This window comes from Amycolatopsis sp. lyj-90 (assembly GCF_046549035.1).
Lineage (GTDB): Bacteria > Actinomycetota > Actinomycetes > Mycobacteriales > Pseudonocardiaceae > Amycolatopsis.
On sequence record NZ_JAJPWP010000005.1, the window covers coordinates 165,500 to 222,760 of the forward strand.

Here is a 57,261-nt window from a genome sequence, read left to right on the forward strand (position 1 = left end):
GAGGTGGCGCAGAGCGCCGGGCTGATGTGGATGTTCCCGTTGAGCTTCATCTCGACGGCGTTCGTCCCGGCGGACAAGCTGCCGGGCGTGCTGAAGGCGATCGCCGACTGGAACCCGTTCACCGCGGTGATCAACTCCGCGCGTGACCTGTTCGGCAACCGCTTCGGCGCACCCCCGACGGGCTGGCCCGCCGAGAACGCGTCGCTGTACGCGATCCTGTGCTGCATCGCCATCATCGCGATCTTCGCGCCGCTGGCGACGGCCCAGTACAAGAAGGTCGCGAGCCGCTAGAAAAACTTTCGTACCGAAATGTCGAACCGTCGTCGAGCCGCTCGACGCGTCGGTGAAGGCGGGGTACAACAAGCCCCGCCAAGACACTGAGGAGCAACGATGCGGTTTCTGATGATGCACCGGCTGGACGAGACCGCCCCCGAGGCGTGGAACCCGAGCAAGGAGTTCATCGAGCAGATGGGCGCCTTCATCGAGGACTCGTTCGAGAAGGGCATCCTGATCACGGCGGAGGGCGTGCACCCGTCCGAGCGGGGCGCGAAGGTCCGCAAGGTCCGCGGCGGCAAGATCACCGCGACCGACGGCCCGTTCACCGAGGCCAAAGAGGTCATCGGCGGCTTCGCACTGATCAACGCCAAGGATCTGGCCGAGGCCGTCGCCTTCGCGGAGACCTACGCTGCCCTGTTCGACGAGATCGAGGTCGAGGTGCGGACGGTCGTCGAGGCGGAGGACATCGAGGCCTTCACCTCGTGACCCCACGCGTTTAGTCCTCTAGATGCTGCAAGAACGCATCTAGAGGACTAAACGCGGGCTGTCACTTCGTGATGGCCTTTTCAGCCTTCTTCGCCAGCTTCTCGGCGCGCTTCTCCGTCTTGGACGCGGCGCGCTTGGCGCGCCAGCCCAGCGAAGGCTTGCCGGCGGTGTCCGCGGCGGCGAGCAGCAGACCACCGGCGAGGCCGGCGTTCTTGATGAACTGGATCTGCTGCTGCTGACGCTCGGCCGGTTCCTTGATCTCCCAGAACCGGTGCGCGGCCAGCGTGGTCGGGACGAGGCTGCCGAGCAGCAGCAGCGAAGCCAGCCGTGGTGCCTTGCCCGTGGCGAGCGCGAACCCGGCGCCGACCTTCACGGCGGCGTCGATCCGGACGAGGGTGGCCGGGTCGCGCGGCACCGATTCCGGCACCACACCCTCCAGCTTGTCGAAGGACTCGGTGAGGAACGGCTCCGCGGCCTTGGCGTGCCCCTGGGTGTCCCTCAGTGCGCCGATCCCGCCGGAGATGAAGATCGCGGCGAGGAGCGGACGTGCGACGCGACGGAGAATCACGGTCGTTGCCTTTCTTGATCCGAACCCTGAGGAAAGCAAATCTATCCCCAGACTTCCCGTCCGCCGGGGCGCCGAACCGCGCTAACGGAGTATCTTCGAATATTTCTCTGGCACTAGAGAGGGCTAGATTCGGCTAGCGAGCCGGATACGCCCTCGGCAGCTTGAAGCCGCGGTCGGCCGCGACCTGCCGCAGCCGGTCCGGATAGTCGGTGATGATGCCGTCGACACCGTCGTCGATGAGCTTGTGCATGGTGGCCGGATCGTCGATCGTCCAGGGCACGACCTTGATCCCGGCACGATGCGCCTCGCTGACCAGTGCCTTCGTCGTGAACGGCCGGTAGTCGAGGTCGCCGACCTTGCCGCCCTGTGGGTTGCCGTGCACCGGCGAGAGCGCGCTCGCGCCGAACGACTTCACCGCGCGGATCGGGCTGCCGCCGAAGTCGTCGATGTCGAGTCCGCCGAGCCAAGGCGATTTGCCCGGCTGGCCGACCTGGAGGAACTCGGGCTGGGTCAGCGCGACAGTCGGGATCCACGGCGCGACCTTGCGCAGCAGCATCAGCGCGCCCCAGTCGAAGCTCTGGATGGTGACGTTGTGCGCGAACCCGCCGCGCAGGATCTCGCGCACTACCCGCTGCACGAACTGTTCGCGCGGCGCCGTCTCGTGCGGCGCGGCGGCCTCGACCTTGGTCTCGATGTTGAACTTGACGCCCCAGGCACGGTGGTCGCGCGCGAGCCGGAACAACTCGGCGAGGGTCGGCATCTTGGCGCCGGGGGAGAGCGTCTGGCCGGGGTGCGCGGGCTGCCGGATCGAGCCGCAGTCCAGCGTGCGGACCTGCGCGAACGTCAGGTCCTTCACGTACTTGCCGACATACGGGTACGCCGGATCGCCGGGCGTCGCGGGCGCGGTGTCGCGGCACTTCGCGGGGGTCGTCTTGCGGTCGTGGGTGATCACCTCGCGACCGTCCTTGGTGATCTGGATGTCGAGCTCGAGCGTGGTCACCCCCAGCTCCATCGCCTTGCCGAATGAAGCGAGCGTGCTCTCGACCGTGAGACCGAGTCCGCCGCGGTGAGCCTGGACGTCGAAGGCGCGACGCGGATGCGCGTCGGCGACCCCCGCCGTGGTCAGGGTCAGCGCGGCGGCGATGACCAGCGCGAATGTCTTCATGGGTGAACCATGCCACCGTCGGATGAACTTCGATTGACTTTGACGCAACGTCAACCTCTACCTTCGTGGACATGCCGAACGAGAAGGAGTGGTCGATCCAGGACATCGCCCGCTCGGCCGGGACCACGAGCCGCACGCTGCGCCACTACGGCGACATCGGGCTGCTCGAACCAAGCCGGGTGGGGAGCAACGGATACCGCTACTACGACCAGGACGCGCTGGTGCGGCTGCAACGGATCCTGCTGCTTCGCGAACTCGGGCTGAGTCTGCCCGCGATCGGCGAAGTGCTCGAAGGGGAACAGGACACGACGGCGGCGCTACGCACGCACCTGAAGTGGCTGGAGCAGGAGCGCCAGCGGCTCGGACGGCAGATCGAATCGGTCAGGACGACCTTGAAGAAGACAGAGAGAGGTGAACAGCTGATGGCAGCGGAAGTGTTCGACGGCTTCGACCACACGAAGTACGAGAAGGAGGTCACCGAACGCTGGGGCGCCGACGCCTACAAGCAGGGTGATCGGTGGTGGAAGTCGCTGAGCGCCGAGGACAAGAAGGCGCACCAACAGGAACAGAAGGACATCGCGGCCGCTTTCGGCGAGGCCCGCGGCAAGGGCCTGCCCGCCGACGGCGACGAAGTCCAGGCGATCACGCGTCGGCTGTACGAGTGGCTCCGGCCGGCCGTGCGTGCCGTGTCGAAGGGCTACTTCGCCGGTCTCGGGCAGCTTTACGTCGACGACCCGCGCTACGGGCAGTACGACGAGAAGCACGGCCCGGGCACCGCGGAGTTCATCCGCGACGCGATGGCGGTCTACGCCGAGCGCAACCTGAGTGAGTAAGACGAGTGGACGGGGCTGCAGACCCGTCCACTCGGAGTAACCCGCCGCGACACGCCTGGCCTTCTATCACTGAATATCGGGTCGAGGCTAGAAACGTCGATAGCGTGCGAGAGTGGATCCCATCCGCAACCCCTTCGCCCCGGGCGCCGGTCAACGACCGCCCGAACTGGCAGGTCGCCTGCGCGAGCTCCAGGCCTTCGAGGTCGTGCTCGAACGGGTCGCGCGCGGGAGACCCGAGCGCAGCCTGATGCTGACCGGCCTGCGCGGCGTGGGCAAGACCGTGCTGCTGGGCGAACTCCGCTCGAAAGCGATCAAGCACGGCTGGGGTGCGGGAAAGATCGAAGCCCGCCCCGACACCGAACTCCGGCGGCCGCTCTCGGCCGCGCTGCACCGCGCGATCCGCGACCTCGCCGTCCGCCATCGCGCGCCGGACCGGGTCGAGCAGGTGCTCGGCGTGCTCAAGGCGTTCGCGCTGCGCGCCAACAAACCGGACGCGAAGCTTCGTGACCGTTGGCAGCCCGGCATCGACGTTCCCGCCGCGCAGGGCCGCGCCGACTCGGGCGACATCGAGATCGACCTGGTCGAGCTGTTCACCGAGGTCGCGGAACTGGCCGCGGACGTCGGCACCGGAGTCGCGCTGCTGATCGACGAGATCCAGGATCTGCTGCCCGAGGACGTTTCCGCGCTCTGCGCCGCCTGCCATGAACTCTCGCAGTCCGGGGCGCCGCTGGTCGTGGTCGGCGCGGGACTGCCGCACGTGCCCGCGGTCCTTTCGGCGTCGAAGTCGTACTCGGAACGCCTCTTCCGCTACGCGCGCATCGACAGGCTGGAGCGCGAAGACGCCGACCTCGCGGTGATGGCGCCCATCGAACGCGAGGACGCGGGCATCGAACCGGAGGCGTTGGACGCGCTGTTCGACGCGTCCGGCGGCTACCCGTACTTCATCCAGGCTTACGGCAAGGCCGCCTGGGACGCCGCGCCCGCCGATCCGATCACCGTGAAGGACGTCCAGGTCGCCGCGCCGGAGGCCGAATCGGAACTCGCTGTCGGCTTCTTCGGCTCCCGCTACGAGCGCGCGACGCCCGCCGAACGCGAGTACCTGCTCGCGATGGCCGAGCTGACACAGGGCCGGGACGAGCCCGCCGGAACCGCCGATGTGGCCGTCTACCTGGGGCGCAAGCCGTCCTCACTGTCACCGGCACGGGACAGCCTGATGAAGAAGGGACTGGTGTACTCCGCCGAGCGCGGGCACATCGCCTTCACCGTCCCGCACTTCGGCCACTACCTGCTCGGCCGGGACTAGACCTTTCTCTTCTTCTCTAGCCTGATAGCTAGAAAGCCGTAGAGAGCACTACTTGGGCACACTGGCAGGGTGACCAGGGTCTACTGGCGTGACGCAGTGCCGGAACGAGTCCCCACCACCGAGCGGCCGCCGGACTCAGCCGATGTCGTGGTGATCGGCGCCGGGTTCGCCGGTCTGTCGATCGCCCTCGACCTGCTGGAACATCGTCCCGGGAGCAGGGTCGTCATCCTCGAAGCCCGGCACGCCGGGTTCGGCGCGAGCGGACGGAACGCGGGTGGCGTGCTCCCGCTGGGCGTCCTGCCCTGGCTGGTGCCCGGCAGCGCGGGCCCGCATGACCCCCGCGAGATGCAACGGCTCCTGCACGACCGCATCGACACCCGGATGCGGGAACTGCGCGACTCGCATCCGGCGGGTTCTCGCTCGGGTCGTGGACCATCCAGCCCGCCGCGCTCGCCGGATCACTGGCCGCCGGGCTGGCCGCCGCCGGGGGAACGCTGGTCGAGAACACCCCGGTCGACTCGGTCGAACCCTCGGACGACGGCGTCACCGTCCGGCTGCGGGGCGGGGGAGTCCTGCGCGCGGATCGCGCGGTGGTCTGTTCGGGCGCTTACACCGGCGGGTTGTCCCTGCCGGATCCGCCGCCCGGCCGGGTGATCCACACGTACATGCGGGCCGGGGCGCCGGAGGCCGTCGACGACGACCTGTTCAGCACGGCACCCGGGCTCGGGATGGCCTATTGGCGGAGACACCGAGGACGACTGTTGTTCGGCGGCCTCGACCTCGGCGGGCTGACACCCGGTCCCGAGGCCGACGCCCTGCCGAAGGCGCATCAGAAGGTCGACAGGCTGCTCGCGCGCCGGCTTCCCGCCGAGGCCGGGACACCGGCGACCCATCGCTGGGGCGGACCCCTGCACGTCACTCCGGCCGAGGTCCCCCATCTGGCAAGGTCCGCCGTCACCGAGCGCGTGGTCTACGCCGTCGGATTCGCCGGCAGCGGCGTCGCGCTCACCCTGACCGCGGGACCGCTCGTGCGCGACCTCGTCCTCGGCACCGAAGCGGCCGATCCGGAAGGTGTCGCGCTGCGAGAAGCGATGACGTCGACGATCATCCCGTGGCGCGGCGTCCTGGGCGTTCTCAGGCGGGGGCCGTCGAAGCTGGCGCGCCGCCTGCTCCATGAAGGTTTCTGAGGCCGTATAGCGAGGACGCTAGAGATGCCTGGCGTTATCAAGAAGTGACCGGCGACACCAAATCTCTCCGGATTTCCTCTCCTGTTGCCGACGATTCATCGGCGGGTGTGCCAAGTCACCGGATAATCGTTGGCTTCCTTGTGAAAAAGAGTGCATACTAGAGACACAGCCACCAAGACTCAAGACCCTCAAGGGGATGACTTAAACCGATGAACAACATCGCCGCCAAGCTCCGTGCCCGTCGCGCCGAGGCTCGCACTCGCCGGGCCCTGAACCGGGCGATCGACACCGCGGCCACCGCGACCGTTCGTCAGGAACTCATCGCTATTTCCCAGGCGCACCACACGCACATGCGCTGATCCGACAACAACCGTTGTAGGTGTCGCCCATTCGAGTGACCTACGACACATAGTGCGTGGGGTGTAACGCCGCAGAACGCGGCGTCGATACCCACTACGACCCCGTGATGCTGGCGGACCCCCGACCTGGCAGCATCACGGGGTTTCCATATGTCCGGATACTCCCCGGAAATTCCTTGTCTTCGCCGCCTTGCGGAGTAATGTTTGACTTCGTCAACAAATCTGTTGAGGTGGTCAAATGAATCGATCCGCGGACCGGGTGGCGACCGTCCGGGCCTTCAACCGCCTGTACACCGGCGTGATCGGCGTCCTCGACGAAGGACCGGCCGACGCCGAATACTCCCTGAGCGAAGCCAGGGTCATCTTCGAACTCGCGCAGCAGGATCCGACCCAGGTCACCGACCTGCGCAAACGTCTCGACCTCGATGCCGGGTACGCGAGCAGGCTCCTCGCCAGGCTCGAAGGACGCGGCCTCCTCACACGCGAACGCAGCGAAGAGGACGCCCGCCGCCAGGTCATCAGGCTGACCGAGAACGGCCAGAGGGCCTTCGCCGTCCTCGACGAACGCTCGGTGGGCCGGATCGGCTCGCTGCTCGGCCGGTTCGGCGAAGACGAGCAGGAGCGCCTGCTCGGCGCGATGGGCACGATCACCTCGCTGGTCGGCGAACGCGCGCCGGATCCCACGCTGGTCCTGCGCCCGCCACGGCCGGGTGACTTCGGCTGGGTGGTCCACCGCCATGGTGCCCTCTACTCCCGCGAGTACGGCTGGGACGAACGCTTCGAAGCCCTCGTCGCCCGCGTCGTCGCGGACTACGTCGACAACCGCGGCGAGCCCCGTCAAGCGGGCTGGATCGCCGAGCTCGACGGGGAGCGCGTCGGCAGCATCTTCTGCATGCCCGCCGAGGACGGCAAGACGGCGAAGCTGCGGATGCTGCTCCTCGAACCGGCCGCGAGGGGACGCGGGGTCGGGAAACGCCTGGTCACCGAATGCGTCGAGTTCGCGAGGGCGTCCGGCTACGCGGCGATGGAACTCTGGACGGTCTCATTGCTGGACGCGGCCAGGGCGGTCTACGAGAAGGCCGGCTTCCGGCTGGCGAGCGAGGAGACGATCCCGGGCTTCGGTTACGAGCTGACGGGGCAGACCTGGCGGCTGGAGTTGTGACACCGCGTGCGTGAAGTCCGGCCGTCTCGGTGTCGACTTGCGGCGTGTTTGTTCGTCTAGGGACCATCGATCCCCAGGGAGGACACCATGCCCCAGTACATCGGATTCATCCGCGCCGCGAAGGACTCGCACGACCACCTCGGCCCCGGCGAAGCGCAACGCGTGCTCGAGAACTACCTGGCTTGGGCGGACGAGCGCACGAAGGAGGGCCGGTTCGTCGGCGGCGGCGGGCTGTCGAAGGGCGGCCGGGTACTGCGCGGTTCCGGCGGTGAGGTCGGCGCGACCGACGGACCGCACACCGAGGCCACCGAAATCGTCGGCGGCTACCAGGTGATCGAGGCCGAAGACCTCGACCAGGCGGAGAAGATCTTCTCGACGCATCCGCATCTGGAATTCGGGCCGATCGAGGTGCGCAAGGTCGGCGAACGCGGCTGCGAGGACTGATGCCGAAGTTCGTGGGCCTGCCGAGGCTGTCGTGAGCCGCCCGGCCGGCGTGGTGGAGCATCTGTTCCGGCACAGTGCCGGGCGGATCGTCGCCACGCTGGCCAGGGCGCTCGGCCCCGAACGGCTGGACCTCGCCGAAGAGGCCGTCGCCGACGCGCTGGAACAAGCGTTGCGAAGCTGGCCCCAAAGCGGGGTGCCGGACAATCCACAGGGCTGGCTGTTCCGGGCCGCGCGGAACCGGGCGATGGACGTCGTCCGGCGGGAACGGACGTTGCGGACTCTGCTGCCGAAGCTCGCGGAGCTCGACGGCTACGAAGCCGACCGGCGCACGGACGACGAGCTCGTGCTGATGCTGTTGTGCTGTCATCCCGCGCTGCCGACGGTTTCGCAGGTGGCGCTGACGCTGAAGACCGTCGGCGGGCTCGGGGTGAACGAGATCGCGGCGGCGTTGCTGACGAAACCGGCGACGGTCGCGCAACGGCTGGTGCGGGCGAAGAAGTGGTTGAGGGAGTCCGGGAAACCGCTCACCCTGCCCGGCCCGGCCGCACTGGAGTCCAGAGTGGACAGTGTGCTCGCCGTGCTCTATCTGTTGTTCAACGAGGGCTACGACGCCACGACCGGCGAGGTCGCGGTGCGCGGCGAACTGTGCGGTGAGGCGATCCGGCTGGGACGGCTGCTGCTGGCCGAGCCGAAGACGGACCTGCCGCGGGTGCGGGCGTTGGTCGCGCTGATGCTGCTGCAGGCGAGCAGGCTGCCCGCGCGGGTCGACCGTGACGGTGAGCTGCTGCTGCTCCAGGAGCAGGATCGCGGCCGCTGGGACCACGCGATGATCGCCGAGGGAACGCGGCTGTTCGAGCGGGCGTGCACCGGGCCGGAGATGTCGGCGTACCACGTCGAAGCGGCGATCGCGCTGTGCCACGGCACGGCCTCGCCACCCGACTGGCGCCGGATCGTCGGGCTCTACGACGACCTGCTGGCGCTGCGGCCTTCGCCGGTGGCCCGGCTGAACCGGGCGATCGCACTGTCCGTGGTGGACGGTGCCGCTGCCGGGATCGCGGAACTCGAAGCCGTCGAGGCCGACCTGCCGGACTACACGCTGCTGCCCGCCGTCCTCGGCGCGCTCTGGCAACGCGCCGGCGACCCGGCCCGCGCCGCCGCCCACTACCGGCGGGCGCTCGCGCTACCGTGCTCGGACCCGCAGCGCCGCTTCCTCACCCGACGCCTCACGACCTGCGACCCGACCCCCTGACCAGCACTTTCCCCTTGACCGCGCGAACCCCACCCCCCACCCGTCCCAGGGGCAATGCCCCTGACTTACTGAGGGTTAAGGCGAACATGTCCCGCCGGGTGGTTGGTCCGTGAAGCCCGAGATGTCGCCAAGGGTGAGGGGTGTGTGGAAATAGGGACGTTCAACGTCCCTATTTCCACACACCCCTGGGCCACACAGTCGATGCCACACAGGCCCGGTGTCTCACAGTCACCAAACCGCCCGCGAACACGCCACCTTTACCCTTCCTCTTACTAAGCATTCTCGCTGATCAGAGGGATGTCATCGCAGCTGACTGTCCGCTCAGGATTTAGGGCGGGAGGGGGCGACGGGGAGCAGGATCCGCGGGGTTCGGGGGCGGAGTTGTCCACAACGGTGGTGTGGTGGGGACGAGGCTTGAGCAGGTGTCGTGGGGAGGGCGGGGGCCTTGGGGGCACGCGCCGTCGGTGGGCAGGACGCGCCAGGTCCGCGCGAAGTGGCGAAGCAAGGGCCCGATACCCGTAGTTCACGCGGACAGGGTTATCTGGGGGAGTGAACTGGATCGCGTATGTCGACGGCTATTGCGAACGTCTCGCCCCGGGGCTGTGGAGCGAGCCGCTCAACAGCCTCAGCAACCTCGCGTTCCTGGTCGCCGCGATCGCCGTCTGGCGGCAACCGAAGGGCCGCGTCCTCGCGACCCTCATCAGCCTCGTGTTCCTCGGCAGTACGGCCTTCCACCTGCTCGCCACCCGCTGGTCCGCGGCCGCCGACAGCGCCTTCATCCTGGTGTTCGTCCTGTATTACGCAGCGGTGTTCCCCCGCGTGTTCTTCGGCGCGAGCCGCAAGGTCTCCTGGCTCGGCATCCCGGTGTTCCTCGCGTTCACCGCGATCGTCGCCTCACTCGGCGGCGGCCTGTACTTGTCCGCGCTGATCGGGCTCGTGGTCTTCGCGATCGTGCTCAAGGGCGCGGATCGCCGCAGGTTCGCCGTCGCCGCGGGTGTCTTCGGGGTGTCCCTTTCGTTCCGCACGGCCGACCACACCGTCTGCGGGAACTTCCCCGCCGGGACCCACTTCGTCTGGCACCTGCTGAACGGCCTCGTCCTCTACCTGGTGGCCACCGCGGCTACGAAGAAGGCCGCGCCCAAACCGGACGCGGCCCCTTCTCAGACTTGAGCTAGTGAACGCCGATCTCGCGGAGATCCTTGTCGTGCTCGTCGGCGTGGTAGTCCTCGGGCTCGGTGTCGTCCGTGCCGTTGAAGACCTTCATCTGCCGCGCGATCACCGTGAAGATCACCGCGATCAGCAGGTTCGCCGCCAGCGCCACGAAGCCGACATAGATCTGCAGCGGCGAGCCGCTGAACGGGTGCCAGCCGAAGATCGACAGGTCACCGAGTTTCAGGGCCGAACCGCCGAAGTGCGCCTTGCCGGTCGCCGCGTTCGGGATGTTGTAGAGCATGACCAGGCCCCAGCCGATGCCCACGATCCAGCCGGCGACCAGGCCCCAGCGGTGGAACCACCGCGTGTAGAGCGAGATCGCCACCGCGGGCAGCGTCTGCAGGATCAGCACCCCGCCGATGAGCTGCAGGTCGATCGAGAACTGCGGGTCGATGAACAGGATGAACGCCACCGCGCCGAACTTCACGATCAGCGAAGCGAGCTTGGCCTGCTTCGCTTCTTGGCCCGGCGTCGCGTCCTTCTTGATGTACTCCTTGTAGATGTTGCGGGTCCACAGGTTGGCCGCCGCGATCGACATGATCGCCGCGGGCACCAGCGCGCCGATGCCGATCGCGGCGAACGCGATCCCGGCGAACCACGACGAGAACTGCGAGTCGAACAGCACCGGGACGACGGTGTTCGTGTCCGGTTTGCCGGTGGCGTTGTTGGTGATCGGTGAGACCGACGCGCTGATCGCCACGTAGCCGAGCAGCGCCAGCAGGCCCAGGACCAGCGAGTACGCCGGGAGCGCGACCATGTTCCGCTTGATCACGCTGCGGCCGCGCGAGGCGAGCACGCTGGTGAGCGAATGCGGGTACAGGAACAGCGCGAGCGCCGAACCGAGCGCCAGCGTGGCGTACTGCAACTGGTTGTTCGCGTTGAGCAGGATGCCGTCCGAGGGGTTCGGCGTCTTGTCGAACTTCGCCTGAGCCGAGTCGAAGATCGCGGACCAGCCACCGAGCTTCGAGGGCAGGTAGATGATCGCCACGATGATCACGAGGTAGATCAGGATGTCCTTGACGAACGCGATCAGCGCGGGCGCGCGCAGGCCGGACTGGTAGGTGTAGACCGCCAGGATGATGAAGGCGACCAGCAGCGGCAGGTGACCGACGATGCCGGAGCCGTTGATGCCCATGGTCCGCAGCACCGCTTCGAGGCCGACGAGCTGCAGCGCGATGTACGGCATCGTCGCGATGATCCCGGTGATCGCGATCAGCAGCGCCAGCGTCGGCGAACCGAACCGGCCGCGGACGAAGTCGGCGGGCGTGACGTAGCCGCGGACCCGGGAGACCGACCACATGCGCAGCGCGGGCATCAGCACGATCGGGTAGACGATGATCGTGTACGGCAGGGCGAACATGCCCATCGCGCCGGCGCTGAACATCAGCGCGGGGACGGCCACGAAGGTATACGCCGTGTAGAGGTCACCACCGAGCAGGAACCAGGTGATCCACGACCCGAACTTGCGGCCGCCGAGGCCCCATTCGTCCAAATGGTCGAGGGTGTTGCCCGCCTTCCAGCGCGACGCGACGAAGCCGAGGACGGTGACCACCGCGAAGAGGATCGTGAAGATGATCAGCTCGGGCCACTGGATGTTGCTCACTTGACGTCCCCCTCGTCGAGCTCGTCCACGGACAACCGGTCGGGACGCTCACTGGTCGGCTTGTCCTTGGTCATCACGAAGACGATCCAGGTGCACAGGACGCCGACGGCCACGAACACGAACTGGAACCAGTAGAAGAACGGCATCCCGAACAGCCGAGGGCCGTCCGAATTGAACAAGGACGTGATCAGCACCAGCAACGGGATGACCAGCAGGAGGTTCCACGGGCTGAACTGAAAGCCCCTCACCTTCCCGTCTGCCTTACCTGACGCCATCGGACCTCACCTAACATTCCCGTACCCCGGATGGACCCGATGACCCTAGAACCTCTCCCCCACCCGGGTCACGCGCGCCCGATATCGATTTGATCAGCGACGCCCGATCCGACGAAGGGCGGTTGCCGTCCCGCTCCCCGCCGGATATCAATAGCCGCAAGTCGCGAACAGGAACCTTCGCACGCAAGATCAAAGGGGCATCGGATGAAGAAACTCCGCTATGCGGTGGTGATCCCGGCTGTCGCCGGCACCATGCTGGCCGGGTTCACTCCTGCGTTCGCAGGACCGGAGGCTGCCAAGCAGCAGCCTTTGAACTCCACCAACATTCCGGCGAAGTACGCGAGCCAGAAGCTGGACTGGCACAAGTGCACGGCGAACGAGCTGCCGACCGCGCCGCCGCCGGGGGCCGAAAACATCGAATGCGCGACCTACCGCGCACCGCGCAACTGGTACAAGTCGAACGAGAACATCGACCTGACGATCGCCGTCAGCCGCCTCGCCGCCACCGGCGGCCCCGCGACGGCCAGCGTCATCACGAACCCGGGCGGCCCCGGCGCACCGGGCCGTAACTTCCCGGCTCGTCTGCGCAACCAGACGAAGCTGCGCGCGACCCAGGAGATCATCGGTCTCGACCCGCGCGGCACCGGCAAGAGCACCAACATCACCTGCGGCAACGCGATCGGCACCGGATCCGACCTGGACCCGCGCGATCGCAGCCGGGCGAACCTCAACCTGATCCTGGACGCCACCAAGTACGCGGCGGACTCCTGCCAGGTGAAGTCCGGCGAGCTGGGCCCGCTCATCAACACCGCCCAGACCATCCGCGACATCGACCTGCTGCGCGTCCTCCTCGGCCGCGACAAGATCAACTGGGTCGGCTACTCGGCGGGCACCTGGATGGGCGCGCACTACGCCCAGCAGTTCCCCACCCGGACCGGCAAGTTCCTGCTCGACTCGTCGACCGAGTTCACGACGACCTGGCAGAACTCGTTCGACGGGCAGCCGCTCGGCTTCGAGCGCCGCTGGCGTCAGGACTTCCTGCCGTGGATCGGCAAGTACAACAAGGTCTACAACTTCGGCAGGAACGGCGAGGCCGCTCGCCAGACCTACGAGAAGGTCCGCTTCGCGCTGACGCAGAACCCCGTCGAGGTGGACGGCGTCCCGGTTTCGGCCAACGCCCTCGACTCGACCATCGCGTCGTACCTCTACTCGAAGCGCAACTTCCCGGCGCTGGCCGACTACCTGGTCAACCTGAAGACGCTGACCGAGGGCACCTCGAGCCAGCAGCAGAAGGCCGCGGCCGCGCAGAAGGTCAAGGCGGAGACGGTGGACGGTGACGGCGTCATCGGCCCGCAGCCGCTGTTCGTCCCCACCGACGGTGACTCCTACAACGCCAGCTTCTGGACCATCCCCTGCAACGAGGGCCCGTGGACCGGTAACCGGCAGAGCGTCATCCGTCAGTCGCAGAAGCTGATCGACCGCGATCTGCCGCTGCTCGGCGCCGGCTGGCTCATCCAGCCGTGCATCTTCTGGAAGAACAAGCCGGTCGACCTGCCGAAGCTCGACGGCCGCGGCGTCCCGCCGGTGCTGATCGTCCAGTCGGTGCACGACCCGGCGACCCCGATCGAGGGCGCGACCCGTGCGCACCGCGCGTTCGCCAACTCGCGGATGATCACGGTGACCGGTGAGGGTGACCACGGCATCTACGCCGGCGGCAACGTGGGTGTGGACAAGGTCGTGGAGGACTTCCTCGTCGACGGCAAGGTGCCGAACGACCAGAGCCTCCCCGGACTCCCACTTCCGGTGCCCGCGGGCGGCTGAAGCCCCTAGGGATTGTGGCCCCGTCGAGTTTCGGCTCGGCGGGGCCTTTCCTGTGGACGGTCCACAGACCTGTGCACAGAGTTATCCACAGGCTGGGGGTAACTCGGTGGGGACAACTCGGCGCCACTCACGACCAACAGGCGCGACCGGTATTAGTATTGGCCGCATGGTGCGAGTGCCGTTGACGGACGAGGAACGCGAACGAGGCGAGCGGCTGGGGCTGGCGCTCCGGGACGCGCGCGCGTCGGCGTCGCGCAGCATGGTCGAGGTCGCGGCGGAGGCCGGGATCTCGGTGGAGACGCTCCGGAAGATCGAGACCGGCCGGATCCCGACGCCCGCCTTCTTCACGGTGGCGGCGATCGCGGACGCCATCCGCCTGCCGCTGGACGCGCTGCGGGCGGCTGTCGAGAACACAGACGCCGCAGAAGTCGCCGAAGCGAGTTAAGGGCGCAGGGTGGCCAGCGTGTGCGCTCGGTCGTTCAAGTAGAGGAAGCCGTCGATCGGCAGGTCGAAGCTGTTCAGCAGGCTCTCCAGGGTGGCGAACTCGTCCACGCCGAGCCGCAGGTTCTCGTTGATCGCGTGCGCGACGAGGACGTCGGCCAGTTCTTCCCACTCACCCGACCAGTGCAGGGTGCGGTAGAACGCGAGGACGTCCGGCGTGACGCGGTCGGCGATCTGGTCGAGCAGGCTCTCGCCGAAGAAGCTGATCCGGCCGGCGGCGAGGTCGGCGACGGTCGGGTTCGCCGGGTCGGCCGCGGCGTCGGGATTGCGGACCACGCCGGGACCCGCCACCGGGTAGCCCGTCTTGACGCTGCCGTTGTCTTCCACCAGCACGATCAGATGCACGCCGTACCGTTCGCCGGCGCAGCGCCAGCGGCCGTTGTGCTGTCTGCGGCGAGGTTCGCTCGGATCGTTCGCGACGTCCTTGATCACCGCGATGATCTGCTCGTCGGTCCAGCCCGCGGGGAACTCGCTGGTCGCCCGCCGCCCCTTGCCCGGTGCGTGCCCGCCGCCCACTCGTGCTCCTTTCGTCGCATCGAGGGTAACCCGCGTTCGGAGTATCCGAATGATCCGAACGCGGGTATGGGTGATCTCAGCCGATCACGGACAGCAAGACCGAGCCGACGACCAGCACGTCGACACCCCGCAGCGCCTGGAGTCCCGCGGCCCCGCCGCTGACGTCGTAGTTCATCGGCGGCCGGGTCGCCGTCCGGAGCGTGGCGACGACGGCGAGCGGAAGCGCGAGCCACACCGGCCAGGCCGGGGTCACCCCGAGTATCAGCGTCACCAGGCCGAGCAGCGCTCCCCAGCCGAGGCCGAGCAGAGCGATCACCACGCCGTTGACCAGCCGCAACTCCCAGTCGGACGCCCCGAGCCACCGCCTGCGGCCGGGGTTGCGCCACAGTTCGCCGAGCCCGCCGACGAACGGCACGAGCGCGGCGTACGCGCCGAGCGCGAACAGCGGTCCCGCAGGGACGGCCGGGAACGCCAGATGCGCGGCACCGACCAGGCAAGCGATCACCACACTGGCCGCCGCGAAGCGCATCCTGCCGAGTACCCCGGCCCACGCGAGCCGCAGCACCGTCGGACGTCGCAAGGACAGCCACGGCACCGGCTTCGACTCCGGGATCAGCAGCATGGGGTCCATGAAGACCGCGGCCATCGCCCGCAGGAGCCGCGCGTTCCAGCCGTCGACGAGGTCCTGGCGCCCGACTCCGGACACCGGTTCGCCACCGAAGGCCACCGCCACCGCGACGACGAACATCGCACCGGCCAGCACCTCGACCGCGATCGGGCCCAGTCCGGCGGCGGCCACCGCCAGACCGGCCGCCGCGAGCACGACCGGCGCGAGCGTTTCCCCGCGGATCGCGGTCCGCCGTGCGGTGACGGCGGCCAGGATCGCCCCTGCGGCGGTCAGCGCCGACATCGCGATCCACACGTCCTTCGAGCCGCCGCCGATCGCGGTGACCAGCGCCCCGGTGTAGCCGACCACCATGACCAGCCCGAGCCAGAGCGTCCACATCCGCTTCACGACGACACGGCGCCTGTCGACGCCGGCGAAGTCCATCCACGTCAGCGCCGCCGGTTCGGCCCACACGAAACCGCGGCGCAGCAGGCTGCGCCAGAAGATCGCGCACAGCACGACCAGCAGTCCGAACACCGCCGGGAAATCCACAAGGGACTGTCCAAAAAGGAAATGGCGTAGCTTCGGAAGGTTCTGGAACGCGGTGAAGAGCGCGCCGAAACCGAACAGTGCCAGGAAGGTCTGGTAGTCCCCGTTGAACAGTCCGCCGAATCGCTGTCGTCCCGGGACGTGCGTGGGGGCCTTCGTGGTCACCACAGCTCTAGGGTCGAGTCGGCCGCTTCCAGCAGCGGGGGATGGTGTGTCGCCACGACGACCGCGGCCCCGGCGGCGGTCGAACGCGCGATCAACGACGTCAGCCATTCCTTCCCGGCGACGTCGAGCGCCCGCTCGGGTTCGTCGAGCAGCAGGACGTCGTGTGGTCGCGCCGTCGCGCCGAGGAGCAGCAGGCGGCGGCGCTGCCCGGCGGAGAACTTGCCCGCGGTGACCTTCGCGCGTTCGGCGAGACCCGCGTCCGAAATCAAGGCTTCGTGATCGCCGAGATCGGCGCCGAACGAGCCCTCCAGCAACTCGAGATGCTGGAGCGGGGTCAGCTCGGTGAAGAAATCGGAATCGTCGAACAAAACGGAAACCTTGCGGCGAAAGGAAAGGTCGCGCTCGTCGGGCTTTCCGCCCGCGACGACGACCCGGCCCCGCTGCGGCGCCTGCGTTCCGTAAAGGCACCTCAGCAGCGTCGATTTCCCGACCCCGTTCGGACCGGCGATCACCGCGCATTCGCCCGCTTCGACCTCGAAATCGAGGTCTTCGAACAACCAGTGCTCCCCGGCCTGGACGCCGAGCCCGCGTACGTCGATCATGTGCCGCACAACAACTCGATCACCGGAGCGAGGGGCTCCATATTGCGCTCCAACACGGTGAAATAGGTCAAGCCGAACCGTTCGCGATGGGCGAGGATCTGTTCGGCGATCTGCGCATGGGTACCGACGAGCACCGTCGGCACTTCGGCGAGCTGCTCGACGGTGAGCGCGCCCTTCGCGAATTCGCGAGCGCTTTCCAGCCCCGCCCGCCTATCGCCGGTCACCGTGACCACCTGCGTAATGACGTTGAATTCGGCTTCGCGCCCGTTCAGTTTCTCGCGGGTGAACCGCACGCGTTCGTCGATTCCGGCCGCGTCGTCGAGCACCAGCGCGCCACCGTCGGGAATGGCCGCCGTACCGGAGAAGCCGATGATGTCGGCGTGTTCGGCGGCGAGGGCGAGCACCCGGTCCCCGCGGCCGGCGATCAGCAACGGCGGGCCCGGTTTCTGCACGGTTCCCGGTTTGTGGTCATCGTCGGAGTAGAGCCGTTTGAGCTCTTTGATCGTGTGTTCGAGGTGGTCGACGCGCCGGCCGGCGCGGGGGAACTCCATCCCCGCCGCTTCGAACTCGGACTTCCGGTACCCGGCACCGAGCCCCAGTTCCAGCCTGCCTTCGGTGAACTGATCCGTGCCCGTGACGTCGCGGGCGAGCAGCACCGGGTTGTAGAACGCGGTGTTGATGACGAAGGTGTTGAGCCGGACGCGCTCGGTCACCTCGGCGGCGAGCACGAGGGCGGGAAAGGGCGGCGCCATCCCGAGATGGTCCGCGGCACCGACGACGTCGAAACCGAGTGCTTCCGCCTTGCGGCATTTCTCGACCCAGGCCGCCCGGCTCTCCGGGACGACCATGTTCACGCCGAATCTGAGCATGCGGCCACGCTACCCAAGGGGGAAATACGAAGGCCTCATCCTCAGGAATGACCGTGAGGATGAGGCCTTCGACTCGTTCAGGTGATCAGCCGAGACGCTGCTTGAGCGCGTCCAGTTCGTCACGCAGCGACGAGGGGACCTTGTCGCCGATCTTCTCGAACCACTCCTCGATCAGGGGCAGTTCCTTGCGCCACTCGTCGGCGGAGACGTCCAGCGCTGCCTGGATGTCGGCCAGCGGCTCCTTGAGGCCGTCGGTGTCGAGGTCCTCGGCGTTCGGCACGAAGCCGACCGGGGTCTCGTTCGCGTTGCCCTTGCCCTCGACGCGGTCGATGACCCACTTCAGGATGCGCGAGTTCTCGCCGAATCCCGGCCACAGGAAGCGGCCGTCGTCGCCACGGCGGAACCAGTTGACGTAGAAGATCTTGGGCAGCTTGTCGGCGTCGGCGTTCTTGCCGAGGTCCAGCCAGTGCTTGAAGTAGTCACCGGCGTGGTAGCCGAGGAACGGCAGCATGGCCATCGGGTCGCGGCGCACGTTGCCGACCGCGCCGGCGGCGGCCGCGGTGGTCTCCGACGACATGGTGGCGCCCATGAACACGCCGTGCTGCCAGTCGCGGGCCTCGTTGACCAGCGGAACCGTGGTCTTGCGACGGCCGCCGAAGAGGATCGCCGAGATCGGCACGCCCTTCGGGTCGTCCCACTCGGGCGCGAGGATCGGGCACTGCGACATCGGCGTGCAGTAGCGCGAGTTCGGGTGCGCGGCCTTCTCTTCCGACTCCGGCGTCCACTCCTGCTTCTTCCAGGAGGTGGCGTGCGCGGGCTTCTCGCCCATGCCCTCCCACCAGACGTCGCCGTCATCGGTGAGCGCGACGTTCGTGTAGACCGTGTTGCCCTTTTCGATGGTGCGCATCGCGTTGGGGTTGGTGTGCCAGTCGGTGCCCGGCGCGACGCCGAAGAAGCCGAACTCGGGGTTCACCGCGTACAGGCGGCCGTCCTCGCCGAACCGCATCCACGCGATGTCGTCGCCGAGGGTCTCGGCGCGCCAGCCGGGGATGGTCGGCTGCAGCATGGCGAGGTTGGTCTTGCCGCAGGCGCTCGGGAAGGCCGCCGCGACGTAGTGGACCTTGTTCTCCGGCGAGATCAGCTTGAGGATCAGCATGTGCTCGGCCAGCCAGCCCTCGTCACGGGCGATGACCGAGCCGATGCGCAGCGAGTAGCACTTCTTGCCCAGCAGCGAGTTGCCGCCGTAGCCGGAGCCGTAGCTCCAGATCTCGCGGCTCTCGGGGAAGTGCGAGATGTACTTGGTGGTGTTGCACGGCCAGGAGACGTCCTTCTGACCCGGCTCCAGCGGGGCGCCGACGGAGTGCAGCGCCGGGACGAACGAGCGCTCGGTGCCGTCCTCGGTGACGAACTTGTCCAGCGCGGCCTTGCCGGCGCGGGTCATCACGCGCATGGAGGCGACGACGTAGGCGAAGTCGGTGATCTCGATGCCGAGCTTGGGGTCCTCGGCTCCGAGGGGGCCCATGCAGAAGGGGATCACGTACATCGTGCGACCGCGCATGCACCCGCGGTACAGCTCGGTCATCGTGGCCTTCATCTCGGCCGGGTCCATCCAGTTGTTGGTGGGACCGGCGTCTTCTTCGTTGTCCGAACAGATGAAGGTGCGCTCTTCGACGCGGGCGACGTCATTCGGGTCGGAAGCGGCCCAGTACGAGTTGGGCTTCGCGTCGAGCTGCACGAACGTGCCGGCGGAGACCAGTTCGGCGTTGATACGCGCGGCCTCTTCGTCGGACCCGTCGACCCACACCACGCGGTCCGGAGTGGTCAGTTCGGCGACCTCCCGGACCCAGGACAGCACGCCGCTGTGCGTCGTCGGCGCTTTTTCCAGTCCAGGGATGGCGACTGCGGTCATCTCTACTCCTGACTTCCGACGGCAGAAGCCCACATCGGGAACGACGCTGTTCCGATGCGGGCTTCAGTGCCGGCGACCGAATGGCTTCGCACACCGGCGGGAAGACCGGTGTGCAGGTTTTGGGATTCCCCGAGAGTAGCCGGATGACCGGCAGGTAACCGAGAGCTGACCTGTCGGTTCTCTCACAAGAACGATAAGGGAATCGATTCAGTATCACCGGAATGGGCCATACGCAGAAATTCTTCCGGTGATCGACAGCACAACGACCGGGCGAACCGGACATGAGAAAACCCGGTACGAGGTCTCGTACCGGGCTGTTCTGTGACCAGAATTACATCGATTTGGCCGAAGAATGGACTGGACCACTCACGAATGGGTATCCGTATTGGTTTAGTCCATTTCAGGATTTAGTTCGGGCTGATCCACTGGCCGGTGGCGGAATCGATCTTCGCCACTCCTTCGAGTGTTTGCGTGCCCGATCCGCCCCACGCGGCGTCGCCCGCCGGGTCGCCCGCGGTGTCGTTCGAAGTGCTCACGAAGGCCGAGCCGATGTCCTCGTTGACCACGCCACTGCCGGTCTCGGTCCACTGGCCGGGTCCGGTGTGCTCGTAGGTCTTGGAGTTGCCCGAAGCGTCGGTCTCCACCGCGATGTCGGCTTTGCCGTCGCCGTCCTTGTCGGTGAAGGCGATCGTGCGGCCGTCCTCGGTCTGGATGACGGCGGTGTCGGGGGTCCCGTCCCCGTTGGTGTCGATCGTCGGCGGGCCGACCTCGACGTCACCGCTGGGCATGTCGGCGTGCATGGTGCCGCTCGTCCCCGCGTCGCTGCCGCTGTCGTCGCTGCCGCCACCGGCCTCGACCCAGGCGCCGGAAGCTTCGTCGTAGACGGCTTCCTGGACGACCTTGCCGTTTTCGTCGAGCACCGCGTACTGGTCGGCGTCGCCGTCTCCGTCGGTGTCGACGAAGGCCTGGCCGGTGCCGTCCTCGTGCTGGATGACCGCGGCGTCGTTCACGCCGTCCTTGTCGAGGTCGTAGTTGAGCTCGGCCTGGTACTCCTCGCCGTCAACGTGGACCGTGACCGCCTCCGTGGAGCCCGCCTCGGTGTCCGTGCCGCCGCTCTCGTCGACCCACATGGGATGACCCCCTCGTTGACCTGCTGGTGTGTCTGAGCCTATGACTCACCGTAGGCCCGTTCGGTTCCGGTCCACAACAGGACACCCTGGTCAGGCGTCGCGCAGTGACCGGATGCGGCCCAGAAGCGCCTCGGCACGGTCGCGGCCGTCGGAGACGTCCTTCAACCGTTTCGCGACCACTGAGATCTTCTTGGCTCTTTCCTGCGCGCCCATCTTGATCGTCTTGTCGACTTCCTTCAGCTCCGCCTCGATCGCGTCGATGCGGCGGCCGAGGGCTTCGTCGAGCGCCATCGAGAGCTGCTGTTCGGCCTCGATCAGCTGCTCCGCGACGAGCTGGTCCAACGTGGACCGCGCGTCGGCGATCGCCTCGACCAGCCACTGCTTCATATGCTGCTTGTCCGACGCGTGCTTGCGGGTCCGCGCCATCCACCAGCCGGCGCCGAGGCCGATGATGATCGTGGCGGGCAGGATCACCGGGTTCAGGATCGCGACACCCGCCAGCGGCAGCGCGGCGACCTTCCCGGCGCCGAGACCGCCGGAAACCCCCATGAAGATGAGCAGTTTGTCCTCGGCCGTCGGCGGTTTCTTGTCCGGCGGGCGCAGCACCACCGGCGGGCCGCCCGCCCTGGCGAACTGGCCGCGGATGATGTCGAGCTCTTCGGCCGAGAACAGCTCCGAGAGCGCGACGTTGGTGACCTGGTTGAGCCGCTGGGAGAGCAGCATCGAGATCCGCTGCGACGTCGTCTGCAACGCGATGTCGACCTGCTGGGGCAGCGCGGTGAGATCGTCCCGCTTGGCGCCGTCGATCCGCTGCCGGAAGTGGGTCGACGCGTCGCGCATCTGCCTGCTGGTCTCGTGGCCGACCTCGACGCGGGTCCGCTGGATCTCCGCGCGCAGTTTCAGCTGCCAGCCCCGGGTCGAAGAGCGGCGTTCGGTGCTCAGGTCGTCGCGGCGCTGGCGCAACTGTTCCGCCTCGGCCTCACCGGCGGACAGCGCGCGGCTTTCCGCCTGCAGCTTCGCCTTGAGCTCGGCGAGGGCGCTCGACAGCGCACGAAGGGTGTTGGCCTCGCCCAGCATCGCCGAGCGGCCGACCAGCATCTCCTGCAACGCGCCCTGGAGCGCGGCGATACCGGCCTTCTCGCGCAGCATCATGGCCATCTGCTCGTTCGGCGCCTTGGCCGCCGTCTCGAACATGCGCGCGGACACCGGGTGGAACACCGCGTCGGCGAACCGGGGAGCGTGCTCGGCGAGCAACCGGCGGTCGGCTTCGAGGACCTCGCGCCAGCCGCGGAACTGATCGGTCTTCGTCAGCGCGAACAGTACGGTCTCGACGCGCTCGCCCATGTCCTGCAGGAAGTGCAGTTCCTGCGCGGTGAACGGAGAGGAGGCGTCGACGACGAACAGCAGGGCGGTGGCACCCGCCGCCGCCTCCTTCGCCAGTTCGCCGTGCATCGAGTCGAGTCCGCCGACACCCGGCGTGTCCACAATGGACACGCGTTCGAGCAGCGGGACCGGACCGGAGACCTCGACGTACCGCGGCGGGATCTGGCCTTCCGGCAGTTCGTGCGCGGCCGAAACCCAGTGGATCAGGGCGTTCAGGTTGATCGGCACCGGCGCCAGCTGGCCCGGATAGCAGGCCTGCGCGGACCACTGCTCGGCGTGCTCGAAGACGAGGTACGTCGCCGTGGCGACGTCGGCGTCCACAGGGGACAGTCCCGGCATGGAGAGGAGCGCGTTCACGAGCGAGCTCTTGCCGCGATTGGTCTCGCCGACCACCACGACCGACGGCTTCTTCGGGCGCGCCTTCCGGATGTCCTCGACCCATTTCGCGGCCTGAGGATCGGCTTCGCGGACGACGGTGAGCAGCTGCTCGCGCGTGCTCTTCACGACCGCCGGCAGGTTGGCGGCCGCACTCGGAGCGGTCACTGGGCCTTCTTCGCGTAGACGATGACGATCGGCACGCGCAAAACCCGGTCGTGATCGGCGAAACCGACGACCTCGGTCTCCGCGACGAGCCCTTCGAGTGCCGGGTCCTCGGTCGCGACCGCGCCACCCGCCTCGTGCACGGCGGGGTCGAACCGCTCGCCGTCCGGGCGCAGGGCACGGACGCCGATACCGGCGAGCCCGTGTTCGAGCCGCTCGACGACGCCGCCGCTGCGGGCGCGGTCGAGGGCGTACAGGCAGAGCTGGATCAGCGCCTGCCTGTCGGCGAGAGCCTGTTCGAGGTCGGCGGGACCCGTGGTCGTGGACTCCACATCGGTCTTCGACGCGGCTTCGACGGCCTCGGTTCCCTCGGACGGCGAAGTCCCGCCGTCCACCTCGGCGATGATCGCCGCCGAGATCTGGCCGGTCGGCACTTCGTCCGGATTCACCTCTTCGTCGACCGCCTTCTTGCGCAGCCAGGCACCCACCGAATCGACCCCCGTAACTGGTGTCCCGGGCTTACCGATCAGCCCGGAGAGATTTCACCAGTGTCGGATACTTCCCCGCCTGCCGGGGGCGAAATCGGCAGAACGGGGCGAAGGAATCTGGTGATCAGCACCTTCATCACCGCGAGTTCCGCGGCCGGATCGAGGTCCGGCTCCAGAATCACGCGGGAGAGTGGTGCGTCGATCAACGCGACGAGCCAGCTGGCCGCTGTTTTCGGGTCGAAGCCGGGATCGATCCGGCCCATTTCCACCGCACGGGCCACCAGACCGACCAGGGCGTCGCGCAGGACGCGATCGTTGCCCTGGACGAGTTCGGCGAGTTCGGGATCGCGGGCGCACTGCGCGGCGACCTCGAGCACGAGCTTGGCCGCGACAGGATGGAGGAGTTGCTCGGACATGTGGGCGATGACCTGGAGGATCGCCTCCCACGGGTCTTCGAGTTCGCCGGCGGCCGTGACCAGGGCCGCCGTTTCGTCGCCGTCCTGCTCGAAGATGCCGACGAACACCGCGCGCTTGTTCGGGAAGTAGTGGAACAGGCTGCCGGTGCTGATCCCCGCGGTACGGCAGATCTCCGCCGTCGTGGTCTTCTCGAAGCCCTTCTCCGAGAAGCACCACGCGGCGGCGTCGAGGATGGCGCGGCGTTTCGCCTCGTGCTTGGCCGGGTCGACCGTCCTCATTTCACCGCCGGCGGCTCGGTGTGCCAGGGGTAGCCGTGCTCGGTGAAGGCCTTGGCGACGGCCGTGCGGTCGACGTCACCCTTCTCCCGCGCCAGTTCCCGGCCGTCGGCGGCGAGCAGGACGAGCTCCTTGCCGTCGAGGAAGACGGCCTGCAGCTTGGCCTCGTAGGCGCGGGTGCGCCCCTTGACGGTGAGGGTGATGCGGGTCGGCGTCACCTTGACGATCAGCCGCTCGTGCGCCCAGACCGCGGCGAACAGCAGGCCGAGGACCAGCCCGGCGCCCGCCCCGGCGAGCGGGCCCCACGGGTCGGGGATGTCCGAGACGAGCTGGAACGGGCCCTTGAACGGGACCCAGCTCAGGGAGACCACCCAGTCCGCGATCGACTGGAGGAACCAGCCGAGCGCGGCGCCCACCAGCGGGCAGCCGAGCCAGGAGGCCGTGCGCAGCCACTGGGGCTCGTCGACGATCGTTTCCATGGGGTCCATTATTAGACCGAGCGCTCGGTTTATCAATCCCGGGTCCGGGAACAGGCCGCGTTTCGTCCTCTAGTTGCGGTACTTGCGCGTGCAAGTACCGCAACTAGAGGACGAAACGCGGGGGTCAGGCTTGCGGGTCGCGGATCTGCTGCCAGATGAGGAAGTACGCCCGGTGGACGACGTGCGCGACGCGGCTCTGGGCGGGCGTCGCGCCGAAGGAGGCGAAGGAGCGCCACCAGCCGGCCCGTTCGAGGGCGTGGGCGGCGAGTTCGGTCCGGGGAGCACCCGGCTTGCCGAGCTGGGCGCCGATGTCGGCGTTGCTGCCGACCCGCAGGACCTCCTCGGACAGGTCCTCGGGCATGTCGACCGCGCCGGACGCGACCAGCGTGAGCGCTTCGAGCAGCCGCAGCTGGTGCGCCTCGGGCTTGGCGAGCAGGACCTCGATCGCGTCATGGACGCGCTGCCGTTCGGCCGGGTCACCCGAGGCATGGGCCAGCGCGGTGACCGAGGCCAGCGCGGCGGCCGCCTTGATGCCGTCGGCGCGGGCGGCGAAGACGATGCTCAACCGCTGGCGGACGGCTTCGAGGCCGGAGGCGTCGAGCAGCTTCCGCCGCAGCGAGCCCGCGGTGATCTCGGGTTCCTTGCGGATCGCTTCCACGGCGTACCGGACGCCGAACAGGTCCAGCTTCTCCAGTAGCCGCAGCCGGACGCCCGCCGCGACGTCACAGTCCCAGCTGGTGAAGATGTCGGCCGAGATCAGCATGGTCTCGAGGATGTCGTCGTCCATCTCGGACAGCTGGCGCAGCGCCTCGGCGTCACCGGAGGTGAACCCGCCGGACTCCGCCGACTCCGCGATCAGCCCGATCACCGGCAGGACGTCCGCGATGCGGGGCTTCAGCGTCGAGGCCTGCTTCTCCGACAGCAGCGTCGCGGCCTTCCACACGTCGCCGCCCGAGCCTTCGACCGACTCCGGCGCGATGGTGTCCGCCTTGTTGAGCACCGCGATCGCGTTGACCGGACCCGCCTCGCGGCTCGCGGTCGCGGCGGTGAACGCGGCGAGCGCCTGCTGGTCGTCGGCGCGCACGCCCTGCGTAACCACGTAGAGAACAGCCTCGGCGCCCGCGACGGCGTTGCGCGAAGTGTCGTCGAGCTCGTCGGAGCCCTCTTCGTCTTCTTCCTCGTCTTCAGGCTTCCGGTGCTTCGCCGCACCCAACAACTGCTCGGTCCGCGACACCGACGCGGCGTCGAGCGAGCCGAGGCCGGGGGTGTCGATGACGGTCATGCCCTGCAGGACCGCGTTGGTGAGGTACGCCTCGATATGCGAGACCTTCTCGATGTCGATGCCCAGCTCGGCCGGGATCATCCCGTCGGCGGCGAAGGGCAGCACCTGCTTGCGGCCGTCGTTGAAGACGATCTCGACGCGGTCGACGGTGCCGTACTGGAACCTGGTCACCAGCCGGGTGCACTCGCCGACGTCGGTCGGCGCGACCCGGCGCCCGATCAGGGCGTTGACCAGTGTGGACTTCCCCGACTTGATCCGGCCGGCGACGGCGACCTGGAGCGGACCGCCCAGTCTGCGCAGCACCTCGGCGAAACCAGCCGCGGTCCGCGCGGACACCTGCGGCTGGAGGCGATGACAGAGGTTCGCCACCGACATCGACAGCGGGCCGGCGAGACGGCCCTGTTCCGTCGGTGACGTCACGGCGCCTGTCCCCTCCCAGTCGTCAAAGCCTGCCGGGTCGAATCGTGCCATGCCGCTCATCCTCGGGTCGCACCGAAGGTGGTACCGGCGACCGACGCGCGAGCGGCCATGGCCGACATAGTGTTACCAGGTGCGACGGTTAAGCCTCTGGATGCGTGCTCACCCCATGGCCGGGGACAGTTTCATCGCCGTCGTCCTGTTGCTGACCGACCTGCTGTTCTTCGTGGCGGCGGTCGAGACGCCGGAAGTCCCGATGCCGCCCTGGTACGTGGTGCTTCCGCTGGACATCGCGATGGTCGCCCCGCTGGTCTTCCGGCGGAAGGCCACGCTGTGGTCGGCATACCTGGTGCTGGCGATCAGCATCCCGCACGGCGCCCTGGAGCTGGGCGTGGCCAGCGCGTTCGGGGTGATGATCAGCATCTACTCGGTGCTCGTCTACGTCGGTCGCAAGCAGGGGTTGCTGTACCTGCTGGCGACCCTCGTCACGTCGGCGGTCCAGCTGTGGGTCGACCCGCCCGAGGACTTCTGGGTACTGGTGATCATCGGTGTCTTCTCCACCGCACTGTGCTGGACGCTCGGCGAATTCGCAGGCGCGAGGCGCGCCTATCACGAGGAGGTGGAAGCCAGGTTGCATCTACTTGAGACGGAACGGGACCAGGCGACCAGGATCGCCGTCGGTGAAGAACGCGGACGGATCGCCCGTGAGCTGCACGACGTCGTCGCACACGCGGTGAGCGTGATGGTCGTGCAGGCCGACGGCGCGTCCTACGCGGTCGACGGGAATCCCGAGATGGCGAAACGGGCCTTGCAGACGATTTCGGAGACCGGCCGCGGCGCGCTCGCCGAACTGCGGCGGCTGCTGGACGTGCTCCGCAGCGACGGTGACGACGAGCCGCGCGTGCCGCAGCCGGACGCGAGCGCGCTGACCGACCTCGCGGACCGCATCCGCCAGGCGGGGGTGCCGGTGACGCTGGCGATCGGCGCCGACGCACTGGTCGGGCTGCCCGCCGGTGTCTCGCTCGGCGTGTACCGGATCGTCCAGGAGTCGCTGACGAACACGCTGAAACACGCGGGCCAGGGCGCGCAGGCGGAAGTGCTGGTGCGCCGGGAGGCGGACGTGATCGACGTCCGGGTCACCGACGACGGCGCCGGCCGCGCGAAACAGCTGGTGCCCACCGCCACGAAGACGGCGTCACATGCCGCACCGGCAGGACCGCGGAGACTCTCGGTCCCCGGTGGGAACGGATTGATCGGAATGAGGGAACGGGCGAACGTCTTCGGCGGCACGCTGGAGGTCGGACCCGCTCCCGGTGGAGGGTGGCAAGTGCACGCGAGGCTCCCGGTTAGGTTGGCGACGTGATCCGAGTGGTGGTCGTCGACGACCAGGAATTGATGCGCGTCGGGTTCCGGATGGTCCTGGGCGCGCAGGCGGACATCGATGTCGTCGGCGAGGCGGGCGACGGGGCGCAGGCGATCCGCATGGCGGAGGAACTGCGGCCGGACGTCGTGCTGATGGACGTCCGGATGCCGGTGCTGGACGGGGTCGAGGCGACGAAGCGGATCGTCGAGGCCGGGACGGCGCGGGTGCTCGTGATGACGACGTTCGACCTGGACGAGTACGTCTACTCGGCGCTGCAGGGCGGGGCGAGCGGGTTCCTGTTGAAGGACACGCAGCCGGATCACCTGGTCTCGGCGCTGCGAGCGGTCGCTTCGGGCGACGCCGTGGTCTCGCCGTCGGTGACGCGGCGGCTGCTCGACCGGTTCGTCGGCGGCGGCGGGAAGCCGATGCGGGACGCGGCCGAACTCGACGTCCTCACCGAACGGGAGCGGGAGGTGCTCGTGCTGATCGCGAAGGGCCTCTCGAACCTGGAGATCGCCGAGACGCTGTTCCTGTCCGAGGCGACGGTGAAGACGCACGTCGGGCGGATCCTGTCCAAACTGGATCTGCGCGACCGGGTGCAGGCCGTGGTGCTCGCCTACGAGACCGGTTTGGCGCGTCCCGGGGTCACCTGAGAATCCCGCGGAAAAGTGGTCATTCGGTGAGCACTTTGCGGTGGATCCTTGTCTCCAGAGCCACTACCGGAGGAGAAGGAAATGCTGCGAGGTCTCACCACCACCACGTTCTACGCCGACGACATGGCCGCCGCGATCGAGTGGTACTCGGACCTCTTCGGGATCGAGCCGTACTTCGTCCGCAACGGTCCCGACGACAAGCCGGCGTACGTCGAGTTCCGGATCGGCGACTACCAGCACGAGTTCGGCCTGGTCCGCCGCGACTACCGGCCGCCGCTGGCCCAGCCCGGTCCCGGTGGAGCGATCGCGAACTGGGCCGTCGACAACGTCGAAGAAGCCTTCGCGACGCTGCTCGAGAAGGGCGCGAAGGAGTACGAGCCGATCATCGAGCGCGGGCCCGGCTTCGTGACCGGGGCGGTCATCGACCCCTTCGGCAACGTCCTCGGCGTCATGTTCAACCAGCACTACCTGGACGTGCTGGCCGGGAAGTGAGTGGCGATTCGGGTTAGAGCCGAAGGGGTCTTAGGTACCTGCTGGTTGTGGCAGGAGTCGGTCGCAGGTCCGTGAAGGCCTCCTTGCCTACCTTGAAGGTAGGCAAGGAGGCCTTCACGGACTACGTGATCACCCTCCGAAGCCTCGGGCGGCGGCGCCAGCCAGCAGTCACGGGCGGCGGCGCGTGAGGGACCCCTGCCCTCGACTCAGCTTCACACCTTTCCCCGAGTACATGAAGGCCCCCTTCCTGTACCTAGGCGCAAGGAAGGGGGCCTTCATGTACCGCAGAGGAGAGCCTGGGCGACACGCCCCTGGGCACCGGACCCACCCCCTACTCGACCGGCCAGCCCGATCTCAGCGGTACAGGGTGTGGTCGGCCGTCTCCGGATCCTTGCCCGTGTCCCTGACTTCGGCCATCCACTTGCCGAAGTCGGGGCGCGAGCCGTCGACGTCGGTCAGGCCGTACTCGTTCATCAGCGTCCACGACGCCAGCGTCTTGCCCGCGAACCGCGAGACCTCCGGGTCGGTCGCCAGTTTCGCGACACCGCGCCCGAGCAGCGTCGGGGTCTCCGAGATGGCGAAGTCGACCGGGGCCGCCTTGCCCACCGCGTCCCGCCACGTCTCCTCGGTGATCCCGAAGTGGTCGAGCATCGACTCCGACCGCAGGAAGCCCGGCGTGACGGTCATGCCGACGCAGCCGTACTTCTTCAGTTCGGCGCCCAGTGCCCTGCCGATCGCGCGGATGCCGGACTTCGCGAGGAAGTACGGGATCCCCGCGCCGACGTACTCGTCGTGATCACCGTCGGTGACCTCGATGACGAGACCACCCTCCCGTTTCACGACCAGCGGGAGAAGCCGGTGCAACGCGATCAAATGCGTGTCGATCGCGTTGTGCACCAGCGTGAGCGCGTCGTCGAGACTGGAGTCCCAGTACGCCCGCTCGAAATCCGCGAACGGGTCGCCGCCCCAGACGTCGTCGACCAGGAGGTCGATCCGGCCGTCCACTTCGGACTCGATCCGGCGCTTCAGCGCGTCCACATCGGACACGTCGGTGAAGTCGGTCCGGACGGCGATTCCCCATCCTCCCGCCGCGTCGACGAGCTCGGCGGTGTCCTCGATCGTCTCCGACCGCTTCATCGGTGACTGGTGCTCCCGCGTCGTGCGGCCGGTGACGAACACCGTCCAGCCGAGCCTGCCCAGCTCCACCGCGATCGCGCGGCCACATCCTCGCGTCGCCCCCGCGACCACGGCAACTTTATGATCCACTTCGGACACGTCCCTTCCACGCGGTCAGCACCGCGTCCACGTCTTGCCCCACGCGGTCGACGAACCGGCCCTTCGGCCGGATCGACCAGTCCAGCGAAGCCCCGTTCGCCACCCCGAGCAGCACCCTCGCCGCACGGACGACACCCGGCGCACCCGGCAGGTCACGCGCCGCGGCGCGCGCCAGCCGTCGTATTTCCGCTTCCACGGCGGTGAAATGTTCACCCAACAGGGCACGGAGTTCCGGATCCCCGATGTCCACCCCCAGCTGCCCGAGGTGGTTCGCCGCGGTCTCCGCCGAACCCACGCCCTCGTAGATCACGACGACCGCGGCCCGCAGACCTTCCACGGGATCGGCCAGCTCGCCGCATTCCCGCATCCGCCCTACGACGGACTCCGTGTTCGCCCGGCTCAACGCCTGCAAAAGACCGTTTTTCGAGCCGAATCGCTGGGCGACCGTGCCGACCGCGACCCCGGCCTCCGCCGCCACCTGGGCCAGCGTGAAACCCGGGCCGACCATGCCGATCACGGTCTCCGCCGCCTTCAGCAGTCGTTCGTCGGTGATGGTGCGCGGCCTCGCCATACGATTATTGAACCACGGTTCATTAACCCCGGCGATTCAGGGTCACTCTCAGGGGTATCCCCGATCGCGTACGACGTCCGGAGACGGCAAGCTACTTCTCAGGTCGGGTACCAGGTTGGCACCTCAGGATGACGCGCTCGACCACCCACATGGACGACGATTGTTCTCGCAGTCGCCGAGGGGAGCAGACATGATCGAGGCAGTGGGCCTCACCAAGCGGTACGGCAAGACACTGGCGGTGAACAACCTGTCCTTCTCCGTCGCGGGAGGGGAGGTCACCGGATTCCTCGGCCCGAACGGGGCGGGCAAGTCGACGACCATGCGGATGATCCTCGGCCTCGACAATCCGACGTCGGGCCAGGTGCGCATCGGGGGCAAGCTCTACCGCGAGCTGAAGGACCCGCTGCGGACGGTCGGCGCGCTGCTGGACGCGAAGTGGGTGCACCCCAACCGGTCGGCGCGGGCGCATCTGCAGTGGATGGCGAAGTCCAACAAGATCCCGGCGACCAGGGTCGAAGAGGTGCTCGAAACCGTCGGGCTCACCAGCGTCGCCGGAAAGCGCGCCGGTGGTTTCTCCCTCGGCATGTCGCAGCGACTGGGGATCGCGGCGGCCCTGCTGGGCGACCCGGAGGTCCTCCTCTTCGACGAGCCGGTCAACGGCCTCGACCCCGAGGGCATCCTCTGGATCCGCAAGTTCATGCACCGGCTGGCCGACGAAGGCCGCACGGTGTTCGTTTCCTCGCACCTGCTTTCGGAGATGGCGCTCACCGCGAGCCACCTGATCGTGATCGGCAAGGGGCAGCTGATCTCCCAGTCCTCCACCGAAGACTTCGTGTCGCGGGCCGCCGAGAACACGGTCAAGGTCCGTTCGCCGCAACTGCCCGCGCTGCGCACCGTGCTGAGCCAGGCGAGCGCCCAGGTCACCGACGACGGCAAAGCGCTCGTCGTGTCCGGTTTGGACAGTGACAAGATCGGTGAGATCGCCGCGGCCAACCAGATCGTGCTGCACGAGCTCAGCCCGCAGACCGGCTCCCTGGAGCAGGCCTTCATGCAGATCACCGGCGATTCGGTCGAGTACCACACCGGTCTCGAAACCGAAGCCGCCGAAGTGGTCGCCGCCGCCCAGTAGCCAACCACTCTTTTGAGGAAAGAAACGCCATGACTCTGCTCGCCGTGGAACGCATCAAGCTGTTCACCACACGCTCACCCTGGTGGTGCGCGCTGGCCGCACTGGCGGTCGTGATCGGTTTCGCCGCCATCGTCTCCGGTGCCGCACCCGCCGGTGAACTCACCGACGTGAGCCTGACCCAGTTCGGCTACGGCTTCGGGATGGCCGTGATCATGGTGCTCGCCGCGCTTTCGGTGACCACCGAATACCGCTTCGGCACCATCCGGACCACCTTCCAGGCCGTGCCGAACCGCACCTCGGCGCTGCTGGCCAAGACCGGCGTCGTCGCGCTCCTTTCGCTCGTGATCGGTGAGGTCGCGGCGTTCGGTGCCTGGGGCCTCGCCTCGGTCATGCGGCCGGAAGATCTCGCGCTGAACACCACCGTGGAGTGGGTCAGCGTCGCCGGCGTGGGCGTGGTGTTCGCCCTCGCCTCGGTGATCGCGGTCGCCATCGGCGTGCTGATCCGGCACAGCGCCGGCGCCATCTCGCTCCTGCTGATCTACGCCCTCGCGGTGGAGAACCTGATCCGGCTCATCCCGAAGATCGGCAAGGACATCTACGAGTGGATGCCGTTCCGCGTCGCCGACAGGTTCCTCAACGGCACGGGATCCGCCGCGGCCCAATCGTCGCTGAGCCAAGGCGGGGCGCTGGCCTACTTCGCCGGTTTCGCCGCGATCCTGCTGGTCATCTCGCTGGTCGTCGCGAACAAGCGCGACGCGTAAGGACTTCCACAGGGGAGAAGCCGGTCGCACGGCTCGGGGGAGCGGGCGACCGGACGGGGAGAAAAAGGGGAACAAGGACCGGGCCGCCTATCGGGGGGCAGCCCGGTCCTTTCCCGTCGGGCCTCGCGGCGGCACGTTGGGTAATGTCGGAATCCACCGGAGGGAGGGCCGATGATCAAGGCCACCAAACTCACGAAACGCTACGGCGACAAGATCGCCGTGAACGACCTTTCCTTCACCGCCGAAGCGGGGCGGGTGACCGGCTTCCTCGGCCCCAACGGGGCGGGCAAGTCCACCACGATGCGGATGATGCTCGGGCTCGACAACCCCACGTCGGGCTCGGTCACCATCGACGGCAAGCCCTACCGCGAGCTGCGTGATCCACTTCGGACGGTCGGCGGCATGCTCGACGCCACCTGGCGGCACCCCGGCCGGACGGCCCGCGAACACCTCCGGTGGATCGCCGCGACCAACGGCCTGCCCGACAAGCGCGTCGACGAGGTACTCGATCTGGTCGGACTGGGGTCGGTCGCGGGCAAACGGGCCGGGCAGTTCTCGCTCGGGATGTCGCAGCGGCTCGGGATCGCGACGTCGCTGCTGGGCGACCCGCGCGTCCTGCTGTTCGACGAACCGGTCAACGGGCTCGACCCCGAAGGCATCGTGTGGATCCGGCAGCTGATGCACGCGCTCGCCGCCGAGGGCCGCACCGTGTTCGTGTCCAGTCACCTGCTGCCGGAGATGGCGCAGACCGCGCAGGACCTCGTCGTGATCGGCCGGGGGAAGCTGATCTACCAGGGCACGATGGAAGACTTCGTCGGCCGCGCGAAGGGCCTCGGGGTGCGGGTCCGCAGCCCGCAGCTGCCCGAGCTGAGGGAGGCGCTGACCGGCAAGGGCGCCGAATTCCGCGAAGAGGACGGCGCGCTCATCGTGTCCGAAATGGACAGCGACCACATCGGCGAGCTCGCGTTCGCCGCGGGCGCGACCCTCCACGAACTGAAGCCGCTCGCCGGCTCGCTCGAACAGGCGTACATGCAACTCACCGCCGAAGCCGTCGAATACGGCACCGGCCAGGTCCCGGAGGTCGTCCGATGACCGCGGCGAACATGCTCCGCGCGGAGCGGATCAAGCTGCTGAGCACACGCGCGCCCTGGTGGTGCGCGGGTATCGCGATCGTGGTCGCGCTCGCCTACACCGCGTTGTTCTTCGGTTTCGTTCCGTTGGAGGGACAGACCGGCGTCGACTCGACCCAGATCGCCGGCGCGCTCGCCCGCACCGTGGTGCTGATCCTCGCCATTCTCGCGGCGGCGACGGAATTCAACTGGGGCACGCTGAAGCTCACCTTCCAGGCGGTGCCGTCCCGCGTGCCCGCCCTGCTGGCGAAGGGTGCCGTCGTCGGCGTGTTCTCGGGGCTGATCGGGCTGCTGGTGGGTTTCGGCTCCTGGGCGATCGCGTACCTGATCAAACCGGGCGCCGACCTGGGGCTGACCGCCGCCGCCGACTGGCGCGCGGTGGCTGGCCAGGGGCTGACCTTCGCGCTGACCGGGTTGCTCGGCGTCGGGCTCGGCCTGCTGTTCCGCAGCCCCGCGTTCGCCCTCGGGTTCGCGTTGGTCTGGACGCAGTTGATCGAAGGTCTCGTCCTGCTGATTCCGCGCGTGGGCGACGACATCTACCAGTGGATGCCGTTCTTCGCGGCGAATCAGTTTTCCGGATCGGATCTGACGGTTTCGATGATGAAACTCGAACCCCCGATGGGTCCCTGGGGCTATTTGGCTTATTTCGCTGGTATCTGCGTGATTGTCTATACGGCCGGGCTGATGATCACCCATCGAAGGGATGCGTGAGCTTTTACCGCCTCCAAAGGAGTTAAGTCCACGTTAAGAGCCTGTGGCTTCTCTCACAGGATGCGGACATACTGTTCCTGACCGGGCGATGCTCGGGATGAGCCTATTTTCGGCTCTCGGCCCCGGAGGTGATCCTTGACGGTGGATTCCGGTCAGGGAGTGGAACGCACGATCCCGCAAGCCCGCACGGAAAGTATGCAGCCCCGGCTCGAGCCCATGCTCGACCTCGAATGGTCACAGGCGATCGAACTGCCCCGCACGGTGGCGTCCGCGACCCGGCCATCCGATATTCGCCGCGCCTGGGTGCACCGCGCACCCGAAGATCTCGTTGTCGCGCTGTACCGCGCGTCCAGTGGAATGCACGGGGAAATCCCCGCACCATGGTGGCTTCGCGCCGTCGTGGAAGGCAGGCTCGAATCGCGGGAACTCGGTTTCCGCATCGAAGACCGCATCGCGGGCCTGCTCGGCAGGCGGCCCGGTTGGGAATTCGTCCCGTGGGCCGCGGACGGAGAATCCGGCTACTGGGAGTTCATGCCTTCCGAACGCGGTGCGTCCGGTCATTCGATCCCGACCACGGTGCTGAACACCAGCCGTCACGACGGCTGGATCGACGTTCTCCCCGCCCATTCCAGCACGACGCCACCGCCGATCCCGGTCGCCGGATTCGCCGGCCTGCGCTCACGGCTGGGGGAGTTCGAAGCCGTCCGGTAACCCCACGTTTAATGGGCGGGTGGAAAACGAGGACCAGCCACGGATGCGCAGCGTGGTCAGCTATGTCAAACGCGGCGGCCGGATGACCGTCGGGCAGCAGCGAGCCTGGGACGACCTCTGGCCGTCGCTCGGCCGCACGGTCGGCGAACTGCCCGAAGGCACGGTGGATTTCGGCGACTGGTTCGGCAGGCAGGCCCCGGTCATGGTGGAGATCGGCTCGGGGATGGGCGAGACCACGTCTCAGCTCGCGGCCGCCGCGCCGGAACTCAACTACGTCGCGGTCGAGGTGTACGAACCCGGGCTGGGCCAGCTGATGCTGCGCGCGGAGAAGCTCGGGGTGAAGAACCTGCGGCTGATGCACGGTGACGCCGTCGTGCTGCTGACGGCGCACGTCGAACCGGGCTCGCTGTCCGGGGTCCGGCTGTTCTTCCCGGACCCGTGGCCGAAGAAGCGGCATCACAAACGGCGGATCGTGCAGCCCGGGTTCGTCTCGCTGGTGGCCTCGCGGCTCGCGCCGGGCGGGACCTTCCACATGGCGACCGACTGGGAGAACTACGCGGAGCAGATGATGGAGGTCTGCTCGGCCGAGCCGCTCCTGCGCAACCGCCACGCCGGCGAGCCCGGCGGCTGGGCCCCGCGCCCGGAGTGGCGTCCGGTCACGAAGTTCGAGAACCGCGCCGACGTCGAAGGCCGGATCTCGCACGACCTGATCTTCGAACGGGTCTAAAACGCCTGAAAGGGCCGGTCAGGGACGTCCCCACGTCCTTGACCGGCCCTTTCTCGACACCCCCGTGCCTTGGGATGCCCCCTGCGCATCCCCGGTGCCCGTTCATCCATCCCCCGACAGAGGGATGACCGGGCACCCGGCTCGTGGGTGGTTACCTCCGACTCCACCCACGAGACCTGCTCGCCCCGGCGCCATGACGCCATTCGGGCGAACCTTTTACTCCTCGGCGAGCGGCTCCGACTGCACCCGCTTGAGCGCCGGGGTCGAGACGGATGCCCCGAGCAACGCCACCCCGATTCCCAGCACCACGGGCGCCAGCAGCCACGGGCTCAGCACGACCGGGTCCTTCTCGACCATGCTGTAGAGCCCGACGCCGACTCCGATCCCGACCACACCCGCGCCGATGGTGGCCACCATCGCGGGCAGGGCCGCTTCCATCCGCAGCGCCCTCGCCAGCACCCGGACCGGTGTCCCGGCCGCGATGAGCGCTCCGAAGGTGCGGCGGCGGTCCATCACCGAACCGGCGGTCGCGACGGCCGCGCTGCAGCCGGCGAGCACCCCGGCGGCGATCAGGCCGATCACGGTGACCCGGCGCAGGTCGCCCAGCTCCTGCTGCTGGCCGATCAGGTGCAGGCCACGGCTGACGACCTCCTGGCCCGGTGCCGCCCCGACCAGCGCGGTCCGCACGACCTCGCCGTTCGCCGGGGTCGTCGGCACGACCACGTCGAACCGCTCCAGCTGGACGCCCGCGGGGACCAGGGCCGGGTCGATCACGATCGTGCTCGACGTGTCCTCGTCACCTTCCGGGTAGAGGCGCATCGGAGCCTGCGGATTCAGCTGCGGGCCGGCCTTGTCGTAGTCCGCCGTCACGCTGTACGACGCCGGGTCGAGCTTGTGGCTGCTGTAGATCGCGGGTTCCGGACCGCAGGCGCCGCCGATGTTCACCCGCAGCAGCTTCGTGGCGTCCTCGCAGGTCATGACGAAGGCCCTTTGCAGCGTCTGGCCGCGAGTGCCCGGCTCGCCGGTGGACAGGTAGACCTGGCCGACCGCGAGGGCCTTGTCGGTGATCCCGTTGCGGGCGAGGGAGGCGTTGGTCCCCTCGGCGATCTGCCGCGCGTGGGTCGCGTCGCTCTCGGCGTAGAGGACGTTGTCCTTGAAGGTCCGGCCACCGCCCGCCATCGACTCGAACGAGGGCAGCAGTGTGAGCGCCATCGAGCCGGTGAACACCGCGAGCACGACACCCGCCGTGGCGCGATAGGCGCTCTTCGGATCGTCACGGAGCCTGCGCCCGGCCAGCAGCGAAGCCGGTTTGCGCCAGACCCGGACGAACGTTCCGCCGACCGCGGAGGTGACCCACGGCCCGATGATCGCGGCCGATCCGACCAGCAGGAACAGGCCGAACATCACCATCGGCAGGCTGGCGTTGTCCTGGGTGACCGCGAAGAGGAAGAAGGCACCGGCCACCGGGACCGCGAGCAGCCGCCACCAGTGCAGTGGCTTGCGAGCGTGCGCCGAAGCCGCGAACAGCGGCGTCTTCAGCACGCGGCGGATGCCGAGGACGCCGGCGAAGACGACCAGGAGCGGAATCGTCACGGCGACCGCGATGGTCGAGCCGAGCGAAAGACTGAAGTCCGACGCGAGCCAGGTTCCACCGGCCCAGGGGACGAACGTCGAGAGGCCCTGGAGCGCCGGTGCCACGAGGATGCCGAGCAGGGCTCCGACCACGGCGGACAACGCCGTCTCGGCGGCGACGATCTTCGTCACCTGCCCCGGGGTCGCGCCCGCCAGCCGCAGCGCCGCCATCCGCAGCTCACGCCGGGCGGCGGTGAGCCGGGCCGAAGACGCGACGAGCACCAGGCTCGGCACGAGCAGGACGATGACGCCGACCCAAGCGAGCAGTTCGAGCATCGGATCGGGCTTCGCCTGCTTGTTGGGGAAGCCGTCCGCGGCGAGCGCCGACTGCGGCATCGACTCCGGGGTGTGGCCGACGACGGCGACCAGCTGCTCCGGATACATCAGCGAATCCGGGCCGAGCGAGTCGACTAGCTTGCCGAACCGGTCCCCGAGCTGGGCCTGCGGCGTCGACTGGATCAGTTTGCCGAGTTCGGGCGAAACGATCGACTCGCCAGGGGCCGGCAGCTTCGGGATGCCCGGCGGGAGGCTGAGCATCGGCGCCGTGCCGGTCTGGGCGATGTCGACGCGGATGATCTCGCGGCCACCCGAGTAGTCCTTGTTCGCCGCCATCAGCAGCGGGCCCGACGGCTTGGCCGTGTCACCCGAACTCGAAGGCGCGTTGTAGCTGTAGATGTCCTGCCAGATCGCCCGCTGTGAGCGGGCCTGCGTGGCACCCGGGAGGGAGGCCAGCAGGAGCACCAGACTGGTCGCGACGGCGACCCCGACCGCGGTGAGGATGGCCGACGTGCGGGTCCGGCGGTCGACCCGGAGCACCCGCATGGCCAGCTGGAAGCTGTTCATTACGCGGCCAACCTCGTCGCGATCAGACCGTCGCGGATGGAGACGGTGCGCGGCATGGCTTCGGCGAGTTCGCGGTCGTGCGTCACGACGATCACCGCGGCGCCGCTGTCGGCTGCCGCCGAGAGCAGCGCGTCCATGGTGGCGCGGCCGGTGCGGGTGTCGAGTGCGCCGGTCGGCTCGTCGGCGAAGATCACCTTCGGCCGGTGCGTCAGCGCCCGTGCGATGGCGACGCGCTGCGCCTCACCGCCGGAGAGCTCGCCGGGGCGGCGCTTCTCCTTGCCCTCGAGGCCGAGCTTCGCCAGCCATTCGCGGCCCGCCTCGATGGATTCCTTACGGCCCTTGCCACTCAGCAGCGACGGCAGCGCGACGTTCTCCTCGGCGCTCAATTCGGCGACGAGCATGCCGGACTGGAACACGAAGCCGAACTCGGTGCGCCGCAGCTCGCTGCGCTTGCGCTCGTTGAGCTGGTCGACCCGCTGCCCGGCGAGGAAGATCTGCCCGGAGTCGGCGCGGAGGATCCCGGCGAGTACGTGCAGCAGGGAAGTCTTGCCGGAGCCGGAGGGCCCGACGATGGCGACCGCGTCACCCGCCTGGATGTCGATGTCGATCCCGGCCAGCGCGTGCTGAGTGCCGTACCGCTTCACCAGCCCACGGCCCGAAAGCACCGGCTGCCCTGTCCACTGTGGATCTACCACCGTGATTCTCCCTAGTCAGTCACTTGTCGTTCTGCTTCGGGGAAGAGCTTCGCCGTGAACCACCTGTGTCCACTTCGGGCAGACGGCCAGTGCTGATCACGCGCGCATCGGCCGATCGGCCGAGGTGGGTCGGACCGGTCGGCCAAGGTGCGGACGGCGGCGGATCCTCTACCGTCACGGTGTGACAGCAGGTCCATCCCAAAACAAGTTCTACGCACGGGCGAGTGCGCTCGCGCGACGTATCGGCATGCCCGCTGTCGTCCTGCTGGCCGCGCTCGCGTTCGACCTGGCCTTCATCACCGACGCCTCGTTCGACGACGCCGGCCCCCGTGGCATCGACCTGCTGCTGTTCCCCGGCATCTTCGCGATGGTGTTCTGCGCGCTCTGGGCACAGAAGCGGGCCGCCGTCGCCGCCGTCGCGGCTTCGGTCGTGCTGGTGGCGTACACGCTGGTCGTCCGGTACTTCACCATCCCGACGTACTCGAGCGTGCTCACCCACCTGTCCATCACCGAGGTGGTGGCGGGAGTGGAGATCCTGTTCTACGCGGCGCGCCGGACGCGGCCCGGTGTGGCGTTCGCCGTGATCTCCGGGCTGGTGCTGGCCACCTTGACCGCGGTGTCCGGCCGGTACACCTACAGCTACTACAGCGGCTCAAGCGGCACCATGGCGCAGGCGATGCTGTTCGGCGGCATCCTGCTGGGCGGCACGCTGGTCTTCGCGATTCTCGGGCGCGACCGCACGGCGAATCCGAAAAGCCACGAGAAGCTGCAGAAGCTCAACAAGCTGGTGATGGGCCAGTGGCCGCTCATCGGCATGCTGGGCATCGCGCTGATCCTGGAATTCAACTTCACCTACACCAGCGGGGCGCACGGCCTGCCCATCCTGGCCTGCTCGATAGTCGCCGCGATCATCGCGGTCGCCGCGCCACGGCGGCCGGCCGACGCGATAGTCGCGCTCGCCGCCGTCATGCTGCTTTCCACGATGGTCACACCGTTCCTCCGGCTCGGCTACCACTACCCGCTGCCCGGCGGCGTGCCGGGGACGCAGATCGTCGCGGGGATGGGAGTGGTCGTCGCGCTGGTCCGCACGGTCGGGCTGGCCAAGGCCCTGCCACGGCTCGCGGTGCTGACCGGAGTCGTCGCGGTTTCCTCGATCCTCAACACCAAACGGCCGACTTCCAGGCTGATGACGGACCCCGACGACATCGCCGGATACGGGGTCGCCGCGCTACTGCTGCTCGGCATCTCGGTGGCCATCGGCCTGGCGATGCGTTCGCGGGACTCGGAGCGCACGCAGGTCATCCAGTCCGCGATCAGCGACGCGCAGACGTCGGAACGGATGGCGCTGGCGCGCGAACTGCACGACGTCGTCGCCCACCACGTCACCGGGATCGTCGTGCAGGCACAGGCGGCGAAGATGATGGGCGAGAAGAACCCGCAGGTCGCGGTCGAGGCGATGGGCCGGATCGAGGACGCCGGAGTGGAGGCGCTCGCGGCGATGCGGCGTCTCGTGCGGAGCATGCGCGGGGACGCCCCGGCCGGGAGCAGCGAGTTCAGCGAACAGGCCACCACCGATCTCGCCGCCGACCTGCGGACGCTGATCGAACGGGCGAACCACGGTGTGAAGACGTCGATGAAGCTCGAACTGCCGCCGAACGTGCCGCACGAGGTCGGGCGGTCGGCGTTGCGGCTGGTGCAGGAGTCGCTGACGAACGTCGGCAAGCACGCGTCCGGCGCGAAGGAGACGCTGGTGATCGCCGAGGTGACCGGGAACGAACTGCACCTCCAGGTGACCGATGACGGACGCGAGCCGGAGCGCCGTCCGGTGGGCGGGTCGGGCGGCTACGGTCTGATCGGGATGCGCGAACGTGTCGCCCTGCTGCACGGCCGGCTCTCCGCCGGACGCGCGCCGGGCGGCGGATGGCGCGTCGAAGCGTGGCTACCACTTGAAGGAGAAGAGTGATCCGGGTATTGATCGCCGACGACCAGGACATGGTGCGGATCGGCTTCCGGATGATCCTGGACAGCCATGACGACATCGAGGTGGTCGCCGACGTGGCGGACGGTGTCTCGGCGGTGGCGAAGGCGCGTGAACTGCGCCCGGACGTCTGCCTGCTGGACATCCGCATGCCGGGGATCGACGGGCTCGAGGTCACCAAGCAGCTGGCGGGTCCGGACGTCGTCGATCCGCTGAAGGTGGTGGTGGTCACGACCTTCGACCTCGACGAGTACGTGCACACCGCGCTGCGGAACGGCGCGAGCGGGTTCTTGCTGAAGGACGCCGGGCCCGCGCTGCTGATCGAAGCGGTGCGCGCGGCCGCGCGCGGGGACGCCCTGGTGTCGCCACAGATCACCGTCCGGCTGTTGAAGCATTTCGACGGCGGGACGGTGAAACGCGACGTCAGCCCGCCTTCGGAGCCGCTGACCGCACGGGAGCTGGACGTGGTCAAGGCGGCCGCGAAGGGGCTGACGAACACCGAGATCGGGGCCGAGCTGTTCCTGTCGCTTTCGACGGTGAAGACGCATCTGGCGTCGGTGCAGGGCAAGGTGGGTGCGCGGAACCGGGTGGAGATCGCTGCCTGGGCGTGGCGGAGCGGTGTAGTGGACTGACCTAAGCTCCCTTCATGCAACGCCGTTTCCACGCACCTGTCGTTCTCCCCGCCGACCCCGCCTGCTCGTTGCTGCGTGACGCCGTGGTCGACGTGGACGAGGCGGGGCGGATCACCCATGTCGGCCCGGTATCCGGGGCTCCCGAAACGTCCGCTCCCGTGACCCGGTTGAGCGGTCTCCTCCTGCCCGGTCTGGTCAACGCGCACGCGCACAGCCCGATGACGCTGCTGCGCGGGATGGGCGGCGACCTGCCGCTGCTGCGGTGGCTGACCGAGATCATCTGGCCCACCGAAGCGAAGCTGAAGCCCGCCGACATCCGCACCGGCATGATGCTGGGCTCGGTCGAGATGCTGCGGCACGGTGTCACGACCAGCGCGGAGATGTACTTCGAAAGCGAGCAGCTCGCCGACGCGGTGCTCACCACCGGTGGCCGGGTGGTGCTGGGCCCGCCGATCATGGAACTGCCGGGGATGGACTGGCGCGCGATGCTGAAGGGCATCGAACGCTGGATCGACACCGACGGCCTGCGGTTCGGTCCCGGCGAGCGGATCGAGGTCGGCTACGGGCCGCACTCGGCGTACATGCTGAACGAAGAGGCGCTGCGCGCGACCGCGGAATCGGCGGCGGAACGCGGTGCGCTGGTGCAGATCCACGTGGCCGAGGCGGCGCTCGAAGACGTCAAGCAGCGTGAAAAGCACGGCTCGGTGCCCGCGCTGCTGGAGAAGATCGGGATGCTGCGGGGCCGGACGCTGGCCGCGCACGCCATCCACCTGTCGGACGAAGACATCGCGCTGTTCGCCGCGCGCGGGGTCGGGGTGGCGCACTGCCCGGGCTCGAACGCGAAGCTCGCTTCGGGCATCGCGCGGGTCACGGAGCTTCGGAAGGCCGGTGTCGCCATCGGGCTGGGCACGGACGGCCCTGCGTCGAACGACGACATCGACCTGTGGGAGGAACTGCAGCTCTCGGCGATGTTCGCGCGGCTCGCGACCGGCGAATCGACCGTGCTGACCGCGGCCGACGCCTTCCTGCTCGGCACCCGCGGCAGCGCGGACGCGCTGGGCCGGAACGACATCGGCGCGCTGGAAAGCGGCCGGTGGGCGGACCTGGTGCACGTCGACCTCGACGACCCGGCCTTCGCGGCGGGCATCGACGTCCCGGACGAGCAACTGCTCTCGAACCTGGTGTGGGCCGCGGGCTCGCGCCGCGTGCGCGACGTGTGGGTGGCGGGCGAGCAGGTCGTCGGCGACGGCGAATCCCTGCGGGTGGACCGCGCCAAGGTGCAGGCCGAAGTAGCCGAAACCTCCACGCGCCTGCGCTCTTAACTCACCTACGCAGCCCCCCACCCGTCCCAGGGGGCGGCCCCGAGGCCAGTCTATCGGGACCGTGGGGGCGGGACCGGGGGAAAGTGCCTGGTGAGGGCGGGTTGTCCACAACGGTGAGGCGGTGTGGACAACTGGCGTCGCGAGGGTGCTTCAGGGAGGTCGCGGGTGTCTTGAAGGGCACCTTTGGGACGCTCAACGTCCCAAAGGTGCCCTTCAAGACATGCGTGAGCCAATGCCGAATCTGAGACGCTCAGCGACTCAAATGCGACATTGGGAACAGCGGGCCGCGGAAGCAGCGGAGAGCAGTGCAGCGGCTAGACCAGGCCTCGGGGCCGGAGGATCACGTCGGTCGGGTGGGCGTCGCCGGTGGCGGAGACCGCGGCGAGGACGGCGGCCCCGACGGATTCGGGGCGCAGGAAGCGTTCCGGCTCGTACGAGCGGCCTTCGTCGGCGATGATCGCCTGCTGCATCTCGGTGTCCGTGCGGCCGGGGTAGATCGACGTCACCCGCAGGGCGGTTTCTTCGTCCCGCAGCGCGTCGGCGAAGGCGCGGACGGCGAACTTGCTCGCCGCGTACGGGCCCCAGCCCGGACGCGCGTTCTGTCCGGCGCCCGAGTTGATCACGACGACGTGCCCCTTCGAGGCACGCAGCGCGGGCAGGAGCTGCCTGGTCAGCGTGACGACCGCGAGCACGTTGACCTCGAAGTTCGCCCGCCAGTCGGCGTCGGTGGCCGTCTCGACCGTGCCGAGGCGCGCGACGCCCGCCGAGTGCACCAGCACGTCCAGTTCGCCGAACTCGGCGGTCGCCGTCTCCAGTGCCTCGGCATCGGTCAGTTCGACCGGCCACGGCCTCGCGTCGGGCAGCGTGCCCGCCAGTTCCCCGAGCGCGTCGGCGTCGCGGCCGCCGAGCAGCAGCCGGTGGGTGGAGGCGAGCGCGCGGGCGACGGCGGCGCCGATTCCGCGGGTGGCACCGGTGACGAGGGCGAGGGGAAGATCAGCCATGGCCGTCACGCTAGTCACCCGCAGGTGACCGGCGGCGACGCCACCCGGGGGAACCGCACGGAGCCGCGCGCGAACGAGCCGATGAGGTTGTCCGCGAACCGGCCCGCCGTCAGCGGATCCCGCACCGACACGTCGATCGCCACGAGCTCCGGGCAGCTGAGCGCCACCCGCGCGGCGGCGACGTCCTTGGCGCGGACCGGGCCGCCCTCGGCGATCGGAAGCCGCGCCGAATTCGCCAGTTCCCACACCGGGGGCAGCCATTTCTGGTGCCCGGTCCGGCCGTCGGGGAGTGACGTCGAGTGCGCGGCGAACGGGTTGGCGAGGCCGTAACCGTCGCGCAGCCGCAGGTCGAGCGGGATCAGCTGGCCGAGGGCGCCGATGCTGTCCGCGGCGACCGTCACGTACGGCCGGTCCGTCGGATACGCGTACCAGCGCCTGGTCGCGTAGTCCTGGATCAGCACCGCCGGGCCTTCCACGCCGAGGACGGCGCTCAGTACCGACGGCATCGACGGGTGGTCGGCGTAGTCTTCGGCCAGGATCGGATGTTCGTGTCCGGTCGCCCGCGACCAGTACGACCGCTCGTCGGTGACGCCGACGGCACGCGGCTCGGCGGAATACGGCGGGCGAAGCGAACCGGCCGCCACGAACGCCCAGATCCCGACGGCCAGCAGGAACGCGGTGGTCACCCTGGTCACCGGCAGCGCCAGCACGGGCAGCAGCAGGCAGAACAGCGCCGGAAGCAGCATGCGCCCGTGCATGAAATCCCCGCCGACCCTGATCACGTACAGCGAAAGCAGCACCGCGCCCACGAGCGGGACCGCGGTCAGCACCGCGAAGGTTCTGTCCATAGTGGACTTCATGGTGAGGAACGCGGCGGCGAGCAGGAGGACCGGGAGCAGGAGCCAGTACGGCTGGAAGAGATCGGCGAGGTACGCCCAACCTCGGCCCCAGTTCGCCTCCGATGCCTCCTTGACCAACGCGGTGTTCGGCGTCAGCAAGCCGTAGTAGCCCATCCGGAACACCTGATACGCCAACGGAAGCGCGCCCGCCACGGCCAACAGGACCAGCGCGGGGCGAAGTCCCGGCCGCAGAAGCACCACCAGCGCCACCAAGGCGACACCGCTGAAGAGCGCGAGATCCGGCCGGACCAGGGGCCCCAGCCCGGCGACGAGCGCGACCGGCCAGGTGCGCAGTTCATCCATTGTGGACAGACGACGGACGAGCAGCCACCAGGTGCCGCCCAGCCACAGGGTGATCAGGCCGGTTTCCAGCCCGGACGTCGCGAAGTCGCGGAACGGCGGCAACGCGCAGACCACCAGCGCCCCGGCGGGCGCGAGTCCGTGGAACGCCAGCGGCTGGTAGAGCCGCCGGGCGCCGTCCAGGCCGAAGAACAGCCCGGCGACTGAGAAGACCAGCCCGGTGATCACGGAGATCCACTCCAGCGGAACTCCCGGGATCAGCCCGAACACACTCAGGATCGCCGTCCACAAAGGACTGGTGTTGGTCTCGACCCGCTCGCCGATGTTGAACACCGGCCCGTTGCCCGCGAGAATCTGACGGACCGTCCGCAGCACGATCAGCCCGTCGTCGCTCATCCAGCGGCGGCGCCAGGCGAGGTCGGCGTAGACCATCAGCACCAGGCCGAAACCGAACCAAGTCCAGGTCGACGGCCGCCGGAACCAGGTGCGCGAAGGCCAGTCGGGCGTGTTCTCGCCCGTGGTCGTGCTCGTCTGCGTCATGGCCCCGCCCGGCTCGGTTGCGTGCGCAGGACATCAGGTCCGCGGGCCGCGAGTCAAACCGCCCGGGCGGACAAGCAGGACTGTGGCAGCTTCCTCCCTTCCATGGTCAGCCGCGCGGTGACCTCGAAACCGGCCTGGCCCAGCAGCTCGGCGACCCTGCCGGGATCCAGCAGGTACGCGTCGTAGGTGACCGGGTGGCCGTACGCCGTCTCCGGGCTCAGCCGCTCGTCGCCGACGTGGAATCCGACCAGCAGGCGACCGCCGGTCACGAGCGTGCGGCGGAACTCCGCGAACACCGCCGGGAGCACCTCGGGCGGCAGATGGAAGATCGACCACCAGGCGACGAGGCCGCCCAGTTCGCCGTCCGGGACCTCGAGAGCGGTCATCGAGCCCACGGAGAACCGCAGGTCAGGGTACTCACGGCGGGCGATTTCGACCATTTTCGGCGACAAGTCGACACCGGTGACGTCGAGGCCGAGTGACGCCAGGTGAGCGGTGACGTGGCCAGGACCGCAGCCGACGTCGACGACCGGGCCACGCACCTGCTCGGCGAACGCGGCGAGCATGGCGCGGCCGATCGGCTCCTGGTCGAAGAGCTGTCCGACCCGCACCGCGTAGTCCTCGGCGACGGTGTCGTAGGACTCGCGGGTGGCATCGAGGTGAGTGGTCACGGTGGGCGACGCTAGCGGCACCCACCGACAGTTCAGGGCTCGATCAGCCCGGCGTCCCTGGTCAGATCCTCCGGCGCCCCCAGTGTGGTCACCGGGGTGCACCCGGTCGCGGGATCCGCCGCCGAGTCGGTGCCGTTGTACTGTGCCGCGCCGGACCGGGTCAGCTGCCGGGCCCCGGCGTCGAAACAGACCTGGTACGAGCCCGGAAGCAAGCGTTCGAAGACGTACCGCCCGTCCGGCCCGGTCACGGTCGAGCCGACCTCCTTCGCGGAAGCGTCCTTCAACGTCACCTTCACGTCCGGGACGCCGAGCTCGTCGCGGGTCTGCAGGCCGTCCTTGTCCTTGTCCAGCCAGACGAAGTCGCCCAGTTTGCTCATCGGCGCGGTGAGTCCGGCGGCGAACGTCAGGTCCAGGCGTTTGCGGGGGCCGACCGTGGTGGTCGCGGTGCAACCGGTCGCCTGATCGGCGTCCGAGTCCTTCGCGTCGTCACCCGCGTCCTTCGCCGTGTACGTGTAGCCCGCGAACTCGGGCGGAAGCGCGCTGATGTCGAAGCAGACCTGGTAGATGCCGTCCTTCAGCTTGGTGAAGCGGTACTTGCCGGCGGCGTCCGTGGTGAGCGTGCCGAGCGCGGTGCCCGACGCGTCCTTCAACGTCACCTTCACGCCCGGGACACCCGGCTCCGCGGCGTCCTGCAGGCCGTTCCGGTCGACGTCGTTCCAGACGAACTCCCCGATCTCGTCGATCGCGGGCGGCGGGGTGACCTTGATGGTCGTGGTCGCGGTCTTCTTCGGCAGCTTGCCGCTGGAGACGGTCACGGTGTTGACGCGGCCGTTGTCCGCTTCGGTGACGTTCTTGTGGTCGCAGGTGACGGTCGCGGACTTGCCGCCGTCGAGGCTCGCGATCGGGGCGGGCTTCACGTCGCAGGACGGGTCGTCGGCCTTGATGTCGGTCAGCGTCGTGGTGCCGTCGTTGGTCACCGTGAACCGGTAGTTCGCGGTGGTGCCCGCTTCGAGGGTGGCCGTGGCGCCCCAGGCGCCGCTCGCCGGATCACGCACCTCCGCCTTCGCCGCGAACGAGGCGACCTGCAGGTGCACGCAGTCCCACATGACCCAGTTGTGGTCGGTGGCCGCGAAGAACTTCACCGAACTGGCCGACGGCGGGGCGGTCGACGGCGGGAAGTCCTGCCTCGCCAGTTTGCCGTCGGTCTCGACGGCGTGCGTGACCTTGAGTTTGTTCTCCAGGACGACCTTGTTCGACGCGTTGTAGAACCGCAGTCCCGTTTCCCGGACGGCGTCCGCGCGACGGAGGTTGTCGTCGTTCGTGCCGGTCCAGTCGGTCAGCGTGTAGACGGCGCCGGGCACGAACTTCATCGCCGCGTAGGCGGTGCTGACCATCTTGTCCGGCGTCGAGATCAGGGCGTACTTGCCGCCGTCCTGCTGGTAGCCGCCCATCGTCGACAGCCGGGGCTGCTTGCTCTTCGGTGTCCCCGTCGGCACCGGGGCGGCCGGGTTGAACGTGTACCCGGCGGGCGGGCTGCCCTGCTCCACGCTCGGGTTCGGCGCGGCGCCGCCGGTGCAGCCGGACGGGACGGCCGGAGCCTGCGCCAGCGCGGGAAAAGCGCCCGCACTCAGCAGGAGTGTCCCGGTCGTCATCAACACCAGTGCCCTTTTCACAGGGCTGAAGCTAGTTACCCGGTCCCGGTTCCGTAATCGCTGAACCGTGTCGACGATCGCCCCGATCAGGCAGAACCGAGAGTGATCGGGTGCCGCCGCCGTCTTCCCACGGCGGCGGCATCCCGCCCCCCTACTTGACGCCGATGCGGCCGACCTGGCCCCAGCGGCCCTTCTTCCACACCGACACGATCGACGGCCGCGGCTGCGCCGTGCCACCGTCCGGCCAGTGCGACGTCGGGTTCGCGGAGCTGGCCGCGTTCTCACCCGGGTGCTGCACGGCGACGAGCACCAGATGGTCGGTCACCACCGGGCCGCAGGTCTCCGCGCCGACCGGGACCGACAGGAACTGCTTGACGTGCCCGCGCTCCGGACCGTCGACCGGCACCGAGAACAGGCCGTCGTTGGAGCCGAGCGCGTTGCCGTCGGTGGAGATCCACAGGTTCCCGTGCCGGTCGAACGCGACGTTGTCCGGGCACGAGATCGGGCTGACCTGGTCCTTCGGGAAGCCGCCGAAGTAGGTGTCGGCCGTCTTCGGGTCGCCACAGACCAGCAGCAGACGCCACTTGAACTTCGTGGCGGCCGAGTCGCCGCGGTCCTCGTCCCATTCCAGGATGTGCCCGTTGCGGTTGTTGACGCGCGGGTTCGGCTCGTCGACGCCCGCCTTGCCCGCCGCGCCGCGGTCGCTGTTGTTCGTCAGCGCCGCGTAGATCCGGCCGTTGACCGGGTTGGGCTCGATGTCCTCGGGGCGGTCCATCTTCGTCGGCTGGACCTTGTCCGCGGCCTGCCGAGTGAAGACGTAGACCTCCTCGGCGGTGAAACCGTCCACAAAGGACTTGTTGCCCGAGACCAGCGGGATCCACTCGCCGACGCCGTCGAATTCGCCGTCCGCGGGGAGCTTTCCGGTGCCGTCGATCTCGCCGGGGCTGTCGCCGGTGAACCGGGCGACGTACAGGGTGCCGTCGTCGAGCAGCGCGGAGTTGTGCCGCCGCGCGTGCGCGCTCTTGCCCGGCTTGTACTTGCCCTTGGAGACGAACTTGTAGATGTACTCGAAGCGCTCGTCGTCACCGGAGTAGACGGCGACGCGGCCGTCCTTGGTGATCTTGATGTTCGCGGCTTCGTGCTTGAACCGGCCGAGCGCGGTGTGCTTGATCGGCGTCGAGTTCGGGTCGTTCGGGTCGATCTCGACGACCCAGCCGAAGCGGTTGGCCTCGTTCGGCTCCTGCGCGAGGTCCCAGCGCTTGTCGAACCGCTCCCACTTGCGGGTGGTCGCGGCGCCGGAGAAGCCGTAGCGCTTGAGGCGCGCGGCCGCGACCGGGTCGGTGACCGACGCGGCGTTGGCGAAGTACTGGTTGACGTTCTCCTCACCGGAAAGCACGGTGCCCCAAGGGGTCACGCCGCCGGCGCAGTTGTTCTGCGTGCCGAAGACCTTGCGGCCGGTCGGGTCCGCGGAGGTCTTGAGGAACTTCGACCCGGCCGCCGGGCCACGCACCTCGAAGGCGGTGTTCAGCGTGATGCGGCGGTTGAACGGGCTCGGCACCGCGCGCAGCGCCCCGCCGATCGGGTCGCGGAAGGTCTGCACGACCGAGAGGCCGTGCGCGGCCCAGGCGATCTTGACCTGTTCCTCGGTCGGGTTGGCCGGGTCGTACTGGTCGGCCGGGAACATGTGAACCTCGGTGGTGTACTCGTGGTTCACCACCAGCAGGTTGCGGATGCCCAGCGGATCCTGCGGGATCAGGCCGACGAAGTCGTTGTTGTAGCCGAACTGCTTCGCCTGCGCCGCCGCGGTCTGCTTGCGGAAGTCGAACTTCGGGGCACCGAATTCGACGGCGTCGCCCCAGCGGATGACGACGCGCTGGTCGTACCCCTCGGGGATGGTGACCGCGTCGAGCTTGTTCGGCGGCACCGCTGTGAAGTCGGTGCCGGGGACCGGACGGCCGGGGCGGCCCGGCTTGCCGTGGCCGGCGGCCGCGACGTCGGCCGGGGTCTCGGCGGCGGCGGTGCCGGACAGCGCGGCGAAACCTCCGGCCGCCGCGGCCATCACGGCGCTCGCCTTCAGCGCGCCACGACGGGACAGCATGCTCTTGACGACGTCGCCGAAGTACTCGTTGTCGGAGGTGTTCGGCTCGGGGTGGGCACACGCGTTGCCGCAGCGGTACTCACAGGTGACCGCGGAGCGGCCGCCGGGATGGGAGGTGATCAACGGCAGGAGCCGCTGAGGCTCGAAGGACACAAGGCCTCCATGTTCGCGGTGGGTTCACGTAGTCCAGTCGGGGGAACGTCGTGACGGTAAGCGACCAAAACGATCCAGTCCTGGACGGCAGGTGAACAGCGCGCGAACGAGCGATGGCGCGCTGCCGGAGGGGCCGCGCGCCATCGACGAAAAGTACTGCTAGAACGTTGCTTGCCGACTAAGAGCCGATGTCGGACAGGCCGTGCCTGCCGGGTTTCCAGACCGCCACCACCGACGGCCGGGGCTGGGTTTCGCCGCCGTCCGGCCAATGGGAGGCCGGTTTGTCGGCGTTCGCCCCATCCACTTCACCCGGATGCTGGACACAGACCGTGACGATCTTCTCTTCGACGATCGGGCCACAGGTTTCCGCGCCGCGGGGCACGGTGAGGAACAGCTTCAGCTCCCCGCGGTTGCGGCCTTCGAGCGGCACGGAGTACAGGCCGTCGTTGATGCCCAGCGCGCCTGCCGAGTCGGTGGAGATCCACAGGTTGCCGTGCTTGTCGAAGGCCACGTTGTCCGGGCTGGAGATCGGCGAGACCTGATCCTTGGGGAACCCGGCGAAGTAGGTGTCGGGCGAAGCCGGGTCACCGCACACCAGGAACAGCCGCCAGCTGAACGTCAGCGCGAGCGCGTCGCCACGGCGTTCCTCGAACTCCAGCACCTGACCGTGTTTGTTGTTCAGCCGCGGGTTGGGCTCGGTGGCGCCCTCCTTGCCCGGCTTGCCGCGATCGACGTTGTTGCTCAGCGCGCAGTAGATCCGGCCGGTGCGCGGATGCGCCTGGATGTCCTCCGGGCGGTCCATCTTGGTGGCGCCCACGCGGTCGGCCGCCTCGCGGGTGAAGACGTACACCTCTTCGGCGGTCATTCCGTCCACAAAGGACTTCTTGCCGGAGGCGAGCGGGATCCATTCTCCGCTGCCGTCGAATTCGCCGTCGCTGGGCAGTTTTCCGGTGCCGTCGATCTCGGCGGCGGGACTGTCGCCGGTGAACCGGCCGACGTACAGCGTGCCGTCGTCGAGCAGGGTCATGTTGTGCCGCTTGGCATGGGCGCTGTCGCCCGGCTTCATGCGGCCCTTCGAGATGAACTTGTAGATGTACTCGAAGCGCTCGTCGTCACCGGAGTAGGCGACCACGCGGCCGTCCTTCGCGACGCGGATGTTCGCCGTCTCGTGCTTGAACCGGCCGAGATGCGTGTGCTTGACCGGGGTGCTGTCCGGATCGTTCGGGTCGAGTTCGATCACCCAGCCGAAGCGGTTGGCCTCGTTCGGTTCCCTGGCGATGTCCCAGCGCGCGTCGAACCGCTCCCATTTCCGGGTGGTCGCGGTGCCGTTGATGCCGTAACGCGCGAGCCGCTTGCGCTTCACGGGATCGGTCACCGTGTCGGCGTTCCCGAAGTACTGGTTGATGTTCTCTTCGCCGGACAGGATCGTGCCCCACGGCGTGACGCCGCCGGCACAGTTGTTCATCGTGCCGAGCACCACCGTGCCAGTAGGGTCGACGGCGGTCTTGAGCAGTTCGCTGCCCGCCGCCGGGCCGGTCACCTTGAACGGCGTGTGCAGGGTGATGCGGCGGTTGTAGCGCGACATCTTCGGCCGCAGGTGCCCGGTGTCCCGTCCGCGGGACACCTGGACGACCGTCAGCCCGTGTGCGGCCCAGGCGATCTTGACCTGCTCTTCGGTCGGGTTGTTCCGGTCGTAACCGCGGAACATGAACTCTTCCGAGGTGTACTCGTGGTTCGTGACCAGGAGCGAGGAGAGTCCCCAGCGATCGAGGGGCAGCAGCGCGGCGAAGTCGCAGTTGTAGCCGAACTGCTTCGCCTGCGCGGCGGCTGTCTGGTGGTCGAAGTCGAACTCCGGCGCGCCCGGCAGGACCGCGTCACCCCAGCGGATCACGATGCCCTGCCGATAACCCTCGGGCACCACGACGGCGTCGAGCGTGTTCGGTTGCACTCGTTCGTAGTCGGTGCCGGGTGGCGGTTTCGGCCTGCCGTGGCCGTGTCCCGCCGGCTCGGCGGAGGCGGGCCCGGCGAGCGCGAGCGGCGTGCCGGCGGCCAGTGCGACGACGGCGGTCGCCTTCAGCGCGCCGCGGCGGCTCACCGCCCCGAGGACTTCGGCGAAGGTGGGGTTGTCCGAGGTGTTGGGCGCGTCGTGGAAGCACGCGTCCCCACAGCGATAGGTACAGGTCACTGACGCCCGGCTTGGTGAGTGGCCGGCCAGTAACGGAAGGAACTTCACGCGGACCTCCGGTCAGGCAGTTCGGGAGGTCGACGCTAAGGCACCGGACCAACGAGAGGAAACCCCTCGTTGGTCCGGTGTTCACCTTTTGTTCGAATTACATCTCTTCGCCGACAAGGACCGCTTCGGCCGGAATCGTGTGCGGGTCCGCGGTCTTCTCGCGGATCGTCAGCAGGGCACCGGCGAGGACGCACAGGATCGCGGCGATCACGAACGGCGCCTGCTTGGCGCCGAACCACTCGGCCAGGTGACCGACGACGGTCGCGGCGACCGCGCCGCCGAGCCAGCGGCAGAAGTTGTACCCGGCACTCGCGACCGGACGCGGGGCGTCGCTGATCGACATGGCCGTCCCGGTGAAGAGCGTGTTCAGCAGACCGGACACCAGGCCCGACAGGATGATGCCGACGACCAGCACCGGCTTGCTCGGGATCGCCATGATCAGCAGCAGGACGGCGTAACCGAAGACTGCGACCACGGTCGCGTGCCGCTCACCGAGCTTCGCGGCGAGTTTCGGCGCCAGCACCACTCCCGCGACGGCGACCGAAAGGCCCCAGCCACAGAAGATCAGGCCGACCGCGACGGCGCTCCACTCCAGCACGAACGGCGACCAGGCCAGCACCACGAAGAACGCGGCGGTGTAGAGCGCGGAACCGATCGAGGTGCGCAGGAGACCGCTGTGCTTCAGCGCGCGGAACGGGTCGAGCAGGCGGATCTTCGGCCGCTTCGCCTTGGCATCGGCGGCCAGGAAGATCGAGCACAGCACGAGACCGCACAGCATCAGCAGCGAAGTGCCGATGAACGGGCCACGCCACGAGATGCTGCCGAGCAGCGCGCCCAGCAGCGGTCCGACCGCGAGGCCGACGCCGAGCGCGGCTTCGTAGAGCAGGATCGCGCCCGCCTGGCCGCCGGTCGCGGCGCCGACGATGACCGAAAGCGCGGTGGCGATGAAGAAGGCGTTGCCGAGACCCCAGATCGCGCGCAGCCCGATGAGCTGCTCGATCGACCCGGACGCGGCGCACAGCGCGGTGGCGACGACGACCAGCGTCAGCCCGACGACCACGGTCCGCTTGGCCCCGAACCGGGCGCTCATCGCGCCGGTCACCAGCATGGCGACCGCCTGGACGCCGAGGTAGCTGGAGAACAGCAGCGTCACTTCGGACGGCGTCGCGTGCAGGCCTTCGGCGATCGACAGCAGGATCGGGTCGACCAGCCCGATGCCCATGAACGCGATGACCGCGGCGAACGCGGTGATCCATACCTGTTTGGGCTGTCCTTTGAGAGCGTCCAACAGGCTCGAGTGGGACTCAGCGCTCATCGCGGATCAGTTCCTCCTTCTTGTCTTCGTGCAGCAACCTGGTGAAAGCGGGGAGCGCTGCTTCGATCGCGGCGCGGTCGGGCTCGTCCAGTCCGATGAGCCGCTCGCGGAGGAATTCCTCCCTGGCGACGATCAATCGGCGATGGAAACGCTGCCCCACCTCGGTGACCTCGACGAGCACGGCGCGGCCGTCGGCGGGATCGGGACGGCGGCTGACCAGGCCGAGCCGCTCCAGGCGGCGGACGACGTCGGTCATCGTCGGCATCCGGACCCGCTCCAGCTCGGCAAGCGCACTCATCCGGCGCGGGCCGCCGTTCAGCAGCTCCGAAAGCACCGAACCCTGGGTGAGGGTGAGCTGCACCTGCGGGGTCTCCCGGCGGACGAGGTAGTACAGCCGGAACACCAGCGGGCGCAGCCGGTGAGCGAGATCGGCGGCTTTCGTGGTCACTTAGCCATGCTAACTAAAATTACTGAGCATGGCTAAGTAATCTGCCGCACAGGTCGCCTCGGCCTAGGCTTGGGGGTGTGGAAGCGGTGATCTTCGATCTCGACGGTGTCCTGGTGGATTCGGAAAAGATGTGGGACGAGGTCCGGCGGGCGGTCGCCCGCGAGTTCCACGGCACCTGGCGGGACGAATCGACCAGGGCGATGCAGGGGATGAGCACCCCGGAATGGGCCGCCTACCTGGCACACGACCTCGGCGTCCAGCTCCGGCCCGCGGACGTCGCGCAGGTGGTGGTCGAGCGGATGGCGCGGCGGTACGCGGAGAAACCGCCGATCATCCCGGGCGGACCGGACGTCGTGCGCGAGGTCGCGAAGCACTGGCCGGTGGCGATCGCGAGCTCGTCGCCGCCGCTGCTGATCAAGGCGTTCCTGGACATCACGCGGCTGCCGGTGCCGACGGCGGTGTCCTCGGAGCAGGTCGGGGCGGGCAAACCGGCGCCCGACGTCTATCTGAAGGCGGCGGAGCTGCTGGGCGTGGAGCCGAAGAACTGCGCGGCCGTGGAGGACACGACGAACGGGCTGCGCGCGGCGCTGGCGGCGGGGATGACGGTGTACGCGGTGCCGAATCCGCACTTCCCGCCGGATCCCTCGGTGCTGGCGCAGACGACGGTGATCTCGGCGATCACGGACCTGCCCGCGGCCCTTCACACACCCTGACCCTCGCCTCCGCGCCCCCTCACCGATGCTATGAAAGGCCCGTTACTTGCAAAATTTGCAAGTAACGGGCCTTTCATAGCGCGCTACGGGAGGGTCACGCCTCGCCGGCGATGAACTTCTCGACCTCGTCGCGCGCGGTGGAGTCGTCGTACTGCTCCGGCGGCGACTTCATGAAGTACGAGGAAGCCGAGAGGATCGGGCCGCCGACGCCGCGGTCCAGCGCGATCTTCGCGGCACGCACGGCGTCGATGATGATGCCCGCCGAGTTCGGCGAGTCCCAGACCTCGAGCTTGTACTCCAGGTTCAGCGGCACGTCACCGAAGGCGCGGCCCTCGAGCCGAACGTAGGCCCACTTGCGGTCGTCGAGCCACTGCACGTAGTCCGACGGTCCGATGTGGACGTTGCCCTTGCCGAGCTCGCGGTCGACCTGCGAGGTGACCGACTGGGTCTTCGAGATCTTCTTCGACTCGAGCCGCTCGAGCTCTTTCATGTTCAGGAAGTCCATGTTCCCGCCCACGTTGAGCTGCATCGTCCGGTCGAGCTGGACGCCGCGGTCCTCGAACAGCTTCGCCAGCACGCGGTGCGTGATGGTGGCGCCGACCTGGGACTTGATGTCGTCGCCGACGATCGGCACACCGGCCGCGCGGAACTTCTCCGCCCACTCGGGGTCGGAGGCGATGAACACCGGCAGCGCGTTGACGAACGCCACACCGGCGTCGATGCACGCCTGCGCGTAGAACTTGTCGGCCTCTTCGGAGCCCACCGGCAGATAGGAGACGAGCACGTCGACCTCGGCCTCGCGCAGCGCGGCGACGACGTCGACCGGGGTCTCGTCGGACTCCTCGATGGTCTCGCGGTAGAACCGGCCGAGCCCGTCGTAGGTGTGACCGCGCTGCACCGTGACGCCCAGCGGCGGCACGTCGGCGATCTTGATGGTGTTGTTCTCGCTGGCGAAGATCGCCTCGGACAGATCGCGGCTGACCTTCTTGGCGTCCACGTCGAACGCGGCGACGAACTCGATGTCGCGGACGTGGTACTCGCCGAACACGACGTGCATCAAACCGGGCACGCGGGTGCTGGGATCTGCGTCGCGGTAGTACTGAACGCCCTGGACCAGCGAGGCCGCACAGTTGCCGACGCCCACGATGGCCACCCGAACGCGGCGGTTCTCGCCCATGCCGGTTTCTCCTTCATTCGTCCAACAGTTGTAGGTAGTGCTCAGCGGGCACGGAGAGCGCCTCAGGTCTCCGGTCCGCGCTGCTCGGCCTGTTCGTGCGCGATCAGCTCATTGAGCCAGCGCACCTCCCGCTCACTGGACTCCAGCCCGAGCCGGTGCAGCTCACGGGTGTAGCGGTCGATCTTCTCCTCGGCCCGCGCCATTGCCGTCCGAAGTCCTTCTCGGCGTTCCTCGACCCGACGACGACGGCCCTCCAGGATTCGCATCCTGACGTCGGCCGGTGTCCTCGAGAAGAACGCCAGGTGGACGCCGAAGCCTTCGTCGTCCCACGTCTGCGGGCCCGCGTCACCGAGCAGTTCGGCGAACCGTTCCTTGCCCTCGGCGGTGAGCTTGTACACGCGCTTGCCCCGGCGTGCCCACGCCCGGTCTTCCACCTCTTCGAGCTCCTCGACGAGGTAACCGGAGCGCAGCAGCCGACGCAGGGTCGGGTACAGCGAGCCGTACGAGAACGTCCGGAACATCCCGAGCGTCTCGTGCAAACGTTTGCGCAGCACGTAACCGTGCATGGGGGTCTCGTGCAACAGCCCCAAGATCGCGAGCTCCAGCACACCGCACCCCCTTCCGGGAACAAACCGCGACCGGTCGCGTTGGCCACCGAGACCGGTTCGGTCAACCTACCGGCCCACTATATCGCGCCGATACATCGGAGTGGTGTAGCTAACCCCGATCGAGCGTCGGCGGAACCGGACGAAATTCACCGGAGAGTTATCGAATCGTCGGCGTGTCCGGTCGTGCACGGTCCGTCTCCCCGAGAACGGGGCGTGGACCACACAGCAAGAGCCCGTACTCTGTTGGCGTGCGAAACCAGCGGCAGGTCGTGGACTACGCCTTACAGCGGCGCTCGCTGCTCAAGGGCGTCCACTCCGGACGGGTCGGCACATACGACGTCTGCGACGCGGGCCCGTACCTCCTGCGGGCCGCGAAATTCCACGGACGACCTGGTGAGCAGGACTGCCCGGTCTGTCACCGGGAGGAACTGACCCTGGTGTCCTGGGTCTACGGCGAGGAGCTCAAGCACGTCGCCGGATCAGCCAAGACACCGGAAGAACTGGTGCGGATGGACGGGCTCTTCGCGGAGTTCACCGTCTACGAGGTCGAGGTATGCCGGAGCTGTCACTGGAACCACCTGGTGCGCTCCTACGTCCTCGGAACAGGAGACCCGGGAAGCACCCGGCCACGGACCCGGTCGCAGAGGACAGCGGGTCAGTGACAGGTACCGAAATCGCAGTTGAGCACAGAGCGGCGTCCCCCGAAGCGCCGGTCTGGGAGGCCCATTCGTGAACGACGACCGCAACCGCTCCTGG

At 68.4% G+C, this 57,261-nt stretch carries 55 protein-coding genes and 1 pseudogene (1 of these 56 running past the window's edge); 27 read left to right on the forward strand and 29 right to left on the reverse strand.

The genetic code is table 11. The annotated features are described in order from the left end of the window. Together ACLJPX_RS20090 and ACLJPX_RS20095 are read left to right on the forward strand one after the other, a co-directional pair. A protein-coding gene (locus ACLJPX_RS20090; protein WP_101611457.1) for an ABC transporter permease crosses the window boundary here: on the forward strand, positions 1-291 show its 3' end. The gene continues 513 nt to the left of window position 1, outside the view; the window shows 291 of its 804 coding nt (coding positions 514-804); its start codon lies off the left edge, out of view; its stop codon occupies positions 289-291. Positions 292-390: 99 nt separating this feature from the next. Continuing rightward, on the forward strand, positions 391-762 hold the full coding sequence (locus tag ACLJPX_RS20095) for a YciI family protein (protein ID WP_410601452.1): 372 nt from the start codon (positions 391-393) through the stop codon (positions 760-762). A gap of 61 nt (positions 763-823) precedes the next feature. Here ACLJPX_RS20095 and ACLJPX_RS20100 read toward each other — a convergent pair whose 3' ends face one another. Then, a complete protein-coding gene (locus ACLJPX_RS20100) occupies positions 824-1,330 on the reverse strand; it encodes a DoxX family membrane protein (protein ID WP_410601453.1) in 507 nt (168 codons plus the stop codon). A 133-nt stretch (positions 1,331-1,463) separates the two neighbouring features. Beyond that, entirely contained in the window at positions 1,464-2,495 is a 1,032-nt protein-coding gene (locus ACLJPX_RS20105; RefSeq protein WP_410601454.1) for a glycerophosphodiester phosphodiesterase family protein, read from the reverse strand. Between the two features lie 71 nt (positions 2,496-2,566). On the opposite strand from ACLJPX_RS20105, the gene ACLJPX_RS20110 reads away from it, so the two are divergent. The 9 genes and pseudogenes from ACLJPX_RS20110 (at position 2,567) to ACLJPX_RS20150 (ending at position 10,202) form a co-directional block, all read left to right on the forward strand. Beyond that, on the forward strand, positions 2,567-3,328 hold the full coding sequence (locus ACLJPX_RS20110; RefSeq protein WP_410601455.1) for a MerR family transcriptional regulator: 762 nt from the start codon (positions 2,567-2,569) through the stop codon (positions 3,326-3,328). 112 nt (positions 3,329-3,440) lie between these two features. After that, on the forward strand, positions 3,441-4,631 hold the full coding sequence (locus ACLJPX_RS20115) for an ATP-binding protein (RefSeq protein WP_101611462.1): 1,191 nt from the start codon (positions 3,441-3,443) through the stop codon (positions 4,629-4,631). A 150-nt stretch (positions 4,632-4,781) separates the two neighbouring features. Then, positions 4,782-4,948: pseudogene (locus ACLJPX_RS20120) on the forward strand (FAD-dependent oxidoreductase); the annotation flags it as partial. Between the two features lie 117 nt (positions 4,949-5,065). Further along, positions 5,066-5,818: an NAD(P)/FAD-dependent oxidoreductase gene (locus ACLJPX_RS20125; RefSeq protein ID WP_410601907.1), complete on the forward strand. Its 753-nt coding sequence runs from the start codon at positions 5,066-5,068 to the stop codon at positions 5,816-5,818. A gap of 209 nt (positions 5,819-6,027) precedes the next feature. Continuing rightward, a complete protein-coding gene (locus tag ACLJPX_RS20130) occupies positions 6,028-6,177 on the forward strand; it encodes a hypothetical protein (RefSeq protein ID WP_005155873.1) in 150 nt (49 codons plus the stop codon). Between the two features lie 238 nt (positions 6,178-6,415). Then, positions 6,416-7,339 (forward strand): GNAT family N-acetyltransferase, encoded by a 924-nt coding sequence (locus ACLJPX_RS20135; protein WP_410601456.1) that lies wholly within the window; start codon positions 6,416-6,418, stop codon positions 7,337-7,339. A gap of 87 nt (positions 7,340-7,426) precedes the next feature. Further along, positions 7,427-7,783 carry a YciI family protein gene (locus ACLJPX_RS20140; RefSeq protein WP_410601457.1) on the forward strand — a complete coding sequence of 119 codons (357 nt, stop codon included), beginning with the start codon at positions 7,427-7,429 and terminating at the stop codon, positions 7,781-7,783. Positions 7,784-7,814: 31 nt separating this feature from the next. Beyond that, positions 7,815-9,032, forward strand: coding sequence for an RNA polymerase sigma factor (locus ACLJPX_RS20145; protein WP_410601458.1), 1,218 nt, complete (start codon positions 7,815-7,817; stop codon positions 9,030-9,032). Positions 9,033-9,581: 549 nt separating this feature from the next. Beyond that, positions 9,582-10,202, forward strand: coding sequence for a hypothetical protein (locus ACLJPX_RS20150; RefSeq protein ID WP_410601459.1), 621 nt, complete (start codon positions 9,582-9,584; stop codon positions 10,200-10,202). Position 10,203: 1 nt separating this feature from the next. Here the strand turns inward: ACLJPX_RS20150 and mctP are convergent, their stop codons facing one another. Further along, entirely contained in the window at positions 10,204-11,847 is a 1,644-nt protein-coding gene (gene mctP, locus ACLJPX_RS20155) for a monocarboxylate uptake permease MctP (protein WP_410601460.1), read from the reverse strand. Further along, entirely contained in the window at positions 11,844-12,122 is a 279-nt protein-coding gene (locus ACLJPX_RS20160; protein ID WP_168214450.1) for a DUF3311 domain-containing protein, read from the reverse strand. Before ACLJPX_RS20160 ends, mctP begins: the two co-directional genes overlap by 4 nt. Positions 12,123-12,326: 204 nt before the next feature. On the opposite strand from ACLJPX_RS20160, the gene ACLJPX_RS20165 reads away from it, so the two are divergent. Beyond that, positions 12,327-13,943 (forward strand): alpha/beta hydrolase, encoded by a 1,617-nt coding sequence (locus ACLJPX_RS20165; RefSeq protein WP_101611470.1) that lies wholly within the window; start codon positions 12,327-12,329, stop codon positions 13,941-13,943. A gap of 166 nt (positions 13,944-14,109) precedes the next feature. Next, on the forward strand, positions 14,110-14,388 hold the full coding sequence (locus ACLJPX_RS20170) for a helix-turn-helix domain-containing protein (protein ID WP_410601461.1): 279 nt from the start codon (positions 14,110-14,112) through the stop codon (positions 14,386-14,388). Here ACLJPX_RS20170 and ACLJPX_RS20175 read toward each other — a convergent pair. From ACLJPX_RS20175 to ACLJPX_RS20225, 11 genes are all read right to left on the reverse strand, one after another. After that, on the reverse strand, positions 14,385-14,960 hold the full coding sequence (locus tag ACLJPX_RS20175; RefSeq protein WP_410601462.1) for an EndoU domain-containing protein: 576 nt from the start codon (positions 14,958-14,960) through the stop codon (positions 14,385-14,387). The two genes, ACLJPX_RS20170 and ACLJPX_RS20175, sit on opposite strands and share 4 nt — an antisense overlap. 76 nt (positions 14,961-15,036) lie before the next feature. Further along, positions 15,037-16,284, reverse strand: coding sequence for a hypothetical protein (locus ACLJPX_RS20180; protein ID WP_410601463.1), 1,248 nt, complete (start codon positions 16,282-16,284; stop codon positions 15,037-15,039). Beyond that, positions 16,278-16,883: an ATP-binding cassette domain-containing protein gene (locus tag ACLJPX_RS20185; protein ID WP_101613617.1), complete on the reverse strand. Its 606-nt coding sequence runs from the start codon at positions 16,881-16,883 to the stop codon at positions 16,278-16,280. The genes ACLJPX_RS20180 and ACLJPX_RS20185 overlap by 7 nt, the downstream gene beginning before the upstream one ends. Further along, positions 16,880-17,752: an LLM class F420-dependent oxidoreductase gene (locus tag ACLJPX_RS20190; RefSeq protein ID WP_410601464.1), complete on the reverse strand. Its 873-nt coding sequence runs from the start codon at positions 17,750-17,752 to the stop codon at positions 16,880-16,882. The genes ACLJPX_RS20185 and ACLJPX_RS20190 overlap by 4 nt, the downstream gene beginning before the upstream one ends. Before the next feature lie 85 nt (positions 17,753-17,837). Then, a complete protein-coding gene (locus ACLJPX_RS20195) occupies positions 17,838-19,661 on the reverse strand; it encodes a phosphoenolpyruvate carboxykinase (GTP) (RefSeq protein WP_410601465.1) in 1,824 nt (607 codons plus the stop codon). A gap of 407 nt (positions 19,662-20,068) precedes the next feature. Further along, positions 20,069-20,791, reverse strand: a complete 723-nt coding sequence (locus ACLJPX_RS20200) for a DUF6802 family protein (RefSeq protein ID WP_101611476.1) — start codon at positions 20,789-20,791, stop codon at positions 20,069-20,071. 90 nt (positions 20,792-20,881) lie between these two features. Further along, positions 20,882-22,717: a dynamin family protein gene (locus ACLJPX_RS20205; protein WP_101611477.1), complete on the reverse strand. Its 1,836-nt coding sequence runs from the start codon at positions 22,715-22,717 to the stop codon at positions 20,882-20,884. Continuing rightward, entirely contained in the window at positions 22,714-23,202 is a 489-nt protein-coding gene (gene grpE / locus ACLJPX_RS20210) for a nucleotide exchange factor GrpE (protein WP_410601466.1), read from the reverse strand. Before grpE ends, ACLJPX_RS20205 begins: the two co-directional genes overlap by 4 nt. Positions 23,203-23,240: 38 nt before the next feature. Further along, entirely contained in the window at positions 23,241-23,897 is a 657-nt protein-coding gene (locus ACLJPX_RS20215) for a TetR/AcrR family transcriptional regulator (RefSeq protein ID WP_410601467.1), read from the reverse strand. Then, on the reverse strand, positions 23,894-24,373 hold the full coding sequence (locus ACLJPX_RS20220) for a hypothetical protein (RefSeq protein WP_410601469.1): 480 nt from the start codon (positions 24,371-24,373) through the stop codon (positions 23,894-23,896). The genes ACLJPX_RS20215 and ACLJPX_RS20220 overlap by 4 nt, the downstream gene beginning before the upstream one ends. A gap of 124 nt (positions 24,374-24,497) precedes the next feature. Further along, the gene (locus tag ACLJPX_RS20225) at positions 24,498-26,075 is read right to left on the reverse strand and encodes a dynamin family protein (protein ID WP_410601908.1); all 1,578 of its coding nucleotides are present in this window, start codon (positions 26,073-26,075) and stop codon (positions 24,498-24,500) included. Positions 26,076-26,241: 166 nt separating this feature from the next. On the opposite strand from ACLJPX_RS20225, the gene ACLJPX_RS20230 reads away from it, so the two are divergent. The 3 genes from ACLJPX_RS20230 to ACLJPX_RS20240 all read left to right on the forward strand — a co-directional run bounded on the left by ACLJPX_RS20230 (position 26,242) and on the right by ACLJPX_RS20240 (position 28,580). Further along, entirely contained in the window at positions 26,242-27,435 is a 1,194-nt protein-coding gene (locus ACLJPX_RS20230) for a sensor histidine kinase (RefSeq protein WP_410601470.1), read from the forward strand. After that, positions 27,432-28,088: a response regulator gene (locus ACLJPX_RS20235; RefSeq protein ID WP_039923149.1), complete on the forward strand. Its 657-nt coding sequence runs from the start codon at positions 27,432-27,434 to the stop codon at positions 28,086-28,088. The genes ACLJPX_RS20230 and ACLJPX_RS20235 overlap by 4 nt, the downstream gene beginning before the upstream one ends. 81 nt (positions 28,089-28,169) lie before the next feature. Beyond that, entirely contained in the window at positions 28,170-28,580 is a 411-nt protein-coding gene (locus tag ACLJPX_RS20240) for a VOC family protein (RefSeq protein ID WP_410601471.1), read from the forward strand. A gap of 354 nt (positions 28,581-28,934) precedes the next feature. Here the strand turns inward: ACLJPX_RS20240 and ACLJPX_RS20245 are convergent, their stop codons facing one another. Both ACLJPX_RS20245 and ACLJPX_RS20250 read right to left on the reverse strand, forming a co-directional pair. Then, positions 28,935-29,846, reverse strand: coding sequence for an SDR family NAD(P)-dependent oxidoreductase (locus ACLJPX_RS20245; RefSeq protein WP_410601472.1), 912 nt, complete (start codon positions 29,844-29,846; stop codon positions 28,935-28,937). Beyond that, positions 29,836-30,426: a TetR/AcrR family transcriptional regulator gene (locus ACLJPX_RS20250; protein ID WP_101611484.1), complete on the reverse strand. Its 591-nt coding sequence runs from the start codon at positions 30,424-30,426 to the stop codon at positions 29,836-29,838. The genes ACLJPX_RS20245 and ACLJPX_RS20250 overlap by 11 nt, the downstream gene beginning before the upstream one ends. 190 nt (positions 30,427-30,616) lie before the next feature. Between ACLJPX_RS20250 and ACLJPX_RS20255 the strand changes: the two genes are divergently transcribed. From ACLJPX_RS20255 to trmB, 6 genes are all read left to right on the forward strand, one after another. Then, a complete protein-coding gene (locus tag ACLJPX_RS20255; protein ID WP_410601474.1) occupies positions 30,617-31,555 on the forward strand; it encodes an ABC transporter ATP-binding protein in 939 nt (312 codons plus the stop codon). 29 nt (positions 31,556-31,584) lie between these two features. After that, complete coding sequence (locus tag ACLJPX_RS20260) at positions 31,585-32,316, forward strand: ABC transporter permease (protein WP_410601476.1); 732 nt, start codon at positions 31,585-31,587, stop codon at positions 32,314-32,316. Between the two features lie 171 nt (positions 32,317-32,487). Then, complete coding sequence (locus tag ACLJPX_RS20265; protein ID WP_410601477.1) at positions 32,488-33,408, forward strand: ABC transporter ATP-binding protein; 921 nt, start codon at positions 32,488-32,490, stop codon at positions 33,406-33,408. After that, the gene (locus ACLJPX_RS20270; RefSeq protein WP_410601478.1) at positions 33,405-34,157 is read left to right on the forward strand and encodes a hypothetical protein; all 753 of its coding nucleotides are present in this window, start codon (positions 33,405-33,407) and stop codon (positions 34,155-34,157) included. The genes ACLJPX_RS20265 and ACLJPX_RS20270 overlap by 4 nt, the downstream gene beginning before the upstream one ends. 159 nt (positions 34,158-34,316) lie before the next feature. Next, positions 34,317-34,868, forward strand: a complete 552-nt coding sequence (locus ACLJPX_RS20275; RefSeq protein ID WP_101611489.1) for a hypothetical protein — start codon at positions 34,317-34,319, stop codon at positions 34,866-34,868. 43 nt (positions 34,869-34,911) lie between these two features. After that, on the forward strand, positions 34,912-35,595 hold the full coding sequence (gene trmB / locus ACLJPX_RS20280) for a tRNA (guanosine(46)-N7)-methyltransferase TrmB (RefSeq protein WP_410601909.1): 684 nt from the start codon (positions 34,912-34,914) through the stop codon (positions 35,593-35,595). 216 nt (positions 35,596-35,811) lie between these two features. Here the strand turns inward: trmB and ACLJPX_RS20285 are convergent, their stop codons facing one another. Continuing rightward, the gene (locus tag ACLJPX_RS20285; RefSeq protein WP_410601479.1) at positions 35,812-38,070 is read right to left on the reverse strand and encodes an FtsX-like permease family protein; all 2,259 of its coding nucleotides are present in this window, start codon (positions 38,068-38,070) and stop codon (positions 35,812-35,814) included. Further along, positions 38,070-38,765, reverse strand: coding sequence for an ABC transporter ATP-binding protein (locus ACLJPX_RS20290; protein ID WP_410601480.1), 696 nt, complete (start codon positions 38,763-38,765; stop codon positions 38,070-38,072). Before ACLJPX_RS20290 ends, ACLJPX_RS20285 begins: the two co-directional genes overlap by 1 nt. Before the next feature lie 181 nt (positions 38,766-38,946). On the opposite strand from ACLJPX_RS20290, the gene ACLJPX_RS20295 reads away from it, so the two are divergent. From ACLJPX_RS20295 to ACLJPX_RS20305, 3 genes are read left to right on the forward strand one after another with little or no spacing between them, the layout of a single operon-like run. Next, the gene (locus tag ACLJPX_RS20295; protein ID WP_410601481.1) at positions 38,947-40,728 is read left to right on the forward strand and encodes a sensor histidine kinase; all 1,782 of its coding nucleotides are present in this window, start codon (positions 38,947-38,949) and stop codon (positions 40,726-40,728) included. Continuing rightward, positions 40,725-41,375 (forward strand): response regulator, encoded by a 651-nt coding sequence (locus tag ACLJPX_RS20300; RefSeq protein WP_101611493.1) that lies wholly within the window; start codon positions 40,725-40,727, stop codon positions 41,373-41,375. Before ACLJPX_RS20295 ends, ACLJPX_RS20300 begins: the two co-directional genes overlap by 4 nt. 14 nt (positions 41,376-41,389) lie before the next feature. Further along, positions 41,390-42,697: an amidohydrolase family protein gene (locus tag ACLJPX_RS20305; RefSeq protein WP_410601482.1), complete on the forward strand. Its 1,308-nt coding sequence runs from the start codon at positions 41,390-41,392 to the stop codon at positions 42,695-42,697. Between the two features lie 314 nt (positions 42,698-43,011). On the opposite strand, the gene ACLJPX_RS20310 is transcribed toward ACLJPX_RS20305, so the two are convergent. The 8 genes from ACLJPX_RS20310 to ACLJPX_RS20345 form a co-directional block, all read right to left on the reverse strand. Then, a complete protein-coding gene (locus tag ACLJPX_RS20310; protein WP_410601483.1) occupies positions 43,012-43,698 on the reverse strand; it encodes an SDR family oxidoreductase in 687 nt (228 codons plus the stop codon). Between the two features lie 14 nt (positions 43,699-43,712). Continuing rightward, positions 43,713-45,437, reverse strand: a complete 1,725-nt coding sequence (locus tag ACLJPX_RS20315) for a hypothetical protein (RefSeq protein ID WP_410601484.1) — start codon at positions 45,435-45,437, stop codon at positions 43,713-43,715. A 53-nt stretch (positions 45,438-45,490) separates the two neighbouring features. After that, entirely contained in the window at positions 45,491-46,108 is a 618-nt protein-coding gene (locus ACLJPX_RS20320; RefSeq protein ID WP_410601485.1) for a class I SAM-dependent DNA methyltransferase, read from the reverse strand. A gap of 32 nt (positions 46,109-46,140) precedes the next feature. Then, complete coding sequence (locus ACLJPX_RS20325) at positions 46,141-47,760, reverse strand: SdrD B-like domain-containing protein (protein ID WP_410601910.1); 1,620 nt, start codon at positions 47,758-47,760, stop codon at positions 46,141-46,143. Between the two features lie 151 nt (positions 47,761-47,911). Then, positions 47,912-50,011: a PhoX family protein gene (locus ACLJPX_RS20330; protein WP_101611498.1), complete on the reverse strand. Its 2,100-nt coding sequence runs from the start codon at positions 50,009-50,011 to the stop codon at positions 47,912-47,914. 178 nt (positions 50,012-50,189) lie between these two features. Beyond that, positions 50,190-52,244: a PhoX family protein gene (locus ACLJPX_RS20335; RefSeq protein ID WP_410601486.1), complete on the reverse strand. Its 2,055-nt coding sequence runs from the start codon at positions 52,242-52,244 to the stop codon at positions 50,190-50,192. A gap of 97 nt (positions 52,245-52,341) precedes the next feature. Continuing rightward, positions 52,342-53,559: an MFS transporter gene (locus ACLJPX_RS20340; protein WP_410601487.1), complete on the reverse strand. Its 1,218-nt coding sequence runs from the start codon at positions 53,557-53,559 to the stop codon at positions 52,342-52,344. Further along, positions 53,549-54,007: a MarR family winged helix-turn-helix transcriptional regulator gene (locus ACLJPX_RS20345; protein ID WP_101611501.1), complete on the reverse strand. Its 459-nt coding sequence runs from the start codon at positions 54,005-54,007 to the stop codon at positions 53,549-53,551. Before ACLJPX_RS20345 ends, ACLJPX_RS20340 begins: the two co-directional genes overlap by 11 nt. 77 nt (positions 54,008-54,084) lie before the next feature. On the opposite strand from ACLJPX_RS20345, the gene ACLJPX_RS20350 reads away from it, so the two are divergent. Then, complete coding sequence (locus ACLJPX_RS20350) at positions 54,085-54,720, forward strand: HAD family hydrolase (RefSeq protein WP_410601488.1); 636 nt, start codon at positions 54,085-54,087, stop codon at positions 54,718-54,720. A gap of 94 nt (positions 54,721-54,814) precedes the next feature. Here the strand turns inward: ACLJPX_RS20350 and ACLJPX_RS20355 are convergent, their stop codons facing one another. Both ACLJPX_RS20355 and ACLJPX_RS20360 read right to left on the reverse strand, forming a co-directional pair. Then, complete coding sequence (locus tag ACLJPX_RS20355) at positions 54,815-55,897, reverse strand: inositol-3-phosphate synthase (protein ID WP_101611503.1); 1,083 nt, start codon at positions 55,895-55,897, stop codon at positions 54,815-54,817. 62 nt (positions 55,898-55,959) lie between these two features. After that, positions 55,960-56,505, reverse strand: coding sequence for a PadR family transcriptional regulator (locus ACLJPX_RS20360; RefSeq protein ID WP_101611504.1), 546 nt, complete (start codon positions 56,503-56,505; stop codon positions 55,960-55,962). Between the two features lie 248 nt (positions 56,506-56,753). Here ACLJPX_RS20360 and ACLJPX_RS20365 point away from each other — a divergent pair, with 248 nt between their 5' ends. Next, complete coding sequence (locus ACLJPX_RS20365; protein WP_101611505.1) at positions 56,754-57,167, forward strand: DUF5318 domain-containing protein; 414 nt, start codon at positions 56,754-56,756, stop codon at positions 57,165-57,167. Positions 57,168-57,261 lie beyond the last annotated feature (94 nt).

Coding starts and splice junctions, on each gene's coding strand:
- ACLJPX_RS20310 (WP_410601483.1), bottom strand. CDS start 43,698: ATGGCTGATCTTCCCCTCGCCCTCGTCACCGGTGCCACCCGCGGAATC.
- ACLJPX_RS20200 (WP_101611476.1), bottom strand. CDS start 20,791: ATGTGGGTCGACGAGAGCGGCGGCACGGACACCGAGGCGGGCTCCACG.
- ACLJPX_RS20255 (WP_410601474.1), top strand. CDS start 30,617: ATGATCGAGGCAGTGGGCCTCACCAAGCGGTACGGCAAGACACTGGCG.
- ACLJPX_RS20220 (WP_410601469.1), bottom strand. CDS start 24,373: ATGGAAACGATCGTCGACGAGCCCCAGTGGCTGCGCACGGCCTCCTGG.
- ACLJPX_RS20315 (WP_410601484.1), bottom strand. CDS start 45,437: ATGACGCAGACGAGCACGACCACGGGCGAGAACACGCCCGACTGGCCT.
- ACLJPX_RS20105 (WP_410601454.1), bottom strand. CDS start 2,495: ATGAAGACATTCGCGCTGGTCATCGCCGCCGCGCTGACCCTGACCACG.
- ACLJPX_RS20110 (WP_410601455.1), top strand. CDS start 2,567: ATGCCGAACGAGAAGGAGTGGTCGATCCAGGACATCGCCCGCTCGGCC.
- ACLJPX_RS20095 (WP_410601452.1), top strand. CDS start 391: ATGCGGTTTCTGATGATGCACCGGCTGGACGAGACCGCCCCCGAGGCG.
- ACLJPX_RS20190 (WP_410601464.1), bottom strand. CDS start 17,752: ATGCTCAGATTCGGCGTGAACATGGTCGTCCCGGAGAGCCGGGCGGCC.
- ACLJPX_RS20355 (WP_101611503.1), bottom strand. CDS start 55,897: ATGGGCGAGAACCGCCGCGTTCGGGTGGCCATCGTGGGCGTCGGCAAC.
- ACLJPX_RS20230 (WP_410601470.1), top strand. CDS start 26,242: ATGGCCGGGGACAGTTTCATCGCCGTCGTCCTGTTGCTGACCGACCTG.
- ACLJPX_RS20135 (WP_410601456.1), top strand. CDS start 6,416: ATGAATCGATCCGCGGACCGGGTGGCGACCGTCCGGGCCTTCAACCGC.
- ACLJPX_RS20160 (WP_168214450.1), bottom strand. CDS start 12,122: ATGGCGTCAGGTAAGGCAGACGGGAAGGTGAGGGGCTTTCAGTTCAGC.
- trmB (WP_410601909.1), top strand. CDS start 34,912: ATGCGCAGCGTGGTCAGCTATGTCAAACGCGGCGGCCGGATGACCGTC.
- ACLJPX_RS20285 (WP_410601479.1), bottom strand. CDS start 38,070: ATGAACAGCTTCCAGCTGGCCATGCGGGTGCTCCGGGTCGACCGCCGG.
- ACLJPX_RS20240 (WP_410601471.1), top strand. CDS start 28,170: ATGCTGCGAGGTCTCACCACCACCACGTTCTACGCCGACGACATGGCC.
- ACLJPX_RS20185 (WP_101613617.1), bottom strand. CDS start 16,883: ATGATCGACGTACGCGGGCTCGGCGTCCAGGCCGGGGAGCACTGGTTG.
- ACLJPX_RS20325 (WP_410601910.1), bottom strand. CDS start 47,760: ATGACGACCGGGACACTCCTGCTGAGTGCGGGCGCTTTTCCCGCGCTG.
- ACLJPX_RS20270 (WP_410601478.1), top strand. CDS start 33,405: ATGACCGCGGCGAACATGCTCCGCGCGGAGCGGATCAAGCTGCTGAGC.
- ACLJPX_RS20140 (WP_410601457.1), top strand. CDS start 7,427: ATGCCCCAGTACATCGGATTCATCCGCGCCGCGAAGGACTCGCACGAC.
- ACLJPX_RS20260 (WP_410601476.1), top strand. CDS start 31,585: ATGACTCTGCTCGCCGTGGAACGCATCAAGCTGTTCACCACACGCTCA.
- ACLJPX_RS20250 (WP_101611484.1), bottom strand. CDS start 30,426: ATGGCGAGGCCGCGCACCATCACCGACGAACGACTGCTGAAGGCGGCG.
- ACLJPX_RS20170 (WP_410601461.1), top strand. CDS start 14,110: ATGGTGCGAGTGCCGTTGACGGACGAGGAACGCGAACGAGGCGAGCGG.
- ACLJPX_RS20215 (WP_410601467.1), bottom strand. CDS start 23,897: ATGAGGACGGTCGACCCGGCCAAGCACGAGGCGAAACGCCGCGCCATC.
- ACLJPX_RS20305 (WP_410601482.1), top strand. CDS start 41,390: ATGCAACGCCGTTTCCACGCACCTGTCGTTCTCCCCGCCGACCCCGCC.
- ACLJPX_RS20265 (WP_410601477.1), top strand. CDS start 32,488: ATGATCAAGGCCACCAAACTCACGAAACGCTACGGCGACAAGATCGCC.
- ACLJPX_RS20195 (WP_410601465.1), bottom strand. CDS start 19,661: ATGACCGCAGTCGCCATCCCTGGACTGGAAAAAGCGCCGACGACGCAC.
- ACLJPX_RS20165 (WP_101611470.1), top strand. CDS start 12,327: ATGAAGAAACTCCGCTATGCGGTGGTGATCCCGGCTGTCGCCGGCACC.
- ACLJPX_RS20340 (WP_410601487.1), bottom strand. CDS start 53,559: ATGAGCGCTGAGTCCCACTCGAGCCTGTTGGACGCTCTCAAAGGACAG.
- ACLJPX_RS20130 (WP_005155873.1), top strand. CDS start 6,028: ATGAACAACATCGCCGCCAAGCTCCGTGCCCGTCGCGCCGAGGCTCGC.